Here is a 52,313-nt window from a genome sequence, read left to right on the forward strand (position 1 = left end):
AACATCCTGGCCAGAAAGCTGGCCAGGATCGCTTGGGGCGTCTTCAAGAGCGGCCGGGACTTTGACCCGGCCATGCTGAAAGTGGGTCAAGCCTGCTTCCAGCAGGCTTGACCACGAACATAGGATCTCGGCTCTACAGAACTGCCTGCGCCGGCGTATGTCCGGGTGATGTCCGTTCCATGACCCGCGAAGACAAGCGGCACAAGGCTGTAACCGTATACATGCGACGTGAAGGATGTGCTAATTTCCGTCCTTTACCGGGAGAGGCCCATTCACCATGTTCGAGCGTCAGCGTCGCACCAAGATCCTTGCCACCCTCGGTCCGGCCACTGATCCGCCGGGCGTGCTGGAGGATCTGTTCCGCGCCGGCGTCAACGTGGTACGCCTGAACTTCAGCCATGGCGACCCCTCCGGCCAGGCCAAGCGTGCCGCCGAAGTGCGTGCCGCCGCTGCCCGCGTGGGCGTGGAAGTGGGCATCCTGGCCGACCTGCCGGGCCCGAAGATCCGCATCGAGCGCTTTGCCGAAGGCAAGGTGCAGCTCAAGGCGGGTGACCGCTTCGACCTGATCGCCAGCACCAACGCCGGCCCCGGCGATGCGACCCAGGTAGGCGTCAGCTACCTCGGCCTGCCGCAGGACGTCGGCCCGGGCGATGTCCTGCTGCTCGATGATGGCCTGATGCAGCTGCAGGTGGTGGAGGTGCAGGGCGAGCGCATCATCAGCACCGTGCTCAACGACGGCGCGCTGTCTGATCGCAAGGGACTGAACAAGCAGGGCGGTGGCCTCTCGCTGGGCGCACTGACCGAGCGCGACAAGGAACTGATCGGCATCGTCGCCAAGATCGGTGTCGACTTCATCGCCGTGTCGTTCTGCCGCAACGCGCAGGACATGAACGACGCGCGCGAGATCGCCCGCTCGCACGGCTGCGATGCCGCGCTGGTGTCGAAGATCGAGCGCACCGAGGCGATCGAGAACCTGGAAGAGATCGTCGAGGCCAGTGACGTTGTGATGGTCGCCCGTGGCGACCTCGGCGTGGAAATCGGCGATGCCGAGCTGCCCGGCCTGCAGAAGAAGATCATCAAGGCCTCGCTTGCGCAGAACAAGGTGGTGATCACCGCCACGCAGATGCTGCAGTCGATGGTTGAAAGCCCGATCCCGACCCGCGCCGAAGTGCTGGACGTGGCCAACTCGGTCATCGATGGTACCGACGCGGTGATGCTGTCGGCCGAGACCGCTGCCGGTGCCTGGCCGGTCAAGGCGGTGGAAGCGATGGCGCGTATCTGCCTGGGTGCCGAGCGCCAGTTCCAGACCGAGACCGACTTCAACGCCTCGCCGCGTAATCTGGAACGTGCCGACCAGGCGATTGCCATGGCCACCATGTTCCTGTCGCAGCACGTGGGCGTGCGTGCGATCGTGGCGATGACCGAATCCGGTGGCACCGCCCGCTACCTGTCGCGGTTCCGCGCCAAGGCGCCGGTGTTCGCAGTCACCCGCCACGACGGCGCGCGCCGCCAGATGGCCCTGATGCGCGATGTGTTCCCGATCAACTTCGACAGCCGCGGGCTGACCCCGCGCGAAGCCGCGCGCGGCAGCATCCGCCTGCTGGTGGAAGCCGAACTGCTGCAGGCCGGTGACCGCGTCGTGTTCACCAGTGGCGAGCACATGGAAACCCACGGTGCCACCAATACCCTGCGCCTGCTGGAAGTGGGAGAGGACGGCCGCGCCATCGGCCTGGGCGACCTCTGAGGCCCGCCGGGGTCGGATCCCCGCAAGGGCTCTGACCCCGTGCCGCAGGACATCGCTTGTCCTGCGCCGACATTGGAATCGTTTCCATTCTGGCCTGCACGCCGGCGCAACGGGCGGCGGGGCTATACTTGTGTTTTTCCCGCACCCGCCACAGGAAGTACATGAGCATCGAACAGCTGGCTGAAACCGCCCAGGCCATGGTTGCCCCGGGCAAGGGCATCATCGCGATCGACGAATCCACCGCTACCATCGCCAAGCGTTTCGCTGGCGTCGGTATCGAGAACACCGAGGAGAACCGTCGTGCCTACCGCGAACTGCTGCTGACCACGCCGAAGCTCAACGAGCACATCTCCGGCGCCATCCTGTTTGACGAAACCATCCGCCAGTCGACCAAGGACGGCGTGCCGTTCGCCAAGTACATGGCCGACCACGGCATGATTCCGGGCATCAAGGTGGACAAGGGCGCGCACCCGCTGGCCGGCTGCCCGGGCGAGCTGGTGACCGAAGGCCTGGATGGCCTGCGCGAGCGCCTGCAGGAGTACTACAAGCTGGGCGCGCGGTTTGCCAAGTGGCGTGCTGTGATCAACATCGGCGAGAGCATCCCGTCGGGCACCTGCATCGAGTCCAACGCCCATGCGCTGGCCCGCTACGCAGCGCTGTGCCAGGAATGCGGCCTGGTGCCGATGGTCGAGCCGGAAGTGATCATGGACGGCGACCACGACATCGAGACCTGCTACGAAGTCACCGAAGCGACCCTGCGTTCGCTGTTCGACGCCCTGTACCAGCAGAACGTGCTGCTGGAAGGCACCATCCTGAAGGCTTCGATGGTCATCTCGGGCAAGGACTGTGAAGAGCAGGCCGACGTCGAGGAAGTGGCCGAGTCGACCGTGATGTGCCTGAAGAGCACCGTGCCGGCCATCCTGCCGGGCGTGGTGTTCCTGTCCGGTGGCCAGAGCGACGAGCAGTCCACCGAGCACCTGAACGCGATGAACCAGCTGGGCAACCTGCCGTGGCCGCTGAGCTTCTCCTACGGCCGTGCCATGCAGCAGGCCGCGTTGAAGCTGTGGGCCAAGGACATGAAGGGCAACTACGCTTCTGCCCAGAAGACCGTGTACGAGCGCGCCAGGGACAATGGCCTGGCCGCGCTGGGCAAGTGGAACGGGTGATCCGTCCCATCGCTGGATAAACAAGGCAGCGCCGGCATCACGCCGGCGTTTGCTTTTGCGGGTATCTTTTCCGCCCCCATGCGCCCGGCCGGTGCGTGGGAACCACATGGAAGGCCAAGGAGAAACAACATGCGTTTGGCAGCAATCACACTGGCCGTAGCCACGGTCCTGGTCGCCGGCGGGTGCAACCGCATCGGTGGCGGCGGTGCCGAGGCAGGCAAGGCCGCGTCGCTCGATTTCGACAAGCCGGTCTCCGGCGAGATCACCTCGCGCAGCGGCATCAACTTCAATGACGGCAGCCATCACCAGCTCTACCAGATCAAGCTGGAAGACAGGGATCTGGTCGGCCTGAAGCTCACTGGTGCCCTCAGCGGCTCGATTGCGGTGTTCAACAACGGCAGCCTGGTATCCACCAGCAACACAGGCTATGAGCGCGAGGGGGACGTCTCGCTGGCTTTCCGTGCCAACGGCAGTGGTACCTACCAGGTGGCAGTCAACGCCGATGGCCCGACCGCGTTCGGCCCTTATCGCCTTCGCGCCGAGAAGCTGAAGCCGTACGACGGCAAGCCGCTGGCGGGCAGTGGCGAGATCGTCGATATGCTGGCCAGCAACTCGCAGGACTACACGTTGCAGGTGGACAAGGCGGGCCTGTACGAGATCCGGCTGGTCTCGGACGCCTTCGACCCGGTGCTGAAGCTGTCCGGGCAGGGCGTGGATGCCGAGAATGACGACGGCGGGGACAGCACCAACTCGCGCCTGACCCTGTCGCTGAAGCCGGGCAAGTACACGCTGACCGCGCGTGGCCTCGGCGACGGCGTCAGTGGCATGTTCACCTTGTCGGCCAATCGGATCGAGCTGCCGGGCAACCTGGTCGATCGCGATGGCACCGCACTGCCGAAGTCCGGCAGCGTGTACACGATGCTCGATAACGATGGCGTCCGCCGCTTCCTGCTGACGCTGGACCGTCCGACCAATGTGCGGCTGGATGCAATCTCCGGCCAGGTCGATACCGTGCTGCGCGTGGTTGGCGGCGATGTCGAACTGACCGACGATGACGGTGGCAACGATACCAACGCACGCCTGGAAGAAGCGTTGCCTGCCGGTCATTACACCGTCGAGGTGTCCAGCCTCAGCAACGGCGCGGGCATGGTGGAAGTGCGTGTGCAGGTGGACGGCGCCAGCGCCGATGGGGCTGCTGCTTCGGCGGCAAGTGCCGCTGCCGACGCGGCCGCTGCTGCGGCCGATGATGCCGCCGCGGTGGAAGCTGCCAGCCGTTGAGCGTGTTCCACACTCCGTGGGAGTGTGGACAACGGCGCAACAGGAAAGGCCGGGCAATGCCCGGCCTTTTCCTTGAAGCTGACCGCCGGATTCAGTGCGCGGCGGCGAAGCCCGCATCACCCAGCGGCGACAGCATCGAGCCGCGCGGTTCGCCGTCTGCGCCTTGCCCGGCGGCGCTCAACGCTTGCTGGTACGCCTTGGCCGTCGCGGTATTGAACGCCACCAGCACGATGCGCATCGGCTGCGCATGGCTGCGCTGCCAGGCCAGTGTCTCGGTCACGGCGATCTGCGCCGCCTGGTACAGCGGATAGCCATACACACCGCAGCTGATCGCCGGGAAGGCGATCGACTGCACCCCCAGCGACTCGGCCAGCTGCAGCGATTTCCAGTAGCAGTTGGCGAGCAATGCCGGCTCGTCGCGCTGGCCGTCGTGCCAGACCGGGCCCACCGTGTGCAGTACATGCCGTGCCGGCAAGGCGTAAGCGCCGGTGGCACGCACTTCGCCGGTCGGGCAACGCACGCCCGGGCGCAGCTCGGGCAACCGCTCGCACTCGGCCCGCAATGCGGGGCCGGCCGCACGATGGATCGCGCCGTCCACACCACCGCCGCCGAGCAATGTTTCGTTGGCCGCGTTGACGATCGCATCCACCGCCAGGGTCGTGATGTCACCCTGCCAAACTTCGATCTTCATGCGTCCGTCTCCTGCCTGTGAGGTGTTCCGCGCAGCCTCTGCGCCGGCTGTACCCCACGGTAGGGGACAGGGCATCGATACTGCGTCATGACCGTCTCACGCGCTGCGATCCGACGGCCTTCACGCACGATGGCGGTCGCTGCCTTCACGCAGGCTGAAGCGGTCATGGATCCGCGGCAGGCGGTGGCGCCAGGCAATGCCCGGCGGCTTGCGTCATGGCAGGCCAGCCAGCCAGTCGTCGTCGGAACCCTCGTTCACATCGGCGAACAGCGGCGTGGAGAAATAGCGTTCACCGGTGTCCGGCAGCATCGCCAGGATCACCGAGCCCGGCTCAGCGCGGGCTGCCACGTCCAGCGCGCTGGCCACGGTGGCGCCGGCGGAGATGCCGACGAAGATCCCTTCCTCCGCCGCCAGTCGGCGCGCGGTGGCGATGGCGCGGTCATCCTCCACCGACACCAGTTCATCCACCACATCGCGGTTGAGCACGTCCGGCACGAAATCCGGGGTCCAGCCCTGGATCTTGTGCGGTTTCCAATCATCGCCCTTGAGCAGGGCGGCGCCGGCGGGTTCGGTAGCAATGACGCGGGTCTGCGGGCGCGCGACCTTCAACACTTCGCCCACGCCGGTGAGCGTGCCGCCGGTGCCCCAGCCACTGACGAAGTAATCCAGCCGCTTGCCGGCGAAGTCGCGCAGGATCTCGGCGGCCGTGGTGTTGCGGTGATAAGCCGGATTGGCCGGGTTGGCGAACTGGCTGGCCAGGAACCAGCCATGCTGCTCGGCCAGTTCGCGCGCCTTGCGCACCATGCCGCTGCCACGCTCGGCGGCCGGGGTCAGGATTACCTTCGCGCCATAGGCGCGCATCAGTTTGCGACGCTCCACCGAAAAGGTCTCGACCATCGTGGCCACGAATTTGTAGCCGCGCGCGGCAGCGACCATCGCCAGCGCCACGCCGGTGTTGCCCGAGGTGGCCTCCACGATCGTGTCGCCTGGCTTGAGCAGGCCACGCGCTTCGGCGTCGAGGATGATTGCCAGCGCCAGGCGGTCCTTGACCGAGCCGCCCGGATTGAATGACTCGACCTTGGCGTAGACGCTGACCTGTGGCGGTGCCAGGCGCTGCAGCCTGACGATGGGGGTGTTGCCGACGGTATCGAGGATGGACTCGTACAGGGCCATGGAAGCGCTCCGGAAACGGGGCCGCGCCGGGCTTCGGCGGGCAAAGGGGGAGGGCTGGCTGTTCAGGCCAGCGGCTGCCGGCTGACCGTAGCGCCGGCATATGACGCCCGGAAATGACCAGATACCTTTCTTAAACAACCTTTGGTTATAAGCTGGTGACGGCAATTGACCCTAGAGTGGACCTCCGCCCCACGCCGCCTGCCTCCCATGACGCTGACCCAGCTGCGCTACCTGGTTGCCATTGCCGATGCCGAGCTGAACATCACGCTCGCTGCCTCGCGCGTGCACGCCACCCAGCCCGGCCTGTCCAAGCAGCTCAAGCAGCTGGAAGACGAGCTCGGCTTTCTGTTGTTCGTGCGCAAGGGCCGCAGCCTGGAGTCGGTCACCCCGGCCGGCACCGAGGTCATCGCCCGCGCCCGCGCGGTGCTGGCTGAGGCCAACAACATCCGCACCTACGCGGCAAACCAGCGTCGCGAGAGCCAGGGTCAGCTGATCCTGACCACCACGCACACCCAGGCGCGCTTCGTGCTGCCGCCGGCGGTGGCGGCGATCAAGCAGGCCTACCCGCAGGTCAGCGTGCACCTGCAGCAGGCCGGTGAAGCCGACGCGCTGGACCGCTTGAACCAGGGTGATGCCGATATTGCGATCATCAGCACCGCAGGCGGTGAGCCCACCGATGGCATCGCAGTGCCGCTGTTCCGCTGGCGGCGCCTGGTGGTGGTGCCCAAGGGCCACCCGCTGGACCGCGCCGGCCGCGCACCGGACCTGGCCGCGCTGGCCCGCCAGCCATTGATCAGCTACGAATCCTCGACCCGACCGAACTCATCCCTGCAACGCGCCTTCGCCGCCAATGGGCTGGTGCCCGATCTGGCACTGACCGCGCTGGATGCGGACCTGATCAAGACCTACGTGCGCACGGGTCTTGGCGTAGGCCTGCTGGCCGAGATGGCGGTCAGTTCCAACGATGAAGACCTGCGTTCGTGGCCGGCCCCGGACCCGATCGCCGAGTGCATCGCCTGGGCGGTGCTGCCGCGCGACCGCGTGCTGCGTGACTACGCGCTGGAGCTGGTGCATGTGCTGGCACCGCAGATTGATCCGCGTGACCTGCGCAGGGTGCTGGATGGCAACCAGGCGGCGGCGTGGCCGGTGCCACCGACGTGGGAGTCACTGACCCAGACCATCACGGTGTGAGGGGTTGGTCGAGCAGGGCTTGCAGCCCTGCACCCACTACGACATTCAAGCAACAGCAACAGCAGAAGCGTGCATTCCGTGGGTTGGCGGGGCGGTGTCGGAGTGCGGGGACGCTGCAAGTACGTCCCTGTAAGCTTGGCAGCCGCATCCATGCGGCTGACACCCCGCACTCCGACACCGCCCCACCTCTGACAGATCCCGATGGCTGTTGGTAGGAGTCGACCTTGGTCGACACGTAGATCCATGCCATGCGTGGATGAATCTCCATCGAAATCGAATATTTCGAATTGAAATCGAAAAGCATCCACGCATGGCGTGGATCTACTGCAGATCGCGGAGATCTGTCGAAGGTGGGGTGGGTCCGGTTGCGGGAGTGTCCGCGGCATGGGCCCGAGGCATGCCTCGGGCGGGTTGGGCAGGACGCCCAACCCCGGTCTTGCCGTGTGCGCAGGAAAGCGCACACGAGCAAGCCGCGGCCAAGCCCCGGGGGTCACTTCATGGATGGGTTTACGGCGTCTCCCGCAACCGGACCCACCCCGCCCACCCTCAGGAAACCGCTTTTGCTGTTGCTTCGGCTCTTGCCGTGGTCCGCAGCAGGTGCAGGGCTGCAAGCCCTGCCGATAAACTCCCTCCTGCGACGGTTCGTCGCACAGGGCAACCCTGGACCCACCTCTACACTAGCGCGGTGACCCGCCTGTCCCGCCCGCAGCGCCTTCTGCTCCAGCTCGCCGTCCTGGCGACGCTGCTGATGGTGCTTGCGCCGCTGGTCAGCCGCGCGCTGCAGGCGCCGCCGATGGACCACACCGCAATGGCGGGCATGGACCACGCCGCCATGGGCCATGGCATGCACGACATGACCATGGCCGGGCACGACCCGCATGGCGCTTCGCAGGCAGCACCCAAGCGCCCAGCCGACCCCCACGCCATGCATGGCGAAGTCTGCGAATACTGCGTGCTGGCCATGCGCCTGCTGCCGTGGCTGGCGGTGCTGGTGCTGCAGTTGCCGCTGCTGTGGCGGCCGCGCCTGGTGTTCCCGTGGTCGCAACAGGTGCTGCCGGCACTGCGCTGGCCGGCGCATGCCGCACGTGGACCACCACGCTCCTCCATCGTCCGCTGATGTCCCTATCGAATCTGCCGCACGACGCCTGACCGGGCGCCGTGCGCGCGTGCGTACCTTGGAGCTGTTCCGATGAAAATGACTTCCCGCCCCGCGGGCGCCTGCGCGCGCCTGCCGGTTGCCCTTGGCCTGGCCGTGGCCGCGTCACTGGCCCACGCTGCGCCTGCTGAAGAAGCGCGCACCCTCGACACGATGGTGGTCACTGCCGCCGCGCCTTCGTCGCCACTGCACTGGGTGACCGATCCGCGCCTGCCGCGGCAGCCGGTCCCCGCCAGTGATGGCGCCGATTACCTGAAGACCGTGCCTGGCTTCTCCGCCATCCGCAACGGCGGCACCAACGGTGACCCGGTGCTGCGCGGCATGTTCGGTTCGCGGCTGAACATCCTCAGCAACGATGGCAACCTGATCGGTGCCTGCCCGTCGCGCATGGACAATCCGCTTTCCTATATCGCGCCGGAGAGCTTCGACCGGCTGACCATCATCAAGGGCCCGCAGAGCGTGCGCTGGGGCGCAGGTGCCTCGGCCGGCACCATCCGTTTCGAGCGCGATACGCCGCGCTTCGAGGAACCCGGTCTGCGTGCCGATGCCAGTGGACTGGTCGGCTCGCGCAACCGCAACGACCAGGTGCTGGACCTGACGCTGGGCAATCCGGCCGGTTACGTGCGTGCCAGCGGCAATCGCTCGGAAGCGGACGACTACAAGGATGGTCATGGTGACGTGGTGCCGTCGAAGTGGCGCAAGTGGAACGGCGACGTGGCCATCGGCTGGACGCCGGACGCCGATACGCTGCTGGAAATCTCCGCCGGTGCCGGCGATGCGATCGCGCGCTATGCCGGGCGTGGCATGGACGGCGCCGCGTTCGAGCGCACCAGCTACGCGGCACGCTTCGAGAAGCGCAACCTGCCGGGCGCGTGGGAAACGTTGCAGGCCAACGTGTACTACAACGAAGCCGACCATGTGATGGACAACTACACGCTGCGCACGCCGAATCCCAACAGCATGATGCCCATGCCGATGGCTTCGAACGTGGACCGCCGAACCCAGGGCGGCCGGGCCAGTTCCGAGTGGCGCTGGCAGGAGGTGCAGCTGGTGGCCGGTGTGGACGGTGAGGACAGCCGCCACCGTGGCCGCAACGGCATGGGCCGCGATACTTACCGCCAGGCCGCGTGGCAGACCGATGCGAACTTCCACCGCTATGGCGTGTTCACCGAGTTGACCCTGGGTGCCGGCACGGACCAGCGCTGGATCAGTGGCCTGCGCATCGACCGTGCCAGCGCCCGCGATGAGCGGCAATCGATCGGCGGCATGATGGGCAACCGGCCCAATCCCAGCGCCGGGCAGACGCGCAAGGAATGGCTCGGCAGCGGGTTCCTGCGCTACGAGCAGGACCTTGCCGACGGCCTGACCTGGTACGCCGGCCTCGGCCGCAGTGAACGCATGCCCGACTACTGGGAGCTGTTCTCGCCCAACCATGGCCCGTCGGGCGCAGTGAACGCGTTCACCGGCGTGCAGCCCGAGCGCACCACCCAGCTCGACATGGGCCTGCAGTTCAAGGGACCGCGTGTGCAGGCATGGGTATCGGCGTATGCCGGGCAGATCCAGGACTACATCCTGTTCACCTATCACGGCAGCGGCATGATGGGCATGAGCCAGGCCAACAACGTCGATGCGCGCATCGCCGGTGCCGAAGCCGGGCTGGAAGTGAGCCTGGCTGCGCAGTGGAAGCTGGGTGGCACGCTGGCCTATGCCTGGGGCGAGAACCGCGACCAGCAGCGTCCGCTGCCGCAGATGCCGCCGTTGGAAGCGCGCCTGAGCGCGAACTGGGAAGGCCAGCGCTGGAGTGCCGGTGCGCTGCTGCGTGCGGTGACCCATCAGCATCGTGTCGCAGATGGACAGGGCAACGTGGTCGCGCAGGACCTGGGGCCGAGTGCCGGCTTCGCTACCTTCGCGCTCAATGCCGCTTACCGCTTCAGTTCGCAGCTGCAGCTCAGCGCCGGCGTCGACAACCTGTTCGACCGCGCCTACAGCGAGCACCTGAACCTGGCCGGCAGCGCCGACTTCGGCTTCCCGGCCGACCCGGTACGCATCAACGAGCCCGGGCGCAGCCTGTGGATGAAGGTGAACTACCGGTACTGATCGGCCGGGTAAAAAAAAACGGGGCCGGATCCCCGCCAGGATCCGTCCCCGCCCGACGCCCTCTGTCGGGCAGCTTCGACTCTACGATGACAACGCCTGCGGCGCACGGCGGGATACACCTCGACACATGCCGACACCGCTGCTGCGAGCCTTGCACGGAACAGGTTCACGGCGCTATCGCCCCGCCGGTGCCACGCCAGTAAACGCTTGGCACATATCGCTTCCACGGGTGCTTGCCTACACTCGGCGGCCGTGGATCTATCAGGACCGTTCATGTTGGCTCGCATTGCTTCGACCCTGGCCCTTGGCCTCAGCCTGGCCCTTCTGGCCGGGTGCGGGGGCAAACAGGAGGCCGCCGCCCGTCGGCAGGGCGAAGCGGTGCCGGTGACCGCGCAGGTCGTGCAGTCCTCGCAGTGGAATGACACGCTGCAGGCGCTGGGCACGGCCAAGGCGCGCGAGTCCATCAGCGTGACGGCCAAGGTCAGCGAAATCGTCGAGAAGGTGCACTTTGAAAGTGGCCAGCATGTGGCCGCCGGTGCGCCGATCGTGACCCTGCGCGGGCAGGCCCAGGAGGCCGCGCTGGTGCAGGCGCAGGCCACCTTCCACGAAGCCGACCAGCTGTACAGGCGCCAGCGCGAGCTGGCCTCCCAGCGCCTGGTGTCCAGCGCCACCCTGGATACGCAGAAGTCGATCCGCGATGCGGCCGAGGCGCGCGTGATGCAGATGCAGGCCGACATCGGTGACCGCCGCGTGCGCGCGCCGTTCGCTGGCGTGCTCGGCATCCGCCAGGTCAGCCCCGGCTCGCTGGTGACCCCGACCACGGTCATCGCCACGCTCGATGACATCGAGCACATGCACGTCGATTTCCAGGTGCCGGAAGTGGAGCTGGCTGCGCTGGGCGTCGGTGACAAGGTCAGCGCCACCAGCGTGGCGTGGCCGGGCCGCACCTTCGAGGGTGAGGTCAGCACCATCGATGCGCGCATCGATCCGGTCACCCGTGCGGTGACCGTGCGCGCCGACTTCGCCAACGGCGATCATGCGCTGCGCCCGGGCATGCTGCTGGACGTGCGGCTGTTCCGCCCCGAGCGCCCGGCGCTGGTGGTCCCGGAAATCGCCGTGGTGCAGGTCGGCCGCGATACCTTCGTGTACCGCATCAAGGCCGACGACAGCGTCGAGCGCGTGGACGTGGTCACCGGTGCGCGCCGCGCCGGCGTGGTCGAGATCAAGCAGGGGCTGGAAGCGGGCCAGCGCATCGTGGTTGATGGCACCGGCAAGCTGCGCCCGGGCCTGAAGGTCGCGGCCAGGGATGCGGCACCGGCCAGCGGCGCGAAACCGGATGCCGCGCCGGCACCGGCCGCGGCCGAGGGGCACGGCGGATGAAACTGTCCGACATCTCCATCCAGCGGCCGGTGTTCGCCGTGGTGATGAGCCTGCTGCTGCTGGTGCTGGGCGTGATGTCCTTCACCCGCCTGACCCTGCGCGAGCTGCCTGCCATCGACCCGCCCATTGTTTCGGTGTCGGTGGATTACACCGGTGCCTCGGCGGCGGTCATCGAAAGCCGCATCACCCAGGTCCTGGAAGATGCACTGGCCGGCATCGAAGGCATCGATACGATCAACGCGCGCAGCACCAACGGCCGCTCGCAGGTCAGCATCGAGTTCACCTCCAACCGCGATATCGAAGCGGCGGCCAACGACGTGCGCGATGCGGTCAGCCGCGTCGCCGACCGCATGCCGGAAGAAGCCCGGCCGCCGGAAATCGCCAAGGTCGAAAGCGATGCCGACCCGATCATCTGGTTCAACATGGTCTCTTCGACCATGGACACGCTGGAACTGAGCGATTACGCCGACCGCTATGTGGTCGACCGCTTCTCCAGCCTCGACGGCGTGGCCCAGGTCCGCATCGGCGGCCGCCAGCGCTATGCGATGCGCATCTGGCTGGACCGCGACCAGCTGGCCGCACGTGGGCTGACCACCGGCGACGTGGAAACCGCACTGCGCAACGAGAACGTGGAACTGCCGGCCGGTCGCATCGAGTCGACCGACCGTGATTTCACCCTGCGCGTGGAGCGCAACTACATCAAGCCCGAGGATTTCGCCACCATCCCGCTGGGCAAGGGCCGCGACGGCTACGTGGTGCGCATGGGCGACGTGGCGAAGATCGAACTGGCCTCGGCCGAGCGCCGCGCCTACTACCGCAGTAACGGCGAGCCGGGCATCGGCCTGGGTATCGTCAAGACCTCCACCGCCAACTCGCTGGACGTGGCGCGCACCGCGCGCGCTGAAGCCGAGCGGGTGGCACTGACCCTGCCCAAGGGCACGCAGATCTTTGTTGCGTTCGACAACACCACCTTCATCGAAGCCGCCGTTGACCGCGTCTACGCCACGCTGGTGGAGGCAATGATCCTGGTGCTGGCGGTGATCTGGCTGTTCCTCGGCAGCTTCCGTGCCGCACTGATTCCGGCGGTGACCGTGCCGGTCTGCCTGGTGGCCGCGTTCATCGCACTGTACGCGTTCGACTTCTCGATCAACCTGCTGACCCTGTTGGCACTGGTGCTGTGCATCGGCCTGGTGGTGGACGATGCGATCGTGGTGGTGGAAAACGTGCAGCGCCGCATCGACCTGGGCGAGCCCCCACTGGTGGCCTCCAAGCGCGGTACCACGCAGGTTGCCTTCGCGGTGATCGCCACCACCGCCGTGCTGGTGGCGGTGTTCCTGCCGGTCGGTTTCCTGGAAGGCAATACCGGGCGCCTGTTCCGCGAGCTGGCGGTGGCGCTGGCGGCAGCGGTGGCGCTGTCCGCATTCGTAGCGCTGACGCTGACGCCGATGATGGCGTCCAAGCTGCTCAAGCCGCACACCGGGCAGGCACCACGTGGCCTGCATGGCTTCATCAACCGCAATCTGGAGCGCCTGGCCTCGGGCTATGGCCGCGTGCTCGACCACCATGTCGACCGCACCTGGATCTACCTGCTGGTGATGGTGGCCGCACTGGCTGCCAGCTGGGGCCTGCTCAAGCTGCTGCCGTCGGAACTGGCGCCGGCCGAAGACCGCGGTTCGTTCCAGATCATGATCGACGGCCCGGAAGGCGCCGGCTACGACTACACCGTGCAGCAGGTGCAGCAGGTGGAAGCGCTGCTGGCGCCGCATGTCGGCCCGGACAAGCCGATCGTGCGCGCCAACCCGCGCGTGCCGGGCGGCTGGGGCGCCAGCGAGGAGATGCACACCGGCCGCGTCAGCATCTTCCTGCAGCCGTGGCGCCAGCGCAGCGAGGGGACGCCTGAAGTGGCCGACGCGCTGCAGAAAGAACTGGACACCATCCGCGGCGTGCGCGTGCGCACGCAGGTGGGCGGTGGCCTGGTGCGCAGTGGCGGGCAGCCGTTCCAGATCGTGCTGGGCGGCCCCGAATATGCCGAGATCGCGCAGTGGCGCGACCGCATCCTGCTGCGCATGGCCGACAATCCCGGCCTGGTCGGCCCCGACTCGGACTACAAGGAAACCCGGCCGCAGATGCGGGTGAACATCGACCGCCAGCGCGCGGCCGACCTCGGCGTGCCGGTCACCGCGATCGGATCGGCGCTGGAAACCATGATGGGTTCGCGCCGCGTCACCACCTTCGTCGACAACGGCGAGGAGTACGACGTGCTGGTGCAGGCCGGGCGCGATGGCCGTGCCAGCCCGGCCGACCTGGCCGCGATCCGCGTGCGTGCCACCTCCGGCGAGCTGGTGCCGCTGTCCAACCTGGTCACGCTGAGCGAAGTGGCCGAGGCCGGAACCCTGAACCGCTTCAACCGACTGCGCTCGATCACCATCAGTGCCGGCCTGGCGCCAGGCTATCCGTTGGGCGAGGCCATTGCCTGGGCACAGAACGTGGCCCGGGAAGAGCTGCCGCAGTACGCACAGGTGAACTGGAAGGGTGAGTCGCGTGAGTACCAGAGTGCCGGCGGTGCGGTGCTGCTGACCTTCGCGATGGCCCTGCTGGTGGTGTACCTGGTGCTGGCCGCGCAGTTCGAAAGCTTCATCCACCCGCTCACCATCATGCTGACCGTGCCGCTGGGTGTGCTCGGTGCGCTGGTCGGCCTGTGGGTGAGTGGCGGCACGGTGAACCTGTTCAGCCAGATCGGCATCGTGATGCTGGTTGGCCTGGCAGCGAAGAACGGCATCCTCATCGTCGAATTCGCCAACCAGCTGCGCGATGACGGGCGCACGGTGCGCGAGGCGATCATCGAATCGGCGATGGTGCGCCTGCGCCCGATCCTGATGACCTCGATCGCCACCGTGGTCGGCGCGATTCCGCTGGTGGTCGCCGGTGGCCCCGGCTCGGCCAGCCGTGGCACGATCGGTATCGTGATCATCTTCGGCGTAACTCTTTCGACCTTCCTGTCGCTGTTCGTGGTGCCGGCGTTCTACGCACGGCTGGCCCCGTACACCCGCTCGCCGGAAGCGGTGAAGCGCGAGCTGGAGAAGCAGGAAGCGGAATCGCCGTCGGTGGGTGGCCATGCCTGACCCGACCACCGTGCTGCGAGGTGAAGGCTTCCAATTGCGCCCCTGGCGCCCGGATGATCTGGAATCGCTGCTGCACCACGCCAACGACGCCGAGGTGTCGCGGGGCCTGCGTGATCGCTTTCCGTACCCGTACACGCGCGGGGATGGCGAGGCCTTCCTCGCCGGCCGCGTGCTGGCTCCCGGCACCCTGAACCTGGCCATCGAGATAGACGGCCAGGCCTGCGGCAGCGTCGGTGCCCAGCAGGGCGTGGCCGAGCGTGGGCATACCGCCGAACTGGGTTACTGGCTGGGCCGGGCCTACTGGGGCCAGGGCCTGATGACCCGGGTGGTCGGTGTGTTTGCGCCTTGGGTGATGGACGAGCTGCGCCTGTTCAGGCTGCAGGCCACGGTGGTCGACTTCAATCTCGGCTCGGCCCGGGTGCTGGAGAAGAACGGCTTCCAGGAAGAGGGCGTGGAGCGCTGCGCGGTCTACAAGCGCGGCGTGCTGCACGACCTGCGCCGCTTCGCCCGGGTACGCACGCAGCTGCCCTGAACGCGCGGGCTGGCCGCTGTAGCACCGAGCCCATGCTCGGCTGATTCCGGGGCCCAAGCCGGACATGGGCTCGGCGCTACAAGACAGCGCTACCGCAGCGGCCTTCGATCAGGGAGAATCGACCGGTCCCCTCCAGCCGACGGGACGTCCTTACAACCCGCCGACTGGAGAGAGCGCGCGTGGAAGCAACCGTACACTTCATCAACAGCATCATCTGGAGCAAGGCACTGATCTTCGTGTGCCTGGGCGCCGGCCTGTTCTTCAGCCTGCGCACGCGCTTCATGCAGATCCGTGGCTTCTTCGAAATGTGCCGCCTCACCGTCAGGGGTGAGAAATCCGACGCCGGCGTGTCCTCGTTCCAGGCGCTGGCCATGTCGATGGCCGGCCGCATGGGCATCGGCAATATTGCCGGCGTGGCCACCGCCATCGCCTTCGGCGGCCCCGGGGCGATCTTCTGGATGTGGGTGATGGGCTTCCTCGGCGCGTCCACCTCGTACGTGGAATGCACCCTGGCGCAGATCTACAAGACCAAGGACGCCGAAGGCCGCTACCGCGGTGGCCCGGCGTACTACATCGAGAAGGCGATGGGCCTGAAGTGGTATGCGCTGGCCTTCGCCATCGCCACGATCATCGCCGCAGGTTTCCTGATGCCGGGCGTGCAGGCCAATGCCATCGCCGACAGCATCATCAACGCCTGCCGTGGCACCGCGCTGTGCGGGCCGCTCGACGGCCAGGCCTTCGGCATGGAATCGGTGCAGGCGCTGAAGCTGGGCATCGGCATCGTGGTCGCGCTGCTGCTGGGCGTGGTGATCTTCGGTGGCGTCAAACGCATCGCCAACTTCGCCGAAGTGGTGGTGCCGTTCATGGCTGCCGGTTTCATCCTGATGGCCATCATCATCATGGTCATCAACTACGACCGCGTGCCGGAAATGTTCGGCATCATCTTCAAGAGTGCCTTCGGCACGCATGCCGCATTCGGCGCCATGATGGGCCTGGCGGTGGAGTGGGGCATCAAGCGCGGCATCTACGCCAACGAAGCCGGCCAGGGTTCGGGCCCGCATGCAGCGGCTGCCTCGGAAGTCTCGCACCCGGCCAAGCAGGGCTATGTGCAGGCCTTCGCCATCTACTTCGACACCATGATGGTGTGCACCGCCACCGCGTTCCTGATCCTGGCCAGCGGCACCTACAACGTGTACTCGCCGGCAGGTGCCAGCGCACCGCCGATCTTCCAGGGCCTGGCCGGCATTCCCGAAGGCGCCGGTTACGCCCAGGCCGGCGTGGAAGCGGTGCTGCCGGGCTGGGGTTCGGCATTCGTGTCCATCGCCATCTTCTTCTTCGCCTTCACCACCATCATGGCGTACTACTACATGGCCGAGACCAACCTCAGCTATGTAAACCACAACAGGAAGCGCCCGCTGACGGTGCTGGTGCTGCGCCTGGGCATCATCGGCATGGTGGTGTTCGGCGCGTTCCACAATGCCACCCTGGCCTGGGCGCTTGGCGACATCGGCGTGGGCCTGATGGCCTGGCTGAACATCATTGCCATCCTCATCATCCAGAAGCCGGCGATGCTGGCCCTGCGTGACTACGAACGACAGAAGAAGCTGGGCCTGGATCCGGTGTTCGACCCTGATGCCTTGGGCATCAAGAACGCCGATTTCTGGCGCCAGCGCAAGCAGGAGAGTGTGTAAGTGAACAACCCTTGGAACAACCGCCGCCCGTCCGCCCGTCCGCCGCGCGCAACGCCGTTGCCGCGCCCGGAGGTGCCGGCCACGGGCGGTGGTGGGCGCGGTGGCAGCGATGAGCTGCGTCTGTACGGCCTGAATGCCGTGCTGGCTGCGTTCGAAGCGCGGCCGCAGGCGCTGCGCAAGCTGTACCTGCTGGAAGCACGCATTCCGCGCCTGCAGCCGTTGTTGAAGTGGTGCGTGGCCAACCGCGTGGGCTACCGCGTGGTCGAGGATGGCGATCTGAACAAGCTGGCCGGCACCACCCATCACGAAGGCGTGGTGGCCGACATGCTGCGCGCACCGGCACTGCCGCTGGCGCAGTGGCTGCAGCAGGTCGGTGACGGCCCGGCGCTGGCGCTGTGGCTGGATGGCGTGGGCAACCCGCACAACCTCGGTGCGATCCTGCGCTCGGCCGCGCACTTCGGCGTCAAGGCGCTGCTTCTGCCGGCTGGCAGCACGCTGGCGCTGTCCGGTGCCGCCGCGCGCGTGGCCGAAGGCGGCGCCGAAGCGGTGCCGCTGGTGCAGCTGCCGGAGACCGCTCAGGCAATGGCACAACTGCGCGCAGCCGGTTTCGGCCTGGCCGCGACCCTGGTCGAGGGCGGTGATGACGTGTTCCGCGCGTCCCTGCCAGACCGGCTGGTGTACGTGATGGGCGCCGAAGGCGAGGGCATGGACCGTGGCCTGGCGAGCCAGTGCGATCTGCAGGTCTCGATCCCCGGCAGCGGCGCGGTGGAAAGCCTGAATGTTGCTTCCGCCACGGCCGTGCTGCTGGCGCAGTGGGCGAGCCGCCGCGGCTGAGTGACGCCCGGTGGGTGCGAACCTTGGTTCGCACCGCTCTTCCCGCCGCAAACGCCGGGCATGGCCCGGCGCTACCGCATCATTCGTTCGGCGGCGTGGTCGCCTTGGCCTCGCTGCCGAAGCTGCCATCGGCTTCCGCCGCCAGGTAGGCGAACACAGTGTAGGCGGCCACGTTCTGTGCCAGCGCCTTCGGGTCGATCTTATCCAGCGTGTCGTCGGCGGTGTGGTGCAGGTGGAAGTAGTCCGAGCCGTCCTGCGCCAGCCACGCCCACGCACCGCCCTTGGCGGCCAGCGGGCCGACGTCCGGGCCCGGGCCACCCTTGTCGGCCTGGTACTCGATGCCCAGCGGCTTCATTACTTCGGCAATCTGCTTCGTCGCTTCGCGCGAGCCGTCCGGATTCGGCGAACCGGTATTGAAGGCGTAGATGCGGCCCGCGCCGAAGTCGCTCTCGGCGGCCAGCTGGTGCAGGGCCACGTCCTTCGCGTGCGCTTCGGCATAGGCCTTGCCGCCATACAGGCCCTGTTCCTCGTTGGCGAAGGCGATCACGCGGATGGTGCGCTTCGGTGCCTGCTTGAGCTGGCCGATCAGGTGGCCTGCGGCCATGGTGATGCCCACGCCCGCGCCGTCATCCACCGCGCCGGTGCCCAGGTCCCACGAATCCAGATGCCCGCCAATCACCACTACTTCCTTCGGCAGGCTGCGGCCGGTGATCTCGCCGATCACGTTGTACGAGGTCGCCGTACCATCCCAGCCGCAGTCCAGCGCCACCTTCACCGTGGTGCTGCCACGGGCCAGCAGGCGGGCCAGCTGGTCGGCATCGGGCACCGACAGTGCCGCAGACGGCACCGGGGTCAGGCCGTCATCGAAACGGGTGATGCCGGTGTGCGGCACGCGGTGCGAGTCGGTGCCGGCCGAACGCATCAGGAAACCGACCGCGCCCTTGCGGATCGCCTCGGACGGACCCTTGCTGCGGATCGCGCCGCCGCGGCCGTAGTCGCGGCCATCGCGGAACGGCAGCATCTGGTAATCGACGAAGGCGATCTTGCCCTTGAGCGAACCGGCCGGCGCCGCCTGCAGTGCGGCCAGGTCGGCGAAGCGCACCACCTCGGCTTCAACGGTGCCGCCCGGGCTGCCGCCCAGTGCGGTGATCTGCAGCGGCTGCGGATTTTTGCCGGTCACGGCAGCGTGTTCACTGCGGCGCTCCCACTTCGGGAAGGTCACCGGTTCCTTCCACACCTTGTCGAAGCCCAGTGCCTTGAACTTGGCTTCGGCCCAGGCCACGGCGCGGGCGTCAGCCTCGCTGCCGGCGATGCGCGGGCCGATCTCGGTGGTGAGCGATTCGACCACCTTCCAGCCGGTGTCATCGGCCAAGGCCTGGTCGCGCAGCTGTGCGGCGGTGGCCAGCGACGCCGGGGGCAGGGTAGTGGTGTGCGGCGCCGCGAAGGCCGGGGCGGCCAGCAGGGCGAGGGAGGATGCGATGGCAAGAACGCGGCGACGCATGGACAACTCCGGGAAGGGACCTAAGCCTTGGAGCTTAACAGTCGTTCAGCCCGGCGCATGGGCGGGAGGTCATGGCTGGCGCGGATGCTGTTTCCCGCCAGATGCAGCAAAGCGAAAGCCCCGCCGGGGCGGGGCTTTCGCCTGCTTCTGTAGAGCCGAGCCAATGCTCGGCTGCCTTTTGCAGATCAGCCGAGCGTGGGCTCGGCTCTACAGGTGGGGGGGGCGCCCATAGGCGCCCGATACCTCATTTCTTCAGGCTGTCGCGGATCTCGCGCAGCAGCACCACTTCCTCGGCCGGTGCGGCCGGTGCAGCTTCCTTCTTGCGAGACAGGCGGTTGATCGCCTTGACCACGATGAAGATCGCGAAGGCCACGATCACGAACTGGATCAGGGTGTTGATGAAATCACCGTAGCCGATCACCACCGCCGGAATCTCCTTGCCGTCCGGGCCGATGCGGGCCGGCGACAGCGTCCACGCCAGCTGCGAGAAGTCCACCTTGCCGATCAGCAGGCCCAGCGGCGGCATGATGATCTTCTCGACCAGCGCCGTCACGATCTTGCCGAAGGCCGCGCCGATCACCACGCCGACAGCGAGGTCGATGACGTTGCCGCGCATGGCGAATTCCTTGAACTCGGTGAGCATTCCCATTGTTGTTTTTCTCCGGTGGGGAAGTGGACAGCGCGCAGGGTAGCGCAGGTGACGTCAGCCGGCGATCACGCCGTGGCGCTCGGCCACGTTTTCCAGGCGGGCACTGAAGCGGTCGCCGGGCTTCAGCGCAGCCACCCCGGACGGGGTGCCCATGAACACCAGGTCACCGGCACGCAGCTGCCACAGCTTGGACAGCTCATGCAGGATCTCCGGCACGTTCCAGATCATCTGGTCGAGCAGTGCCTGCTGGCGCACCTCGCCGTTGACCTCCAGCGACAGGTTCAGCGCAGCCAGGTCGCCGACTTCTTCGGCGTGCACGATTTCGCTGATCGGCGCGGAGGCATCGAACCCCTTCGCGGCATCCCAAGGATGGCCCTTGTCCTTGGCTGCGGCCTGCAGATCGCGGCGGGTCAGGTCCAGGCCGACGGCGTAGCCGTAGACCAGCGCATCGGCGTCGGCGACGGCCAGCTCGCCGGCGGGCGCATCGCGACCGATCGCCACCACCAGTTCCACTTCGTGGTGCAGGTTGGCGGTTGCTGGCGGATAGGGGATGGCATCGTCGTGGCCGACCACGATGGCGTCGGCCGGCTTGCTGAAGAACATCGGGCGGCCGCGGTCATCGGCCGCCGGCACCGCCGCGCCCATTTCGCGGGCGTGGTCGGCGAAGTTGCGGCCGACGCAGTAGATACGGTGCACGGGGAAGCTGCCGCCACCGGCTACCGGTACACGCGGCAGGGCTACGGCAGGGATCACATCGGAGACATCGGACATGCGGGCATCCAGGAAGGGCGTGCCCGCAGTCTAGAACGCATGGCGCCCGCCGTCAGCGGGCGCGGAAGGCCTGGATCAGCGCGAGGCCGGCAACACCGGCTTGCGCACCACGCGGTACTCGCCCTCGACCACGGTCGGGTCCACCGGACGCGCGGCGCCCGGCTTGCGCGAGGCCAGCAGCTTCCATGCCAGGCCAACCAGGATCATCGCGGCACCGACGAACACACCGATGAACACCATCGCGGCCAGGATCGCCAGGCCGAGCAGGCCCACGGCAACGCGCACCAACGGATGGCGCGGCTTGCGCGGCGCGAACAGGGTGCGGAACTGGTTGAAGGCGGATGCGCGGTTGAACATGGCGGCTCGATAGGCTGGGATCAGCGAAGACAGAGTATCGGGACGCGCCACTGTCATTGAGTGAAAAACTCGTTAAATATAGCCTGTGCTTATTACGGATCAATGACTTGTGTTCATGTCGCAGCCAGTCACCTGAGCAGGCATGCGACAATTCCGGTTTACCGTCCGAGCTTTCGCCATGACTATCGCTGCTGCCCTGATCGCCCTTGATGCCATTGCCGATGGCGCGTTTGCCGAGGTCGAAGCGGTGATCGATGGCGATGCCGAATCGCTGGTGCTGTACCGCGACGGCGCGCAGGTGCGCGCATTCCTGAACATCTGCCCGCACGCCGGCCGTCGCCTGGACTGGGCCCCGGGCCAGTTCCTGAAGAGCCGCGAAGGCCATCTGGTCTGCGCCGCGCATGGCGCCTCGTTCACGCTGGACAGCGGCGACTGCATTGCCGGCCCGTGCAAGGGCGACCGCCTGCGTGCGGTGCCGGTCGATATCCGCGATGGGCAGGTCTATCTGGCCTGAGGCCGGAAGCAGTCGAGCACGGCTCGATTCTACAAAGGCTCCACGCATGGCGTGGACCCACCCCGCCATCCCACGGAATGCCAGCCGTTGACGTTGACGTTGACGTTGACGTTGACGTTGATTCTGCGGGTGCAGGGCGCAGCCCTGCCAACAAACCCAACCCTCAGAACATCAGGTTGATCATCAACACCACCACGCAGGTGTAGATCAGCGACAACGGTCCGCCGACCCGCCACATCTCGCGCGGGGTGTAATTGGCCGGGCCGGTGATCATCGAAATCACCGGGTTGGAGGCCGTCATCAGGTTGTTGGACGCCGACAGCGCCACGATCAGCGCGAACGCGGTCGGGTTGCCGCCCGCCGCCAGTGCCAGGTTCACCGCGATCGGTACCATCACGATGGTCGCGCCCACATGGCTGATCACCAGCGAGAACGCCGTGGTCAGCAGTGCCAGCGCCACCTCCAGCACCCACACCGGAATGCCGGTCGGCAGCTTGTCGATGGTATGGCCGGCCACCCACGCGGCCGCACCGCTGGAGTCCATCGCCCAGCCGAGCGGAATCAGCCCGGCCATCATGAACACCGTCTTCCAGTTGATCGAGGCATACGCCTCGTCCATGCGCAGCACGCCGGTCAGCAGCATGCCGGCCACGCCGGTCATCAGCGTCAGCGCGACCGGCAGCTTGCTGGTCAGCGCGATCAGGATGGTCAGCGCGAAGATCGCCATCGCAATCTTGAACTTGTGCGGGCGCTGCTCGCCGGTCGGATAGTCGGTCACCACCACGAAGTCGCGGCTCTTGGCCGCCTGTGCCAGGTCGGTCCAGATGCTGTGGAAGACCAGCATGTCGCCTGCACGCAACTGCACGTCGCGCACGTCCTCGCGGATCACCTGCTTGTCGCGGTTGATCGCCAGCAGGCTGATGCCACGCTCCTTGCGCAGGCGCAGGTCGGCCGCGCTCTTGCCGATCACGTTCGAGGTCGGCGGTACCACCGCCTCGGAAATACCGGCGCGGCTCGGGTTGAACAGGTCACCCAGGTGCTTCAGGCGCGAAGACATGCGCAGGAACTGGTTCTGCGCGAAATCGTTGATCTGCTGGCGCGGGCCCATCGCACCGAGCACGCTGCCTACCCAGATGCGCATCTCCGCCGGCGGCGCCAGGCGGGTGTCATTACCGGTTTTCAGGGCCAGCAGCAGCGGGGCGTCGTGCAGGTTCTCGGCCTCGCCCAGGGTCATGCCCACCAGCGGACTTTCCGCGCTGACCACCAGCTCGAACACATCGCCTTCGATGCCATAGGTCTTGGCGAAGTAGCTCTCGGTGCGTGCTGGGGTGACCCCGTCGTTGACCAAGGTTTCTTCCTCGATCAGCTTGCGGTCGCCGTAGTAGCGGAAGTACAGCAGCGATGCGATCAGCAGTGCCACGCCAATCGGCAGCGGCGCGAACATGCGCAGCGGCTCGATGGTGGCCAGGCCGGAAGGCAGGTTGTTGTTGGCCGAGGCCAGCAGATCGTTCAGCAGGATCAGCGGCGAATTGCCGACCATGGTCAGCGCACCGCCCATCACGATCGCCGCCGAGATCGGCAGCAGCAGGCGCTGCATCGTCAGCCCGGTGCGCGCTGCCAGTCGCGAGGCGACCGGCAGATACAAGGCCATCACCGACGGGTTCTGCATGAAGGACGAGTTCAGGCCGGCGATGGCGGTGGTCATCATCAGCAGCCGCTGTTCGACGCCGTGGCCGCGCCGCAGCAGCCATGCGGCCAGCCGGTTCAGCGCCCCGGTGCGGTCCAGGCCCGCACCGAGGATGGTGGTGGCGATGATGCTCATCACCGCGTTACCGGAGAAACCGCCGAAGATCTCCTCCGGCGCGATCAGGCCGGTGACACCGAGTACCACCAGCACCACCAGCGCGACCACGTCGGCGCGGATGCGCTCGAACAGGAACATCGCCATCGTGAAGCCGACCAGCCCGAGCACGAGCTTCATGTCGTTGGTCAGCGTCAGCGCGGTATCCATGTGGGGCGCGGCGTCCTCAGGCGATCATCAGGTGCGGTCGTACAGCAGGTCCCAGACGCCGTGGCCGAGTTTCTGGCCGCGGGTCTCGAAGTGGGTCTGCGGGCGCCAGTCCGGACGCGGCACGCTGCCACGCGGGCCGGCGCGGTTGACCAGGCCGGCAGTCGCGTCAAGCACGTCCCACATCTGCTCGGCGTAGTCTTCCCAGTCGGTGGCGCAGTGCAGGCGGCCACCCGGGCGCAGCTTGCGCACCAGCAGCTCGGCAAATGCCGGCTGCAGCAGGCGGCGCTTGTTGTGGCGCTTCTTGTGCCAGGGGTCCGGGAAGTAGATGCGCACTTCATCGAGCGCGCCATCGGCGATCTCGTTCTGCAGCACTTCCACCGCGTCATGGTGGTACAGGCGCACGTGGTCGGCATTGTCCTCAGCCAGCGCGTTCAGCAACCGGCCCACGCCGGGGGCGTGCACTTCGATGCCGATGTAGTCGCGCGACGGATCGTGCTGGGCGGCGAAGCGCAGCGCGGCACCGTTGCCGAAGCCGATTTCCAGCACCTTGTGTGCCGGGCGGCCGAAGGTGGCATCCAGGTCACGCGGCTGGCCGGTGTAGTCGAGGCCGAAGCGCGGCCAGCGTTCGTCGAACGCGCGCTGCTGGGCGGGGGTGAAACGTCCCTGGCGCAACACGAAGCTGCGCACCTCGCGGCGGCCCTCGCTTACGGTGAAGGGCTTGGGTGGGGCCTTGGAGCCGGCGCTGTCAAAAGGATTGGTCATCAGCCGATCAGCCCGTCCACCGGAGAGGATGCGCTGGCGTAGCGCTTGCGCGGGATGCGCCCGGCCAGGAAAGCCTCGCGGCCGGCCTCGACTGCCTTGCGCATGGCAGTGGCCATCAGCACCGGGTTGCGCGCACCGGCAATGGCGGTGTTCATCAACACGCCGTCGCAGCCCAGTTCCATCGCGATCGCCGCATCCGACGCGGTGCCCACGCCGGCATCAACAATGATCGGCACCTTGGCGTCTTCGATGATCTGCAGCAGGTTGTACTTGTTCTGGATGCCCAGGCCCGAACCGATCGGCGCGGCCAGCGGCATCACTGCGGCGCAGCCGATCTCTTCCAGGCGCTTGGCCAGGATCGGGTCGTCGGAGGTGTAGACCATCACCTCGAAGCCGTCCTTGACCAGCTGCTCGGCGGCCTTGAGGGTCTGCACCACGTCCGGGTACAGGGTCTTCTGGTCGCCCAGCACTTCCAGCTTGGTCAGGTTGTGGCCGTCCAGCAGCTCACGGGCCAGGCGGCAGGTACGCACCGCGTCTTCGGCGGTGTAGCAGCCAGCGGTGTTGGGCAGGATGGTGAAGCGCTCCGGTGGCAGCACGTCCAGCAGGTTCGGCTCGCCCGGGTTCTGCCCGATGTTGGTGCGGCGGATGGCCACGGTGACGATCTGGGCGCCAGCAGCCTCGGTGGCCAGGCGGGTTTCTTCCAGGTCCTTGAACTTGCCGGTGCCGGTGAGCAGCCGCGAGCCATAGGTCTTGCCGGCGATCACCAGCGAATCGGGGGAGACATGAACGTTCATGGCGCGATTATCGCCTATCCGCCTGAAGATGGGATCACGCAATGGCGTGCCGGCCGTGGATCGGCATGGGTAGTGCCGGCCGCTGGCCGGCAAACCCGGACAGGCCTCAGCCCCCACCCAGCGCGTGCACGATCTCGACAATGTCGCCTTCAGCCAGGACATGCTCGCGATGGCGGCTGCGGCTGACGATCTCGCCGTTGACCTCCACTGCCACCCGGCGCTGCAGCAGCTGCTCGGCCTCGAGCAGGTCGTGAAGGGTCGCCGAGGCGGGCAGGGTGCGGGGTTCGCCGTTGAGCTGGATGTTCATTCGTGCATTGTCGCTTATAGCCCTTCGTGATCGGAACGTTTGCAATTTGATCGGGGCGCCAGCTCCAGCACAGCAGGCTTCGGCGTGCTCAGGCGACAATCCATGCGGCGGCGCAGCGTGAGCAAACGGCGGCCCGGTGAAACCATTGACCGTGCGCCGGCGTACGTGTGCCGGATTCCAACCTATTTACCCCACAGGAGTTCCTAGATGCAGCTCAGCAAACACCCGATCCGCTCCCTGATGGCGGCTGCGATCGCACTCGCCGCGCTGCCGGCCATGGCAGGCGAAAGTCCGTATTCCAAGGCCGTGTTCTTCGGCGACAGCCTCACCGACGCCGGCTATTTCCGGCCGCTGCTCGATCCGGGCGTGCAGCCGGTCACCGGCCAGTTCACCACCAACCCGGGTTGGGTGTGGGCACAGCAGGTCGCCAACTACTACGGCCTCAACGGGGGTGCCAACGGCAACGGCCAGAGTGGCGACAACTACGCCGTGGGCGGTGCCCGGGTATCGGTGGACGAGGCCGGTGGCCTGGGCGTGATTCCGTCGCTGAAGTCGCAAGCAACCCGCTACCTTGCCGCGAACGGTGGCAAGGCTGACGGCAACGCCCTGTACACCGTATGGGGAGGCGCCAATGATCTGTTTGCGGCCACCCGTGCGGCGGCAGGTGGCGCGTCGCAGGCCCAGGTGCAGGGCATCATCGGCGCAGCGGTCACCGACCAGATCGCGCTGGTAGGTGCGCTGAAGCAGGCTGGTGCCCAGTACGTGCTGGTACCGAACCTGCCGGATGTGGGCATCACCCCGCAGTTCCGCGGCCCCAATGCCGCCGCCGCCACCGCATTGTCGGCCGGCTACAACAAGGCGCTGTACGGTGGCCTGAAGCAGGCAGGCATCGAGTTCATTCCGCTCGATACCTTCAGCATCCTGCGCGAAGTGACTGCCAATCCGGGCATGTACGGCTTCACCAACGTCACCAGCACCGCCTGCAGGATCGATCCGAACAACTCCACCGCCAGCATCATCGGCTGCAACCCGACCAGTTACGTCAGCCCGGATGCAGCCAACACCTACCTGTTCGCCGACGGCGTGCATCCGACCACCGCCGGCCATCAGCTGCTGGGCCAGTATGCTGTCTCGGTGCTGGAAGGCCCGCGTCTGCAGCAGGTGCTGAGCCACTCGGCCCAGACCATCGGCCGTTCGCGTGCCGACCAGGTCAGCATGCACCTGGGTGGTCGCCCGGCCGATGGCCTGTCCTGGTGGGGCGGCGTGCGCGGTGACCTGCAGCGTTATGACCATGCCGACCTGTACGACGGCCTGGCGCCCGCCGGCCTGTTCGGTATCGACTGGGCACGCGACGGCATGGTGTTCGGCGGCTTCGCCGGCTTCGGCCGCCTCAACGCAGACTTCGGCAACAGCCGTGGCGACTTCACCCAGAAGGACACCACTGCCGGTCTGTTCGCCGGCTGGTATGGTGACCGCATCTGGATCAATGGCCAGGTCAGCTACACCTGGCTGTCCTATGACGTGAACCGCAAGGTCCAGCTGGGCCCGGCCACTCGTGAGCACGGCGGTTCGCCGGACGGCAGCAACCTGACCGCCGCGCTGAACGCCGGCTACGAGTTCGGCACCGAAGGCGGTTTCCGCCACGGCCCGATTGCTTCGGTGATCTGGCAGAAGGTGAAGATCGATGGCTACACTGAAAGCGCTGCGGCCGGCACCCTGGCCACCGCACTGGGCTACGATCGCCAGAACGTCGATTCGACCGTCGGCCGCATCGGCTGGCAGGCCCGCTTCGATGGCGGCACCGTCAAGCCGTACGCGCAGGTGACCTACGACCACGAGTTCGAAGACACCAAGCAGGCCAGCGCATGGCTGCAGACCCTGCCGGAACTGGGCAGCTATCGTGTGCCGGGCCTGAACTTCGACAAGAACTACGCCACCGTGGTGCTGGGTGCCCGTACCGAGCTGTTCGGCCTGCAGAGCAACTTCGGCCTGAGCGCTTCGGCCGGGCAGAAGCGTGGCCAGGACGCGACGCTGTTCGCCAACTTCAGCGGCAGCTTCTAAGCAGAAACCAGGCGGGGCCGGACCCCTTTCGGGAACGAAAGGGCGCCGGCCCCGCTCTGATGCGGGGGCACCATTGCGCAACACCGGCCCCAGCGCATAGACTTTCCACCGCAACGCGGGCGTAGCTCAATGGTAGAGCTGTAGCTTCCCAAGCTACTGACGTGGGTTCGATTCCCATCGCCCGCTCCATGTCTCCCAATGGTTTGCGGATACCCGTGCGCTCCGCAATACTCGTTCCGCTCCGCAATCATGTGAGCTATCGGGGTCTGTCGCCCTCGAGGAGGGCGATGGTTCGGATCACGTCCTCTGCCCGCGCGATGGTCAAGCGCCATTGCGTGACTGGTACGTGTCCAGGCTTGTGCGGCTGCACGGGACCAGTGCGATTTGCATGCCATTGGTGATCGATCCCGGCTTCGCGCAGCCTTTCTTCGAAGGCCTGTCGTTTCGACCCAGGAATGATGAACGTTCGCAGCCCGAGCAGAGAGGTGTCGGCGTCTTGAGTCATTGAGGCGCTCCATTCGAATGTGGTCAAGACTACACTTGGTGAATAGCCATAAGTGCCTGTAACGACAGCGTTATATTCATCCGGCCGTCATTCTGAAATCCCGATGTCAGCGGGTCGGGGTCGCCTTCGAACCTCTCTTCTTCCGCACGTAGATCTCGGTTGTGGTGACCGACGAATGCCCCAACTGGGCCTGCGCTTCGCGAATGTCCTTTGCCGAATCGGCCTTGTCCGTGCCCGCCTTGGCGCGGAGATCTCGGAACTGGAACTCCCCCTTTGCAATACCGGCGGCCTCTCTGGCCTTGTCGAATCTGTAGCGCAACGCTGCCCGGCCTAGGGCAAGACCGTCGTCGTCCACGATCAGCCGCGTGCTGTAGACCTTCTCTCGCCCGTTCGGGCACTTCTCCCCCTTACGTTTCGCAATGCGCTCGAGCAGCGCAGCAAGCTCTCCCGTGATCTCCATGGTGACCCGATTGCTGGTCTTCGACTGCTGGATGATGAGGCCGCGCGCTGTAACTTGGCGCACGTCCATCGACCACACATCGCCTACGCGCTGTCCGGTCAGATAGGCAAGGTCCATGGCGTCGCGCAGGGCTGCATCGGCATGTGCGTAGACAGCCCGGAACGCATCATCGTCCACGTACACATCGCGCCCGGCTTCCTTGTTGCGCCGAATACCCTCGCAGGGGTTGGGGAGGTCGGTAATGCCCTTGCCGCGCGCCCAGTTCCAGATATGCGAGAACAGCGACACCTCGCGGTTCGCGATCACCTTCGCCTTTCGCCAATCAAGGTATTGGCGGATGTTGATCGGCCGGATGGCTTCAAACGGCGCTGGCGGCGCGTCGAAGTAGCTCAGCAGCGCGGTGATGCACCGGTTGTTGAGGCGCTGCGTGGTGACAGCCTTGGTAGGAACCACCTCGGCTCGGTAGCGGTCGGCGACGTGCCGGAAGGTCACGACGGCGGCGGCCGGGATCGTGCTCGCGTGCTCGATCTCGGCCCAACGCTTGATGGCCACGCCGTAGTCGCTGCCGAGGGGTGTTTCGCGCCTCGGCTTGCCACCATGGTCGTAGTAGTAGTGGGTCACGCCCGATTTCTGCTTGCGTGGCCTGAACCGGGGGATTGCCCCCGGCTTGCTAGGTTTCCGTCCCATTTCAAGCGACCTTGCTGGAAGTCCATATCGGCGGCGCCTTTGGTGCCTGCGCCGTTCCTTCAACGCTAGAGCGCAGCACCACCGGCCAGTCGTGTGCGTCCAGGTAGTGCTTGATTCCGTTCTTGCGGAGAAATGCCGCCTGGCGCGCGCGCTGTGGCGTGCGGCAAAGGCCCGCGATTTCGTCCCGCGAGAGGTACATATCAGAGAGCACTGGCCACCTGCCCTCCGCCTGCCATTACCAAGCGCATCTGGATGACGTTTTCGGCTACCGCAGGCTGCGTTGATGCGCGGAAGCTGCGGGTCGGGCGGTTGAGCCGGCGCCATGCGGCAATGGCCGCGTCGGGGTCGGCATGCTTGCTGGTCGACCTGCAGGCGCACTCGACCAGGTGGCCACCGCCGGCGGACGCGCAGCGCTTGTCGTGGATGTGGCGCGCACGGTGGCCGGCGGCGCAGTTCGGCAACCCTTCCGGGTGGCTGATATGTTCCTGGGTCATGTGTCACCTCCGTTGGAAACGTGGGAAATGGCTGGCGCTACACTGGGGTGCATGAGTCAATATTCGAACTCGACGCATGCGGAGTTGTGGCTCCGCGCCAAGGCTGAGGCGGGCGCTCTTCGACAGAGCGCTGACGTTCAGGACTTGGTATTGGCCAAGAGGCCGACGACGCATTGGCAGCGGCAGCAGATCCGAGTCGCCATGGCTCCGGGCGCTGACCGGTCGCTGGCCGACCTGTTGGACGCACTGGCCAGGCAGGTTCACCACGGTGAGCACCTGGAGGGCGACGCCGCGCAACAGCTTCTGGAGCCGGGCGCGACGCTGCTGACTGTGTTCGGCCCTCGGCTCGCGAATGGGCAGAGGAATGCTCGCCACCAGGTCGTTCTGGAAGCGGCAAACCTGGTGCTTCGGACGCGAGCGAAGGAATGGCTCAATGCGGGAAAGCCCGGAGAGACCCGGCATGATCGAGCTATTGCCAGCAATCGCGGCCTGGCGGCCGTGCTGGGCGAGCTTGAGGCGGAGCGGAAGCGCTAGAGCGGCCTTGTTCTTCTGGACCATGTTGTCCTCCTTCAGTTACTGGCCAGCGCAACGCGCAGCTGCGGCCAGGCTGCTTTGTAATCGGCGATGAAATCGGCAGGGAAGCTGGACCGCCAGCCGCATCGGCAGCGGAACTGCTCGCCGTCCCAGGTGGTGCGGGGTATGCCTGCGGTGCAGCGAACTTCGCCGCAGTACGGCGTGTATCCCTGACGCGTCAGCAGGTTGTTGCGGACGATGCTAGTCATGCGAACAGGTCCAGTTGGGCCGGCAGTGCCGGCGGTGGCGCGATGGAAGTGCATGCATAGGTGGCCCCAGCTCCAACCAACCCGACTTCCTTCATTCGCACCAGAAGCCGCGCCGCGTAGTTCTCGTTGTTCCTGATGAACCATGAGAGCTGGGCGGCCCCGAATCTGTCCCCGGCGTGGCCACGCAGTAGCAGTGCATCCCGCTCTTTGCGCAGTTCCCGGATGTGGTGGAGCGTTTGGGAGTACGCACCTGGCAGGCGCCGGCGGTCGTACTCATCCTCATCAGGGTCAGGCACGTGCGTTGTGTCCTGGGCAATCATCGGAACATCTCCAGTTGCTGCGGCACGGTCGGACGACGAATGGCGTAGAGACTAAGATCTCGCTCGTTGAGCAGGTCCTGGGCGATATGGAAGTGGTAGCCGCGGCCATTCATGTCGGTTATGCAAACCATCGGGAAGTAGCAGACCGCGATGGCTCCGGAGCAGAACAGGTAGTAGCCGCGACCACACGGCGCGCAGCCGGCCTCGGTGCTGCTCACCAGCATGTCGCGCGTCCATCCGGCGGCCATGCGGACGGCTACTGCGTTCGACGCGATCTCCCATGCTTGGTCTCGGGCCATGATCCGCGACGACGCCATGCCCATGGTTCGCAACGCAGCATCCATGTCGCCGGTAGCAAGCGCCTGAAGCGCCTGCCCTCGGGCCTCCCACAGGCGAGCATCATGGGAGGTGATCGAGTCGAGCTCGACCCCGGACATGCTGGCCAGCTGCAGGCCGACCTCGCGGTGGTCGATTGCAGCGGTGAACAGCTGGTCAGCCATGGGCGATCTCCCGCAACCGCACTCGCGTGGCAGAATGCTGTCCTGCCCACAAGGGGATCAGGGAATGAGCATGTTGGATGGCGTGAGCCAGTGCTGGGTGTTGAGTGAGACTTGCGTAGTCAACTGGAATGCTTGGGCCGCCTTGGGCACAGTGGCTGCCGTATTCTCTGCAGTCTTTGCGCCATCCATCCAGCGTCGGTTTGTCAGGAAGAGGGCTAACGCTCTTTTCTTCTTTGCGCACTTGGGTCCAGTCGTGGAGACGATGACTTTTCTCCAGGATCTGAATGGAGTTCACCCAGCCGGTAGCGATTCGGCATTTGAACCGGCCTTCTTGGACGCTTTGCGTGCTTCGAAAGAGGAGCGAGAGCAGTATCGAGATAGAGTCGCGTTTGGAGTCGCGCCTCTCGCAGAGTGCACAGTTGACGCAGCGAGATGGCCTGGAATCGACATGAAAAATGCTGCATTGCTGGCTGTTGCAATTGACGCCTGCAGAGCGGTTCGTGCGGGAACAAAGAAGCTGGTTGACTACAGCGACGATAATGACTTTGAAATGCGAGTTTCCGGAGTGCGCGCGGGACTCACCGTCGCGCTTCGCGCATTGGCCAAAGTGGACCACGAGTGCACGATGGCAATGCGGCGCCTTTTCAAGGAGCATGTTTGAGTTACGGTTCTGCATGCTTCAAATCCGTGGAGAGTTTCCCGGTGAGCGGACGTCTTGCTGGGTCCGAGCTTGATTGGCCGTGCGGTAGTTGCTCAATGTGCGTCGTCGGCTCGCAGCGGTGCGCGCTTTCGTTGTGCTGCGCGCTGCCGCATCTCGTCGCGAAATGCGGGCCAGTTGCGCCGCAGGTCGCGCACGCCGCACCAGGTGAAGAAGACAACGCCGGCACCAAAGGGCGGGAGGAGCGAACCGGCATTGGTGTAAATGGCGCGCGCGAGCAGTGCCAGCAGCAGGCTTACCACGAGCGCGCAGTAGAAGGGCAGGGCCAGGTGGCGCATCACTCGGCCCCGCACAGGAAGCCCGGGCTGGCTGCTTCCAGCCACTCGCGCATGGTGGTCATGACGCCTGTCGGCCGCTCGTCCTCGTCGGTCTCCGGCACCGGCATATCCAGATCCTGCTCCGATGCCTGATAGGGGTAGCCGTCTGCGGGCGCTTCGCCGCAATCGGCTTCGTACAGTTCGGCGGCGTGCTCGACGGATTCGGCAGCGTAGATGGTCGGCATGTCGTCGACGTAGAAGGCTTTCAGCTGGGTCATGGGGATTGCTCCTGGCGGGGTGATGGGCGGGATGCCGACGGCCATGGCGGCGGAGAAGTCGTGGTCTGTCACGGCTGGCCGCCTACAACGCGAACGCTCGGCTTGCCGGCGACTTCGACGGACGGGTAGAACACGCGGTACTTCCCGGTTTTCAGGTTCTTCGTGCGCACATTGATCGAAGCCCAGGGCCTTCCGTTGACGCCCATGTGCAGGTGGACAGTGGTGCTAACGATCAGCGCCTCCCGTTCGACCGGTGGGTGGCCATAGCGCTGCGAGCGAACGATGCAGCGCGCACCCGGCGGGTATGCGTCCCATCCGGCGTCAAACGCGTCCATGGCCGCGCCTTCCAGCACCGAGAGATGAGTATCCAGAGCCGGGTGATCGTCGCGATACTGACGGCTCATGCAGCACCGCCTTTGGCGCTCGCCAGTTCGGCACGCAGCTCGGCGATGCGGCGACGGTCGTTCGCGGCGTCCCCTTGGTAGCCGGCGGCGACGCGCGCAGATGCGGCACGGTTCGGATTGCGAGGATCGTTTGCCCTGCGCTCGAAGTACCGACCCCGGCGGCTGGCGCCGCGCTCCATCACGAGGCACCAAGCGAGGTCGTTCCGCAGGCGCTGCACATCGACAGGGGCGCTCATGCAGCGCCTGCCTGTGCGCGCGCTGCGCGGCGAGCAGCGGCGACGGCGCCTGCTGCGCTCTTGCCCTGCCGCAGGACGGCATTGGCGGCGATGCTGGCGGAGATGACGACCTGGTTGGGGAGGAGGCCCCAGCGGCGCCCGGCGCGGGCGACGATGCCGGCGGCTGCAGCGGCGCGCTGGGCGTTTGAGTGGTTGGCGAGGGCGGCGCTCATGCGGCGGCGCCTTGCTGCGCGGCGCGCAGCTGGTTGGCTGCAGCCTGTAGCTGTTGAGCGAGCTGTTCGGCTTCGCTGGCATCCATCTGGACGCTTACGTTTCCGAATTGGGCCTTCACCCGGCCCAGCGGGAGCAGTGCGAAGGCGGCTGGGGTGAGGTCCTTGAAGACGCCAAGAGCGAGCGTGGCCATGCGTGATCTCCTGCGCCGGGCCCCGGGATGGGGCGGTGTTGGGCGGCAGGGCAACAATAGCGACGCTATCTACATGCGTCAACAGCAATGCTATCTACACTTCGATCTTATAATTAACCGGTTCAGGTTTTGCCGGAGCGAGCGGCTGGCGACTCGCCCCAGTCGTTACCCGTATCGGCTCCGTAGCAGGCCGGCATCCTCAAACGAAACGCCATCGCGGATGCAATCTTGAGCGCGCTCCAAGTCCTTGTGGAGCTGGATGAGATCTTCGTCAGGGAGCTGTTCGATACCCGCGAGTCCGAAGCAGGCTTGATCGACAATAACCTGCATTTGCCCGCCCCAGCGGCGCACCAAGTGGCGAATCATCCTGCAGTGGGACTCGCGCACCATCACATCCATTCTGGTCTGTGCTTCCGCCAGCATTTGCGCGGCGCTGAGTTTGTCAGGCCGTGCGGCGCTTCCTACCGCTGCCAGCTTCGGCTTTACCCCCAGCTTTCGCTGGGCGCGCAAAGCGATCAGTTCCGCCAGCTTGTCCATCTCCCGATCCAGATCCATCAACAGCTCCCCCTTCCTTTCGCATTTCAGCAGCAAGCGCAACTCGGATTGCTTGGGCGAAAAGGTCTGGAGCCTGCTCAACGTCGAATTTCTCGCCGATGGCCAGACCCAGTGCTTTCCGTGCAATGCCGATCGCGTTGAGAACGATAGCTTCGTTCAGTCGCGATGGTTGCGACACCTGAAAGTGCTCACGAAGTCGTGCGTACTCGGCGCTGACCAAATGAGGTTCGGAGCCTATGACAGCCGCTAGGAGTTCGGCCTTGTCCCAAGGGACCGGGCGATGGCCGCTCGCGAACTGAGAGATGAAGCCGGGGCTCACGTCCAGGCGCTCAGCCACAGCAGCTTGCGTATGACCTGACGCGGCGAGCGCGCCAGTGATTGCAAGCCCTTCGGGAGTTTTGGGATTGGCTGGCCTAGGCATATAGCAATGCTATTTGACTAGGTTCAGAGTCGCGATCAGCAGTGCTATTTACATGGTTAGATAGCACTGCTATGTTTGAGGCATGACGACGCCAATCCTCAAGGCAATTGAAGTGCTCGGCGGACAAGCCGCCATGGCCCGAACCCTCAGCGTGCATCCGGCGCTCGTGTCCCAATGGGCTACGGGCCGTCGGCCAGTGGCTGCAAGGCACATTCTGGCTATCGAAGCTGCGGCCGGAGTATCGCGGCATGTGCTTCGGCCGGATGTGTTTGGTGAAGGCGAGGCCGCCGAGGAGCGCCAAGTAACCGGCAGTGGTGCCACCAAACGCGCGCTCCGCGCAAAGCTCGGCCTGAGCACCGACAAGCAGCTGGCAAAGGTGCTGCAGCTGCCTGTGGAAGAAGTGAGCGCCTGGGAGGACGAGGACATGGTCCCGGCCTTGCCCCAGGTACTTCAACTGCTTGGGCACTCCGAGCAGCAGGAGCCGGCCAAGCCGGCAAACGACGACCCCGATGCAGACCGCATCGGTCCTATTGAGGTGGCTTGAAATGCGCGCGCTGAAGACCTGGATTCGCAGGCAGCTGCTGCCGGAGTTGCCAGAGCTGCTGGAGCTGCTGGAGTTGAAGAGGCGGCTGGCGCTGGAACGTGCGCTGCGCGCGCAAGTTGGCAGCGCCGAAGCCGCCAACGCCAAGGCTAACCCACCAAGCTCCGAATGAATGCCTTGTCCTGCTTCAGCTCGCTCACCGCGATCCGGAAGGCCGCCGGTCTGGTCAGAACCTTGTGAGTCTCCCCGTTTAGGTGAACCTCCTCGATATCGGCCTCGCTCTCTGCCCGTTCGATGTTGAGCCTGATTTCCCCCACTCGATTCCGGATCAACAGCGTCCTGATGTCTTCCAGTAGTTCGATTTCCATGTCGCCCTCCTTGCGGGCTGTGTTGTTGGCACATCCAGCGTAGCGCAAGGAGGGCGACGCCCGTCGTCCGTGAGTTGTTGATCTCCATAGCGCCCATCGTGCGCCACCCCTGAGAGCCTGTCATGAAGCCCAAGCCCCATTTCCTGCCCAAGCGCCAGACGGTGATCTACGGATTCACCGAGCAGATGCTGCGCGACACCGGCTCCAACCGCCGCAGTTTTGCGATGGCGGTGGCCGATACCTACCTGTCGCTGCTAGGCGAGGACGACCGTGAGGTTCCGTTCCGCATCACGCTCGGCGGCGATGGTGACGCGGACAAGAAGCACAACGGCCAGATCCTCGGCCGCTACCTCGACGGCGTGGTGAAGACTCTGCCGGCCGACCTGGAGGACGCGTGGGTGCTGAGCCTGCCGGAGCCGTACCGCAGCAGTTGTGAGCGTGAGCTTGCCCGGCGGCGCGGGATCCTGCCGATCCGCATGGATGCCATAGAAACGGTAGCCGATACGACCGGCGTTGGCCAGCTGATGAAGGATTTCGGTGACTTGTGCGCCGCAATCAGCCCTGCGGTTGCCGACGGTGTGATTGATGAAAAGGACCGTCCCCACGGGCACAAGATCATCAACGAGTGCGATGACATGGTCATCAGCGCGTTGACCTTCCGCAAGGCCGTCATCCGCGCCATGGGACTGGAGACGGCCCGATGAACCATCCCGCTCGCTCCACTGATCCCAGCACCAGCCATGAAGCTGCGAGCCGTTTGGTGGTCAGTGGCAAACAGCGTGCCCAACAGGCAACGACCGAGGCAGCGGTAAGGCGCTACCCGGGCCAGAGCAGCCTGCACCTTGCGACCCTTACTGGGCTAGACCGACACATGATCGCCCGTCGCCTGCCTGAGTTGGAGAAACAGGGCCGCGTGTGGAGAGGCCCGAAGGCGCCTTGCGCCAGCGGCGACGGTAGCGCTTGCACCTGGTGGCCGGTCGCTCCGGGCGAGAACCTGGACCTGGGGCTCTGACATGTCGACCATCATCATGTCGCAGTGCTGGCCGCTTCAGGGCCTGAGCGTCACGCAGAAGGCTGTGCTGATCTCCCTGGCTGATCAGGCCAACGACGACGGCGTTTGCTGGCCGGCGGTGGGCACCATCGCTGCGCGGTGCTGCATGTCGGCGCGCGCTGTGCGCACGGCAATGGATCATCTGGAGGCCGTTGGCCTGCTCACCCGTGACCGCCGTTTCAACAGCAGCACGGTTTACAAGGTAACCCCCGCCAACTTCGACAAGGCCGCCGCGCCGTCGAAGGCTGGCCGCAAGTCTGGAAAAGCAGGTACTGCACCGGGCGCAGGGGCTGCGCCCCATGCAGGGGGTGCGCCCGCTGCAGGAGGGGATGCGCCCCGTGCAGGGGGGGATGCACCGGGCGCAGGTCTAGGGGTGCGCCCCGTGCCGCCTAACCGTCATATAACCCTCAATGAACCGTCAGGAGAACCGTCATTTCCGGCGGGCCTGCCGGCCGCGCCGCTGGCGGTGGTTTCCGAAACCGACCTGCAGGCCGCGTGCCGTGCTACCTGGGCCGCCTACGCCAGCGCCTACCGTGACCGCCACGGTGTGCCACCGGTGCGCAACGCCAAGGTGAACAGCAACGTCCGGCAGATCGTGCAGCGGCTCGGCCACGGCGAGGCTCCGCTGGTCGCAGCATGGTTCCTGACCGTCAACGAGCGCTACGTGGTGCAGAACATGCACGACCTGGGCGCGCTGCTGGCGAAGTGCGAGGCATACCGCACGCAGTGGGCCACCGGCCGCCAAATGACGCAGGCCAGCGCCCAGCAGCAGGACCAGACGCAGGCCAACGCCTCGGCCGCTGACGACGCCAAGGCGCTGCTGCGCCGCATGAAGGAAAACGCCAATGCTCAGTGATGCCGATCAAGACAGGCTCGTCGAAATGCTGGTGGCCACGGCTGAGGTGATGGGCGAGCAGATCCGCCCGGCCGCTGCGGCCTACATGGTCGCCGACCTGGCGACCTATCCGCTGCCGGTGCTGGCCAACGCGCTGACCGCCTGCCGCCGAGAGGTGAAAGGCAAGCTCAGTCTGGCCGCGATCATGGAGCGCATCGACGACGGACACCCGGCCCCGAACGAAGCATGGGCCGTGGCCATCCGCGCCGCTGACGAGGCGGTGACGCTGGTGTGGAGCGAGCAGACCCGTGATGCGTGGACGGCGGCGCTGCCGCTGGTGGAGGCTGGAGACAAGATTGCAGGCCGGGCTGCATTCCTGGAGGTCTATACCCGGTTGGTGAAGGAGGCGCGCGCTGCAGGCTGCTGCGCCGTCTACCAGCCGTCGTTGGGCCACGATGCTGGTGCCCGCGACGCCGCGCTTCAGCAGGCCGTCAACGCCGGACGGTTGGTCCATGAACAGGTCGCTGAGTACCTGTCGCTGCCGTCGGCCACGCCTGCGTTCAACCCGCTGGCACTGCTGGCGGGCCGAGTGGAGGCGAGCCCGGAAGCAAATGAACGCACCCGGAAGCGGCTGGCCGAGATCGCCGAGTTGTTCGGCTCGGCTCAGGACGCTGCGGCATGAGCCAGGACCACGTCGAACTGGAAGTGCGCCCGGTGTCCGAACCGGTGGCGGTGGCCGGCTGGTATCTGGCCTATGGGTACGGGATCAAGCCGCTGGTGCTGTACACCACCCGTGGCACGCGCGTGTGGCGCGATGGCATGCGCCAGATCCCGATTACCCGCTATGCCGGCCCGATCCCGGAGCTGCGCTGATGTGGTCGAACGCACCCCCGCCGACGAGAGCCGAGGCAGCGCGTATCGAATTGGCGAAAACCGGCCCATGTATGGCCTGCCTGGCACTGCAGATGCAGGACCTGCTGGAGCCGGAGCTGGTGGTCTACGGCTGCGACTACAACCACGCCAAGAGCGGGAACCTGCGGCGCGGTCACATGTTTGGCTACGCGCTCTGCAAGTGGCACCACATGCGGCATCCGATGGAGGGGAACACCTTCGCGACGATGCGCCAGATCTACGGCCCGAGCCTGATGGATGGCTCGAGGACCTTCCACGAGACGTACGGCTCCGACGACGAGCTGATTGCAAACCAGACCTACATCAACGAACTGAGGGCGGCAGCATGAAGAAGACGAAAGCAATGGCGCCGAGGATCAACTCCCAGCGTGCGCCACGCGAGCGGCGGATGGACCACAACACGGTGTCACGGCCCACGCGGGTCAAGGGTCATGTGGTCGCCGATGGCCCGACCGAGACAGTGGAACAGTTCGAGGCACGCGGCGGGCAGGTGCAGCGCCTGGCGGCCAGCTGGGACCGTGCGGCGTGACAGGTGCCGCAATAGAAGACAACCAAGCGCGATCGCGCGCTGCACGAGCAAACCACCAAGGGGAAGGCGCATGGGAATGAACGAGGCACGCGAACTGTTGTCGAGCCGGACTGGCCCAAGGACGATGAGCTTCGACGGATCAGCCGGTGGCCCTTCCACCCAAGAGATCGTCGCAGCATTGGCAGATGTTCCGCATGGGTTGGGGCATGAGCTGCTGCAGGCACTGTGGTGGCCGGAGAGCGGCCAACGTCGTCGAGAGCAGTTGCGCCAGGCCGTCGTCAGCTTGGTCGCACCGGAGTTCACCCGCCAGATGCACGATCTTGCCGATGCCCGGACGGAGTTCGGGATCGCCAAGGCCAGCATGGGCTGGGGCGGGGGCACGGTGACTGATGTGCAGCGACGTGAGCTGCGGCGTGCCGAGCAGGCGCTGGAGAATGCACGGTCGGCGGCGTGGCCGAACAACACGATGGAACAACTTGGGGTGCTGGCCGGGGCGGTGATCGAAGAGATGGCCGGGGCGTGCGAGTGTTCCCGCTGTGGAGGCAAGAAGGTCCTTGTGGACCCGTCGATCGCGGGAATCCTGAACTGTGACAGCTGCGGCGGAAGTGGCTTCGATCCGCTCAGCGGCCGAAAGCGTGCGGCTGCCATCGGTGCCGACTGGTCCGCCTACAGCCGGTTCTGGCGACCGGTCTATGAGTGGATGCTTTTCAACTTCCGTGCAGCCGAGGCGCGCGCTGCCAGGCAGCTCAGTAAGGCGCTCACGCGGGCCGCATAGCGATGACTTCCTAGGTCATCGGAAAAGGCGGCAATCTTGTCACCATCCAATCGCAAGCCCCGGCCCAGCCGGGGCTTTTTCTTTGCCCGCGTCCCAGCCGGACAAACTCTCGTGCCGAGCCGGCGCTAGGGGCGGGCACCAATCAACCGGGAGGGGCATATGCCGAACCGGACGACCTACGGGGCCACCATGAAGGACGAAATCATTGGCACTGCCGCTGGTGCTGTAGCGAAGGCTGCTCCACCGGTGACGGTAGCCGGCGCGGTCGCCGCAGGGGCGAACCTCGATCGCGTGGTGGTGGTCCTGACGATCATCTACCTGGTGGGCCAGATCAGCTACCTGGGCTGGCGCTGGGTTCGCGAGTGGCGGCAGAGGGCGCGAACATGAAGGCGAAGATCATTGGTAGCAGCGCCGCCGCCGTCATCGCTCTGGCTGCGGCGGCGCTGGTAAAGCCATGGGAGGGCTACTCGGCGACTCCATATGTCGACATGGTAGGCGTTGCCACCTACTGCTACGGCGATACCAGCCGCCCGGAAAAGGCGGTCTACACCGAGCAGGAGTGCGCCGAGAGGTTGAACAGCCGGCTTGGGCAGTACCTGACCGGTATTCAGGCATGTATCCGCGTCCCACTACAGCCCCACGAGGCTGCGGCTCTGCTCAGCTGGACCTACAACGTGGGCGTAGGCGCTGCTTGCCGCTCAACACTGGTGGGGCGTATCAACGCTGGCCAGCCCGCCGCGAGCTGGTGCCCGGAGCTGGACCGCTGGGTCTACGCCGGCGGCAAGCGCGTGCAAGGATTGGTGAACCGCCGCGCGGCAGAACGGGCCATGTGCGAGGGCAAGTCATGAGCCGTATCACCGTTGTGGTCATCGGACTCGGCTTGTGGTCCGCCGCCATGTTTGGTGCCGGCTGGAATTGGCGAGGTAACCGGGCGGAGGCGAGTGAAGCCCATCAGCGTGGCACCGCAGCCTTTGCCGTGGCCGAACAGGTGAATCAGGCCCGAGCCGTCGAACACCGCCAGGCGGAAAGCCTCGCAACCATCGGAGCAAAACATGAAGAAGACCGCGCTGTGGCCGAGACCGTCCCTGCTGCTGTTGTGGCTGACCTGCGCGCTGGTCGTCTCCAGCTGCGCGACGACCTCGCCACCTGCAATACCGCTCGCCTGTCCGAAGCCGTCGCCGGCGCCATCGAACGTGACCAGGCAGCCCAACTACGAGAAGAGGTCGCGGGCGCTCTTGTTCAAATCGGACGAGACGCCGACGACCACGTCCGGGCCTGCCAGGCCGTGATCGCAGCTGACCGTCAACCGGTGACGCCATGAACCGCCGGCTGCTGGCACTGGGCCGGTTGAAGACCGGCGAGATGAACAAGACCGAGGCTGCGTATGCCGAGCGGCTGCGCGCGCTGCAGGCTGCGGGCGAGGTCCAGTGGCACCGGTTCGAGGGCATGAAGCTGCGGCTGGCAGACAACACGTTCTACACCCCGGACTTTGCGGTCATGGCTGCCGACGGCGTCATGGAGTGCCACGAGGTCAAGGGGCACTGGCAGGACGATGCACGGGCCAAGATCAAGATCGCAGCGGCCATGTACCCGTTCCGCTTCATTGCGGTGAAGGCCAGGCCCAAGCGGGACGGCGGTGGCTGGGCAGTGGAGGAGTTCTGATGACTGCGACATTGCGCGCGTCGATACGCATGCGGTGGTGGCTGCGCTGCTACCTCGCCGCAGTGATGTGGTTCGCCCGGGCAACGGGGATGGAGCCGGACTGGGACCGGGTCGACCGGTGGATACGCCGTGGCCTGGTGCTGCAAACAATGAGGATTGCTGATGAACGCTGCACGGATTGAATCGCTGGCGGCTGACCTGGATGCCGAGCGGGCTGCGCGCGCTGCTGCTATTGCCGCCTTGGTCTCGCGCATTGACGGAAGCACCGACAGTCGCATCGACCGACTGGTCGGGATCATCGAGCAGCAGGGCAAGCAGATCGCCGAGCTGGCCATGCATGTGGGCCTGCTGGTGCAGGCCGTGGCCCAGCTGCTGGGCGAGGAGGCTGGTGCACCTGTGCAGGACGAAGGGGCCGAGCCTGCGCGCGTCGACCTGGACGGGAACCCCTACTGATGCCCACCAGGCCACCGCAGCATCGTGCTGCCGGCTGGCGCCCCTACAAGGAGACCAGCGCCCAGGTCCGCAAGAGGCAGGCGCGCCGCGCGCTGCCCACCAACTGCTCGCTGTGGCGCCGGATTCGTGCGGTGGTGCTGGCCCGTGAGCCCCTGTGCAGGTGCTGTGCTGAGCAGGGCAGGGTGCGGGCGGCCACTGAGGTCGACCACATTGACGGGGACGACGCCAACAACGCCGACAGCAACCTGCAGCCACTGTGCCGGCCGTGCCATAGCGCGAAGACGGCGCGGGAAAACGGCGGGTTCGGCAGGGACACGCACCAGCATCGCGGAGGTGAGCGACCAGTGAGTTATCCACCGAAAGCTGAACGGAAAGGGAGGGGGGAGGGTCAAAGTTGAGGGCCTTCCTCTCCCGATACGCGCGCCCCCCTTTCTTCTCGCGTCCGCAGAATTTGAATTTCAGAAATGGGAGGTCCGATGGCTCGCCATCGACAGCCGAGGGAACTGGCCGAGCTGAAGGGCGCGACCAAGAAGGATCCGCAGCGCTACAAGAAGGAAGCGCCCAAGGCGAATGCTCCGTTGGGCAAGGCACCGGCACACCTTCCGACCGAGGTCGCAGTGGTCTGGAAGGAGCTGGAGAAGTGCGCCCTGCCTGGCGTCCTGACCAGCGCCGACCGTTTCATCATGGAGGTGGCGTCATCGCTGCTTTCCGAGTTCCGTGCCAACCGCGGCGAGTTCGTTGCGGCCAAGTACTCCCACCTGATCGGCTGCCTGGCGCGCCTGGGCCTGACCCCGGCTGACCGTCAGAAGCTGGGGACCGAAAAGACCCCGGAGGGCAACCCATTCGACGAGTTCTGATCCATGACGCCGAGCGAATCAGCCAAGGCATACGCCAAGGGCGTCACGTCAGGAAAGGTCCCCGCCGGCGAGTTCATCCGTCTGGCGTGCCAGCGGTTCCTGGATGACCTGAAGCGCAAGGGGGCCGACTGGCCCTACAAGTACGACGCCGAGAAGGCGGACCGCGCGGTGCGGTTCATGGAGAAGATGCCGCACACGAAAGGAAAGTGGGCGGCGCAGAAGCGCCTGCTGGTGCTGGAGCCCTGGCAGCACTTCATCGAGTGCAATCTGTTCGGCTGGGTCCACAAGAAGACCGGGCATCGGCGCTTCCGCCGCGCATACGAGGAGATCCCGCGCAAGAACGGCAAGTCGTTGCGACTGGCTGCCCGTGGCCTGTACCTGTTCTGCGCTGACGGAGAGGCGGGCGCGGAGGTCTATTCGGGCGCTACCAGCGAGAAACAGGCGTACGAGGTGTTCCGCCCGGCCTGGCAGATGGTCCAGAAACTGCCGGCGCTGCGCGCCCGCTTCGGTATCGAACAGGCGGGCAACCCGAAGAACCCGGGGCCGCTGTTCGTCATGGAGGACATGTCCAAGTTCGAAACTATGATCGGCAAGCCCGGTGACGGTTCCAGCCCGCACGCGGCGCTGGTGGACGAGTACCACGAACATGACGATGACCACATGGTCGACGCCATGGAAACCGGCATGGGCGCGCGCGAGCAGCCCCTGCTGTCGATCATCACCACGGCAGGCACCAACCTCTCCGGCCCATGCTTCGAGATGCGAGGCGATGCCATCCGCATCCTGCGCGGCGAGGTGACCGATGAGACGGTGTTCGCGGCGATTTACTGCATAGACGAGGGCGACCGCTGGGACGATCCGGCGAGCCTGCGCAAGGCCAACCCGAACTACGGCGTTTCCGTGTTCGAGCAGTTCCTGCTCGACCAGCTCGCCAAGGCAAAGCGGTCGGCCAGCAAGCAAAGCGCGTTCCGTACCAAGCACCTGAATGACTGGGTCGGCGCCAAGCTGGCATGGATGAACATGCTGGCCTGGCAGCGACAGAAACGACGGTTTGAGGTGTCCGATTTTGCGGGCTGTCCGTGCTGGGTGGGCGTCGATCTGGCATCCAAGCTGGACGTGGCTGCCGTGGTGCTGCTGTTCGAGAAGGGCGATAGCTACTACGTCATTCCCCGGTTCTACGTGCCGGAGTCGGCCGTGGAGGAAAACGAGAAGTACCAGCAGTTCCTGCTGGACGAGCTGATCGTGTCCACGCCCGGGAACATGACGGACTACGCGTTCATCGAAGAGGAGCTGAAAGAGCTTGCGGCACAGGGCGTCGACGTGCGGGACATTGCCTTTGACCCGGCCCAAGCGGCGTACCTGATGACGCGCCTTGAACAGGAAGGGCTGCCGACCGTGGAGATGGCGCAGTCAGTGCGCAATCTCTCCGAGCCCATGAAAGAAGTGGAGGCGCTGATCCTGTCGCGGCGCCTGTGGCACGACGGCAACGCGGCCATGACCTGGATGATGGGCAACGTCGTGGCGCGCGTGGATGCCAAGGAACACGTCTATCCCCGCAAGGAAAAGATGGAAAGCAAGATCGACGGCGCGGTGGCGCTAATCATGGCTATGGGCCGCGCCATGCAGGCGCGGGACACCGGCACAACCCAACAAGGCTTCGTGGTGATCGACTGATGTTCGGACTATTCGAGAAGAACCGGCGGGCCGATGCCCGCGACCGTATCGAGCCGACGATCAGCAACCTGGTCGACGGCGAGGTGATCCAGTCCTCCGGCATGGGCATGTTCGAGGTATTCGGGAACCCGACGACGGCCTCCGGAGCCGTGGTCAGCCCGGAATCGGCGATGCGGGTTTCGGCGGTGTTCGCTGCCGTTTCGCTGCTGGCCGGCGCGATCGCACAGCTGCCGCTGCCTGTGTTCCAGCGGGTGGGCGGCCATCGCAAGCGGGCGGAGCATGACTACTGGTGGCTGCTGAACGAGCAGTTCTCCTCCGGCTGGTCGAGCGCCACCGGCTGGGAGTTCATCGTCGGCCAGATGCTGCTGCGCGGTGATGGCGTGGTGTACGTGACGCGCAACCGTGCTGGGGTGGCGACCGGGTTGATCCCCTGGCCACGCGACAGGGTGATGATCCTCAAGCAGGAGAAGACCAGCCCACGGGAGCCGACACGCCTGCAGTACACGTTCCACGATGCGGACGGGTACTTCACCGTCGACCAGGACGACGTGCTCCATTTCCCCGGCTTCGGTTTCAACGGCGTGCACGGCATGTCGGTGATCCAGTGGGGCGCGCGGAACGGCATCGGCATCGCTATCCAAGGTGACGAGCACGCGGGCAAGTTCTTCAGTGAGGGCGGCAAGCCCGAAGTGGCCATCCGTACGCCGAACAAGATGACCACCGCCCAGCAGGATGATTTCCGCGACGCCTGGGTCAAGAAGTACGGCGGGGTGCAGGGCAACCGTCGGATCCCCTTGGTCCTGACCGAGGGGCTGGAGGTTCACGAGCTGACTATGTCGGCGGTCGACCAGCAGCTGCTGGAGTCCCGACAGTGGCAGGTGATCGACGTAGCCCGCGCCTTCGGTGTGCCGCCCCACATGATCGGTGAAACCACCAAGTCGACGAGCTGGGGCAGTGGCATCGAGAGCATGGGCATCGGCTTCGTGAAGTACACGCTGGGCCCGCACCTGAAGCGGATCAAGGACGAGTTGAACCGCAAGCTGTTCCGCACGCCGCGCTACTTCGTTGAGCACAACGTGGACATGTTCATGGCCGGCGACTCGAAGACGCAGGCCGAGTACTTCAGCAAGGCGTTGGGTGGCCCTGGCACCCAAGGCTGGATGGTCGTCAATGAAGTCCGCCGCCTCAAGAACCTGCCTCCCATCGAGGGCGGCGACAAGCTCTACCAACCGAAAGACCCCGCGCCACCGGCGAAGCCGGACGGCGACGACCCTGAAAGGAACCCTGAAGATGCCGATTCCTAAGCTGCTGCAGCTGGCCAAGAACAACGCCGGCCAGTCCAAGCCCATCCGGGCGGAGACCGAAGGTAAGGAGGCAACCATCTACCTGCACGGCGTCATCGGCGGGTGGTGGGGCGACATTGACGAGACGATGTTTGCCCAAGCCATGGCCGGCATCGAGGCGGACGTCATTCATCTGCGCATCGACTCGCCCGGCGGCGACGTGTTTGCGGCCCGGTCCATGATGACCGCCATCGCCCAGCACAAGGCCACTGTCATCGCCCACATCGATGGCTTGGCTGCCTCGGCTATGACCGGGGTCTGCATGGCGTGCGACAAGGTCGAGATCAGCCAAGGTGGTGCGTTCATGATCCACAACGCATGGACCATCACGGTCGGCAACAAGGCCGACATGACCAAGACTGGTGAACTGCTGGCCAAGATCGATGCCGGCCTGGCCGGCGACTACACCCGCCGTACTGGGAAGGATCAGGCGCAGATCGTCCAGTGGATGGACGAAGAGACCTGGTTCACGGCCGACGAAGCCAAGGAACACGGCTTCGCAGACGAGGTGGTGGAGATCGTGGGCAAGAAGAAGACGTCCAACACCTGGGACCTGTCCGCCTACGACAACGCGCCTGCCGCACTGGCCAACCGCACCCCCGATCCCGAAGACGGCGCCGCCGTCGCCGCCCACAAGGCCAACCTGTCGCGCCGTCTGGCGCTGCTGGAACGCTCCGCTGCGTAAGCGACTCCCGCCCGCAGTTCATCCCGACCGCCGAAAGGCGGTTTTTTTTCGACACGAGGAAATCACCAATGCCCTTCAACATTCAGGCCGAGCGGGAGCGCCGCACCGCGCTGGCAAAGGAAACCCGCAACCTGCTGGACACCAGCACCGGTGACGGCAACAAGTGGACGCAGGAGAACCAGGCCAAGTACGACAACAACATCGCCGAGATCGAGCGCATCGACGCGGCGATCGAGCGTCATCAGAAGGTCATGGACCTGACGGCCGACGAGGCACTGCGCGAGCAGGGCGTGCGTGAACACGACACCGCCAACCGCGGCGGCCGGGAGCTGTCCAACGAGGAGCGCCTGTTCGACCGCTGGGCGCGTGGCGGTGACAGCGCCCTGAGCGCCGAGGACTGGAAGCAGGTCAACGCGGCCATGTCGGGTAACCCGGCCGTCAATCCGGAGCAGGGCGGCTACACCGTGCCGACCACGCTGGCCGAGCAGATCCTGGATGCCCTGAAGGCGTTCGGCGGCATGCGTCAGGTCGCCGACGTGTTCCGCACGGCCGGCGGCGAGCCGATGCAGTACCCGACCAGCGATGGCACCTCCGAAGAGGGCGAGCTGGTCGCCGAGAATCAGGCGGCAGCTGACCAGGACGTGGCCTTCGGCACCAAGGGCCTGCAGGTGTACAAGTACAGCTCCAAGGTGGTCACCGTGCCGTGGGAGCTACTGCAGGACAGCACGGCCGATATCGCAGGCTTCATCGAGAAGCGCCTGCAGACCCGCCTGGGCCGCGTCACCAACCGCCACTACTCCGTCGGCACCGGCGTCGGCCAGCCGATGGGCGCCTTTACTGCCGCGACGGTGGGCAAGATCGGCGCTGTCTCGGCGCTGCCGATCATCACCTACGACGACCTGGTCGACCTGGAGCACAGCGTCGATCCGGCATATCGCCAGCTGGCCAAGTGGATGTTCCACGACGACATGCTGAAGCTGATCCGCAAGGTGAAGGACGACCAGGGCCGGCCGATCTTCGTGCCGGGCTACGAGCAGGGCAATCCGGGCGGTGCGCCGGATCGTCTGATGAATCGCGATATCCAGATCAACCAGCACGCCCCGGTCCCGGCCGCAGGCGCCACGTCGATCGCGTTCGGCGACTTCAGCTACTACAAGATCCGCGACGTGATGGCCGTGACCCTGTTCCGCTTCAACGACTCGGCCTACGTGAAGAAGGGCCAGGTGGGCTTCATGGCCTGGATGCGCTCTGGCGGCAACCTGGTTGACGTGGGCGGCGCGGTGAAGACCTTCAAGCACGGCGCCGCGGCTTAACCGCCTCGGCCCACGAACGGAGGGACGCCCCAGCGCGGGCGTCCCTCGGAGACGATCATGGCAAAGCAGAAGAACACCTCCGCGCAGGCGGCCAGCGGTCCGGCCGACGCGCGGGAAGCGCCCGCTGCGGTAGTGGACGCAGCGGCTGGCCAGGGCGAGCAGCCGGACGCCGAAAGCCCCGACGCTGACGCGGCAGCCGTCGTCAGTGAGCCAGAGACGGACGAGGGCCGAGACAGCCAGAGGCCCGAAACCGTGGAGGCGGACAACGACCTGCCACCACCGGATGAAGAACCGGCTCCGCCGGAGGGCGAAACCGTGCCGGCGCTGGTGCTCAGTAACAACCACCTCGGGAGGGTTGGCCAGGTGATCCAGGTCAACGCGGCTCACGTTGAGGCGCTGCGCCTTGGCGGGCTGATCGACCCCCACCCTAATGCCATCAAGTCGGCCACGCCGGAGGAATGACCCATGCTGCGCACGTTGACCCCGGCGGCAGAGGAACCCGTGTCGCTGAGCGAAGCGAAGGCGCACCTGGTAGTTATCCACGATGCCGACGACGCGCTGATCGGCGCCTTCATCACCGCCGCGCGTGAGTCGGTGGAGCGCACCACGGGGTATGCGTTGGCAGCAGCGACCTATGAGTGGACCCCGGTCGGCGAGAGCCGCTCTCCGCTGCCGATCGAGCCGGCCACGCTCGACAGTGAAGCAGGCGCCTATCCGGTGAAGTTCACGACGACACCTGGCCCGCTTCCGGGACCGCTGCGCGCGGCCGTACTGCTGTTGCTGGGTGACCTGTACGCCAACCGCGAGGCGGTCGTGGCTGGCTCGCAGTTGGCCGAGAACCCAACCTTGGACCGGCTGATGTTCCCCTACCGGCGGGTGCTGCCATGAGGCGAGCAGGCAAATACCGGCATCGGATAGAGCTGCAGGATTACGGCCCGGTGCGTGATCCCCTCGGCGGGGACGTGAAGCAATGGCGTAGATGGCGGGCTGACGTGCCGGCAGAGGTGGTTCCGCTCTCGGGGCGAGAGTTCACTGCGGCCTCGGCCGAGCATGGAGAGGTGACTGCACGCATCGAGATCCCTTACCTGCCCGGGGTAGTGCCGACCATGCGCGTGGTGTTCGACGGGCAGGTGTACGCGGTTCGTGCGGTGCTGCCGGATGCGACGGCGCGCGGCCATATCACGCTGATGGTCGATGCTGGGGTGTCCGATGGCTGAGCAGGTGAAGATCGACGGCCTGGACGGCCTCCTGCGTTCACTGCGGGAGGCACCCAAGGCGATTCAAGGGCGAGCCGTGCAAGCCGGTATGCGCAAGGGTGGCAACGTCATCCGTGACGATGCTCGCCGCCGGGCCCCGAGAGCATCGGGGTTCATGGCCTCGCAGATCGTCACCCGCCGGGCCAACACCAAGAGCCGGCAGCGCGCAGGTGTAGGCCGAGACGGCGAGTACTTCACGGTAGGGGTTAAGACCGGTCGCCGCCGCAAGTACGCCAACACCAAGCGCAACCGGCGCCGCGGTCGCGTTGGGAAGGTCTATGAGGAGGCGGGCTGGGCCTATTACTGGCGCTTCAAGGAATTCGGCACCAGGAAGATGAGGGCCGAGCCGTTCCTCACGCCGGCAGGCGAGGCCAAGGGGCCGGAGGCGGCGCAGGTGATCATCAATGAAACCTGGGCGGCCCTCGACAAGCAGCTGAAGAAGGATGGCTGGCGATGATGGTTCCCCTGATCCAGTCCCTGCTGCAGGGTGATGCAGCGGTTCGGCATGTGCTGGGCGACCCGATCCGGTTGTGGCCGGGAACCGCGCCGCAGGATGCAGCACTGCCCTACGCGACGTGGGAGGTGGTCGGCGGATCGCCCACCGCGATGCTGTCCGATGCGCCGCCGGCCGACGGCTGGCGAGTCCGATTGACCGTGTGGGGCAAAGCCATGACGCAGGCCAACGGCGCGGCCGTCGCCATCCGCGACGCGATCGAGCGCGTGGGCAGCATCGAGTCTTACAACCCGACGCCTGACAGCGACGGCACGGACGCCTTTGGCATCTCCTTCGACGCCAGGCTCCTGCAACTGCGCTGAACCACACAACGGCAAACCACTGGCCCCGCAAGGGGCCTTTTTCATGCCCGGCGACGGGCGCAACACAAGGAAACCCTTATGGGACAGGTAATCAAGTCGAAGCATTCGCAGCTGTTCGTCGCCATCGCCGCGGCCTCGGTCATCAAGGTGACCCGCCTGCGCTCGGTCGGCTTTCCCGATGGCCAGGCATCGGAGATCGATATCTCCGACTACGACGACGACTGGGACCAGTTCGTCGCCGGCCGCAAGCAGACCGGCAGCACCAGCATCGAGATCATCTATGACAGCGTCGACCACGAGAAGCTGGAGGAGCTGCACGAGACCGGTGCCGTCGTGAACTGGCTGGTGACCGCGCCGCTGTCGGAAACCGAGGGCGTGGCGAAGCCGGAAGCTGTCGACGGCAAGATCACTCCGCCAACCACGGTGCTGTCCAAGCAGTTCGATGGCTTCGTGCAGAACTTCGCGGTGACCAGCCAGGACAACGATGTATGGAAGGCCACGATCACCATCCGCGGCTCTGGCGCCGTCACCACGCACCGCCCGACGCCGTAAGGCTGCGGCAACGGCGCACACCCAGGCCCGCTCCGGCGGGCCATCTCTCTGACAGGGCGCGCGGATCCTCCGCGTGTTAGCCGTGCGCGGCCCGCGCGCCCTGTCGCCATTCGAGGAAACGGCCAATGAGCAAGACCAACGACACCCCCCAAACCCAGCCGCAGCAGCCCCTGAGCGTCCTGCAGTCATTCACCAACCTGGGCATGTTCGCGTCCAAGGACGTGCATGCCGACACCATTACCCTGCCCAATGGTGCCAAAGCTCAGTTCCACGTGCGCGAGCTGCCGGATGCGGAGTTCCGCAAGCTGTGGGGTGAAGGCGACCGCGCCAAGCTGATCGCGGCAACCATCTGCGACGAGGACGGCAAGCCCGTCATGAACGTGGAACAGGCCGCCCAGCTCAAACCGCTGGTGGCTGCTGAGCTGCAGCGCGTGGCCATGAAGCACTCCGGTTTCGGTGACGACGCTGCCCAGGCACAGGCCGACGCGGGAAACGGCTAAGGCAGCGCGGCGAGGACTGGTTCTGGAAGGTTCTCGCCGGCCACCTGCATCGCACGGTGGCGGAGCTGCAGGCGAGCATGTCGCGCCGGGAGTTCCTGGAATGGTGGGAGTTCCACAAGCGGAACCCCATCGACCCTGTAAGCCTGCACATCAAGCCCGCTGCCTTCGCCGCATACATCACTGCCTCACACAGCCAAGGCGGCACCAAGCGCTCCTTTCAGGAGTACCTGGACACACTTGTTCCACGTTCCGAGGAGGACGAGGCACAGGACTGGTTCGATCGACTGGGATAGCCATGACCGACACTTTCGGGCGGTTCGCCGCCACGCCCATTGGCCCGTTACTCGCTGCGCGAGATGGCGGGCTTACCCTGGCCACCACCGGCGCCACCGCGCTGGCCAGCCACGCGCGCTCCGACTTCGGCCTTGATGCCGGGACGGTGGGCGTGGAGTTTGCGGTGTGGGGTGATGACGCCCTTGCAGCCCTCGTAGGCTTCGCCACAGGCCCGGCAGCGCTGAACAAGGCGCTGGGTGCGGATCTCGCCAGCATCGGCTGGGACCTCGCCGCCGGGCGCCTGCTGCAGGCTGGAGGAGCGATCGCCACTTCCCTGCCGGCGGTGACCCACGGCGACATTGTCGGGCTGCAGGTCGTGTTCTCGACCCCTCGCCAGCTGCGGCTCTACCTCAACGGCGCGCAGATCCTGGTGCGCGAGCTGCAGCTGTCCGGGCCACTGTTCTTCGCCGCGTCACTGGCCGCCACCAAGGCGGGCGGGCTGTGCCTTGCGGTCAACGCGGGGCAGTGGGGGCCGCGAAGTGAAGCGGCTGCAGCTGGGTGGCGGCTCCCCACTGCCAACGTCAGTCCCACGCGCCTGGCGGACGTTGACTGGCTGTCTGCGCCCGGCGACAGCCCGGCGAACGTTCGCTACGAGGGGTTGGTGGCCGAGGGCGTCAACCTGATCCAGGAGCTGGCGTTCTGGCCGTGGGGCGGTGACCCGGTGTCCCAGGCCGCGGCCGCCGAGTGCGTCGTGGTCGATGTGGACGGTTTGCTGGACGGGATGGCGGGCACTGGTGCCTCTGGCAGCTCGGTGCAGATCCTGCTGGCGCCCGAAAACGGGATGCGGGCCGACGCGGTCCCGGCCTTCCGTTGCGCGATCGAGCAGATCGAGATCAACGACGACGGCACCAAGACGCTTCACCTGCGTGACGCGCACGACTACCTGGATGAAACCATCAACCGGGGCGTGTTCCTGCCGAACGTCCCTTCGCTGGCCTGGAAGCCGCAGCCGGTAGTAATCGGGGCAGTGGCCAGCGTCCCGGCAATGGGCGCCAACTCGGATGCGACTTCAATGTTCGTGGCCGACAGCCGGGTCTACATCGATGCGGTGATGGA

68 protein-coding genes, 1 tRNA gene and 1 pseudogene (1 of these 70 running past the window's edge) are annotated in these 52,313 nt (G+C 66.0%); 46 read left to right on the forward strand and 24 right to left on the reverse strand.

Going from position 1 to position 52,313, the window contains the following annotated elements; genetic code table 11:
* The 4 genes and pseudogenes from AC5P65_RS16365 to AC5P65_RS16380 all read left to right on the forward strand — a co-directional run.
* Positions 1-111 (forward strand): annotated as a pseudogene (locus AC5P65_RS16365) (IS110 family transposase); the annotation flags it as partial.
* Positions 112-277: 166 nt separating this feature from the next.
* Positions 278-1,744: a pyruvate kinase gene (gene pyk, locus AC5P65_RS16370; RefSeq protein ID WP_021203676.1), complete on the forward strand. Its 1,467-nt coding sequence runs from the start codon at positions 278-280 to the stop codon at positions 1,742-1,744.
* A gap of 161 nt (positions 1,745-1,905) precedes the next feature.
* Positions 1,906-2,910 (forward strand): class I fructose-bisphosphate aldolase, encoded by a 1,005-nt coding sequence (locus AC5P65_RS16375; protein ID WP_180832923.1) that lies wholly within the window; start codon positions 1,906-1,908, stop codon positions 2,908-2,910.
* Positions 2,911-3,039: 129 nt separating this feature from the next.
* Positions 3,040-4,188, forward strand: a complete 1,149-nt coding sequence (locus AC5P65_RS16380; protein WP_019660019.1) for a hypothetical protein — start codon at positions 3,040-3,042, stop codon at positions 4,186-4,188.
* Between the two features lie 91 nt (positions 4,189-4,279).
* Here the strand turns inward: AC5P65_RS16380 and AC5P65_RS16385 are convergent, their stop codons facing one another.
* Together AC5P65_RS16385 and cysK are read right to left on the reverse strand one after the other, a co-directional pair.
* Positions 4,280-4,879 carry an O-acetyl-ADP-ribose deacetylase gene (locus AC5P65_RS16385; RefSeq protein WP_019660020.1) on the reverse strand — a complete coding sequence of 200 codons (600 nt, stop codon included), beginning with the start codon at positions 4,877-4,879 and terminating at the stop codon, positions 4,280-4,282.
* Positions 4,880-5,092: 213 nt separating this feature from the next.
* Positions 5,093-6,052 carry a cysteine synthase A gene (gene cysK / locus AC5P65_RS16390; protein WP_019660021.1) on the reverse strand — a complete coding sequence of 320 codons (960 nt, stop codon included), beginning with the start codon at positions 6,050-6,052 and terminating at the stop codon, positions 5,093-5,095.
* A 207-nt stretch (positions 6,053-6,259) separates the two neighbouring features.
* Here cysK and AC5P65_RS16395 point away from each other — a divergent pair, with 207 nt between their 5' ends.
* The 8 genes from AC5P65_RS16395 to AC5P65_RS16430 all read left to right on the forward strand — a co-directional run bounded on the left by AC5P65_RS16395 (position 6,260) and on the right by AC5P65_RS16430 (position 18,055).
* Positions 6,260-7,243 carry a LysR family transcriptional regulator gene (locus AC5P65_RS16395; protein ID WP_019660022.1) on the forward strand — a complete coding sequence of 328 codons (984 nt, stop codon included), beginning with the start codon at positions 6,260-6,262 and terminating at the stop codon, positions 7,241-7,243.
* 685 nt (positions 7,244-7,928) lie between these two features.
* Entirely contained in the window at positions 7,929-8,360 is a 432-nt protein-coding gene (locus tag AC5P65_RS16400; RefSeq protein WP_111101809.1) for a DUF2946 domain-containing protein, read from the forward strand.
* 72 nt (positions 8,361-8,432) lie between these two features.
* A complete protein-coding gene (locus AC5P65_RS16405) occupies positions 8,433-10,496 on the forward strand; it encodes a TonB-dependent copper receptor (RefSeq protein WP_329867514.1) in 2,064 nt (687 codons plus the stop codon).
* Positions 10,497-10,769: 273 nt separating this feature from the next.
* Complete coding sequence (locus AC5P65_RS16410; protein ID WP_019660197.1) at positions 10,770-11,876, forward strand: efflux RND transporter periplasmic adaptor subunit; 1,107 nt, start codon at positions 10,770-10,772, stop codon at positions 11,874-11,876.
* Entirely contained in the window at positions 11,873-14,998 is a 3,126-nt protein-coding gene (locus AC5P65_RS16415) for an efflux RND transporter permease subunit (RefSeq protein ID WP_111098279.1), read from the forward strand. Before AC5P65_RS16410 ends, AC5P65_RS16415 begins: the two co-directional genes overlap by 4 nt.
* Positions 14,991-15,530, forward strand: a complete 540-nt coding sequence (locus AC5P65_RS16420; RefSeq protein WP_019660195.1) for a GNAT family N-acetyltransferase — start codon at positions 14,991-14,993, stop codon at positions 15,528-15,530. Before AC5P65_RS16415 ends, AC5P65_RS16420 begins: the two co-directional genes overlap by 8 nt.
* Positions 15,531-15,709: 179 nt before the next feature.
* Positions 15,710-17,221: an alanine/glycine:cation symporter family protein gene (locus AC5P65_RS16425; RefSeq protein WP_019660194.1), complete on the forward strand. Its 1,512-nt coding sequence runs from the start codon at positions 15,710-15,712 to the stop codon at positions 17,219-17,221.
* A complete protein-coding gene (locus tag AC5P65_RS16430; RefSeq protein WP_111101807.1) occupies positions 17,222-18,055 on the forward strand; it encodes a TrmH family RNA methyltransferase in 834 nt (277 codons plus the stop codon).
* A 79-nt stretch (positions 18,056-18,134) separates the two neighbouring features.
* Here AC5P65_RS16430 and AC5P65_RS16435 read toward each other — a convergent pair whose 3' ends face one another.
* The 4 genes from AC5P65_RS16435 to AC5P65_RS16450 form a co-directional block, all read right to left on the reverse strand.
* On the reverse strand, positions 18,135-19,556 hold the full coding sequence (locus AC5P65_RS16435; RefSeq protein WP_021202001.1) for a M28 family peptidase: 1,422 nt from the start codon (positions 19,554-19,556) through the stop codon (positions 18,135-18,137).
* 244 nt (positions 19,557-19,800) lie between these two features.
* Positions 19,801-20,205 (reverse strand): large-conductance mechanosensitive channel protein MscL, encoded by a 405-nt coding sequence (gene mscL / locus AC5P65_RS16440; RefSeq protein ID WP_019660191.1) that lies wholly within the window; start codon positions 20,203-20,205, stop codon positions 19,801-19,803.
* 54 nt (positions 20,206-20,259) lie between these two features.
* Positions 20,260-20,976, reverse strand: a complete 717-nt coding sequence (locus tag AC5P65_RS16445; RefSeq protein WP_019660190.1) for a fumarylacetoacetate hydrolase family protein — start codon at positions 20,974-20,976, stop codon at positions 20,260-20,262.
* Between the two features lie 75 nt (positions 20,977-21,051).
* Complete coding sequence (locus AC5P65_RS16450; RefSeq protein WP_019660189.1) at positions 21,052-21,333, reverse strand: hypothetical protein; 282 nt, start codon at positions 21,331-21,333, stop codon at positions 21,052-21,054.
* Between the two features lie 178 nt (positions 21,334-21,511).
* Between AC5P65_RS16450 and AC5P65_RS16455 the strand changes: the two genes are divergently transcribed.
* Positions 21,512-21,847: a Rieske (2Fe-2S) protein gene (locus AC5P65_RS16455; RefSeq protein ID WP_111098281.1), complete on the forward strand. Its 336-nt coding sequence runs from the start codon at positions 21,512-21,514 to the stop codon at positions 21,845-21,847.
* Positions 21,848-22,010: 163 nt separating this feature from the next.
* Here AC5P65_RS16455 and AC5P65_RS16460 read toward each other — a convergent pair whose 3' ends face one another.
* From AC5P65_RS16460 to thiS, 4 genes are all read right to left on the reverse strand, one after another.
* Positions 22,011-23,858: an SLC13 family permease gene (locus tag AC5P65_RS16460; protein ID WP_019660187.1), complete on the reverse strand. Its 1,848-nt coding sequence runs from the start codon at positions 23,856-23,858 to the stop codon at positions 22,011-22,013.
* Between the two features lie 27 nt (positions 23,859-23,885).
* A complete protein-coding gene (gene trmB / locus AC5P65_RS16465; protein WP_019660186.1) occupies positions 23,886-24,620 on the reverse strand; it encodes a tRNA (guanosine(46)-N7)-methyltransferase TrmB in 735 nt (244 codons plus the stop codon).
* Complete coding sequence (locus AC5P65_RS16470; RefSeq protein WP_019660185.1) at positions 24,620-25,414, reverse strand: thiazole synthase; 795 nt, start codon at positions 25,412-25,414, stop codon at positions 24,620-24,622. The genes trmB and AC5P65_RS16470 overlap by 1 nt, the downstream gene beginning before the upstream one ends.
* Before the next feature lie 106 nt (positions 25,415-25,520).
* Entirely contained in the window at positions 25,521-25,721 is a 201-nt protein-coding gene (gene thiS, locus AC5P65_RS16475; protein ID WP_019660184.1) for a sulfur carrier protein ThiS, read from the reverse strand.
* Positions 25,722-25,961: 240 nt separating this feature from the next.
* Here thiS and AC5P65_RS16480 point away from each other — a divergent pair, with 240 nt between their 5' ends.
* Together AC5P65_RS16480 and AC5P65_RS16485 are read left to right on the forward strand one after the other, a co-directional pair.
* The gene (locus tag AC5P65_RS16480) at positions 25,962-27,782 is read left to right on the forward strand and encodes an autotransporter outer membrane beta-barrel domain-containing protein (RefSeq protein ID WP_180832925.1); all 1,821 of its coding nucleotides are present in this window, start codon (positions 25,962-25,964) and stop codon (positions 27,780-27,782) included.
* A 115-nt stretch (positions 27,783-27,897) separates the two neighbouring features.
* A tRNA-Gly gene (locus AC5P65_RS16485) sits at positions 27,898-27,971 on the forward strand.
* Positions 27,972-28,393: 422 nt separating this feature from the next.
* Here the strand turns inward: AC5P65_RS16485 and AC5P65_RS16490 are convergent.
* The 3 genes from AC5P65_RS16490 to AC5P65_RS16500 are packed head-to-tail and all read right to left on the reverse strand — an operon-like array spanning position 28,394 to position 29,928.
* Positions 28,394-29,434, reverse strand: a complete 1,041-nt coding sequence (locus AC5P65_RS16490; RefSeq protein ID WP_495215738.1) for a tyrosine-type recombinase/integrase — start codon at positions 29,432-29,434, stop codon at positions 28,394-28,396.
* Between the two features lies 1 nt (position 29,435).
* Complete coding sequence (locus AC5P65_RS16495) at positions 29,436-29,633, reverse strand: DUF4224 domain-containing protein (RefSeq protein WP_495215775.1); 198 nt, start codon at positions 29,631-29,633, stop codon at positions 29,436-29,438.
* Between the two features lies 1 nt (position 29,634).
* Positions 29,635-29,928 carry a hypothetical protein gene (locus AC5P65_RS16500; RefSeq protein WP_495215739.1) on the reverse strand — a complete coding sequence of 98 codons (294 nt, stop codon included), beginning with the start codon at positions 29,926-29,928 and terminating at the stop codon, positions 29,635-29,637.
* A 51-nt stretch (positions 29,929-29,979) separates the two neighbouring features.
* On the opposite strand from AC5P65_RS16500, the gene AC5P65_RS16505 reads away from it, so the two are divergent.
* The gene (locus AC5P65_RS16505) at positions 29,980-30,462 is read left to right on the forward strand and encodes a hypothetical protein (protein WP_495215740.1); all 483 of its coding nucleotides are present in this window, start codon (positions 29,980-29,982) and stop codon (positions 30,460-30,462) included.
* Between the two features lie 35 nt (positions 30,463-30,497).
* Here AC5P65_RS16505 and AC5P65_RS16510 read toward each other — a convergent pair whose 3' ends face one another.
* The 3 genes from AC5P65_RS16510 to AC5P65_RS16520 are packed head-to-tail and all read right to left on the reverse strand — an operon-like array spanning position 30,498 to position 31,530.
* The gene (locus AC5P65_RS16510; protein WP_495215741.1) at positions 30,498-30,710 is read right to left on the reverse strand and encodes a hypothetical protein; all 213 of its coding nucleotides are present in this window, start codon (positions 30,708-30,710) and stop codon (positions 30,498-30,500) included.
* Positions 30,707-31,030 carry a hypothetical protein gene (locus AC5P65_RS16515; protein WP_495215742.1) on the reverse strand — a complete coding sequence of 108 codons (324 nt, stop codon included), beginning with the start codon at positions 31,028-31,030 and terminating at the stop codon, positions 30,707-30,709. Before AC5P65_RS16515 ends, AC5P65_RS16510 begins: the two co-directional genes overlap by 4 nt.
* Entirely contained in the window at positions 31,027-31,530 is a 504-nt protein-coding gene (locus tag AC5P65_RS16520; protein ID WP_495215743.1) for a hypothetical protein, read from the reverse strand. The genes AC5P65_RS16515 and AC5P65_RS16520 overlap by 4 nt, the downstream gene beginning before the upstream one ends.
* Before the next feature lie 448 nt (positions 31,531-31,978).
* Between AC5P65_RS16520 and AC5P65_RS16525 the strand changes: the two genes are divergently transcribed.
* Positions 31,979-32,191 carry a hypothetical protein gene (locus AC5P65_RS16525; RefSeq protein ID WP_495215744.1) on the forward strand — a complete coding sequence of 71 codons (213 nt, stop codon included), beginning with the start codon at positions 31,979-31,981 and terminating at the stop codon, positions 32,189-32,191.
* Between the two features lie 92 nt (positions 32,192-32,283).
* Here AC5P65_RS16525 and AC5P65_RS16530 read toward each other — a convergent pair whose 3' ends face one another.
* The 7 genes from AC5P65_RS16530 to AC5P65_RS16560 all read right to left on the reverse strand — a co-directional run bounded on the left by AC5P65_RS16530 (position 32,284) and on the right by AC5P65_RS16560 (position 34,462).
* Positions 32,284-32,526, reverse strand: a complete 243-nt coding sequence (locus AC5P65_RS16530; protein ID WP_495215745.1) for a hypothetical protein — start codon at positions 32,524-32,526, stop codon at positions 32,284-32,286.
* The gene (locus AC5P65_RS16535; RefSeq protein ID WP_495215746.1) at positions 32,526-32,783 is read right to left on the reverse strand and encodes a hypothetical protein; all 258 of its coding nucleotides are present in this window, start codon (positions 32,781-32,783) and stop codon (positions 32,526-32,528) included. The genes AC5P65_RS16530 and AC5P65_RS16535 overlap by 1 nt, the downstream gene beginning before the upstream one ends.
* 68 nt (positions 32,784-32,851) lie before the next feature.
* Positions 32,852-33,187, reverse strand: a complete 336-nt coding sequence (locus tag AC5P65_RS16540) for a hypothetical protein (RefSeq protein ID WP_478434567.1) — start codon at positions 33,185-33,187, stop codon at positions 32,852-32,854.
* Positions 33,184-33,423 (reverse strand): hypothetical protein, encoded by a 240-nt coding sequence (locus tag AC5P65_RS16545; protein ID WP_495215747.1) that lies wholly within the window; start codon positions 33,421-33,423, stop codon positions 33,184-33,186. Before AC5P65_RS16545 ends, AC5P65_RS16540 begins: the two co-directional genes overlap by 4 nt.
* Complete coding sequence (locus tag AC5P65_RS16550) at positions 33,420-33,635, reverse strand: hypothetical protein (protein ID WP_495215748.1); 216 nt, start codon at positions 33,633-33,635, stop codon at positions 33,420-33,422. The genes AC5P65_RS16545 and AC5P65_RS16550 overlap by 4 nt, the downstream gene beginning before the upstream one ends.
* Positions 33,632-33,826, reverse strand: coding sequence for a hypothetical protein (locus tag AC5P65_RS16555; RefSeq protein ID WP_180849097.1), 195 nt, complete (start codon positions 33,824-33,826; stop codon positions 33,632-33,634). The genes AC5P65_RS16550 and AC5P65_RS16555 overlap by 4 nt, the downstream gene beginning before the upstream one ends.
* Positions 33,827-33,991: 165 nt before the next feature.
* Positions 33,992-34,462, reverse strand: coding sequence for a hypothetical protein (locus AC5P65_RS16560; protein WP_258391645.1), 471 nt, complete (start codon positions 34,460-34,462; stop codon positions 33,992-33,994).
* A 422-nt stretch (positions 34,463-34,884) separates the two neighbouring features.
* Between AC5P65_RS16560 and AC5P65_RS16565 the strand changes: the two genes are divergently transcribed.
* Together AC5P65_RS16565 and AC5P65_RS16570 are read left to right on the forward strand one after the other, a co-directional pair.
* On the forward strand, positions 34,885-35,346 hold the full coding sequence (locus AC5P65_RS16565; RefSeq protein ID WP_111187850.1) for a transcriptional regulator: 462 nt from the start codon (positions 34,885-34,887) through the stop codon (positions 35,344-35,346).
* Position 35,347: 1 nt separating this feature from the next.
* Positions 35,348-35,515: a hypothetical protein gene (locus AC5P65_RS16570; RefSeq protein ID WP_180849099.1), complete on the forward strand. Its 168-nt coding sequence runs from the start codon at positions 35,348-35,350 to the stop codon at positions 35,513-35,515.
* On the opposite strand, the gene AC5P65_RS16575 is transcribed toward AC5P65_RS16570, so the two are convergent.
* Positions 35,493-35,711: a hypothetical protein gene (locus AC5P65_RS16575; protein WP_111187851.1), complete on the reverse strand. Its 219-nt coding sequence runs from the start codon at positions 35,709-35,711 to the stop codon at positions 35,493-35,495. The two genes, AC5P65_RS16570 and AC5P65_RS16575, sit on opposite strands and share 23 nt — an antisense overlap.
* 122 nt (positions 35,712-35,833) lie before the next feature.
* Here AC5P65_RS16575 and AC5P65_RS16580 point away from each other — a divergent pair, with 122 nt between their 5' ends.
* From AC5P65_RS16580 to AC5P65_RS16710, 27 genes are all read left to right on the forward strand, one after another.
* Positions 35,834-36,415, forward strand: coding sequence for a DUF8585 domain-containing protein (locus AC5P65_RS16580; RefSeq protein WP_111187852.1), 582 nt, complete (start codon positions 35,834-35,836; stop codon positions 36,413-36,415).
* A 309-nt stretch (positions 36,416-36,724) separates the two neighbouring features.
* Complete coding sequence (locus tag AC5P65_RS16585) at positions 36,725-37,618, forward strand: helix-turn-helix domain-containing protein (RefSeq protein WP_346715302.1); 894 nt, start codon at positions 36,725-36,727, stop codon at positions 37,616-37,618.
* The gene (locus AC5P65_RS16590; protein ID WP_495215749.1) at positions 37,608-38,279 is read left to right on the forward strand and encodes a hypothetical protein; all 672 of its coding nucleotides are present in this window, start codon (positions 37,608-37,610) and stop codon (positions 38,277-38,279) included. The genes AC5P65_RS16585 and AC5P65_RS16590 overlap by 11 nt, the downstream gene beginning before the upstream one ends.
* On the forward strand, positions 38,276-38,470 hold the full coding sequence (locus AC5P65_RS16595; protein ID WP_495215750.1) for a hypothetical protein: 195 nt from the start codon (positions 38,276-38,278) through the stop codon (positions 38,468-38,470). Before AC5P65_RS16590 ends, AC5P65_RS16595 begins: the two co-directional genes overlap by 4 nt.
* Complete coding sequence (locus tag AC5P65_RS16600; protein WP_188250615.1) at positions 38,470-38,838, forward strand: Ref family recombination enhancement nuclease; 369 nt, start codon at positions 38,470-38,472, stop codon at positions 38,836-38,838. The genes AC5P65_RS16595 and AC5P65_RS16600 overlap by 1 nt, the downstream gene beginning before the upstream one ends.
* A complete protein-coding gene (locus AC5P65_RS16605) occupies positions 38,835-39,038 on the forward strand; it encodes a hypothetical protein (protein ID WP_495215751.1) in 204 nt (67 codons plus the stop codon). Before AC5P65_RS16600 ends, AC5P65_RS16605 begins: the two co-directional genes overlap by 4 nt.
* A gap of 76 nt (positions 39,039-39,114) precedes the next feature.
* Positions 39,115-39,813, forward strand: a complete 699-nt coding sequence (locus tag AC5P65_RS16610; RefSeq protein WP_242015274.1) for a hydrogenase maturation nickel metallochaperone HypA — start codon at positions 39,115-39,117, stop codon at positions 39,811-39,813.
* 189 nt (positions 39,814-40,002) lie between these two features.
* Complete coding sequence (locus AC5P65_RS16615; RefSeq protein ID WP_495215752.1) at positions 40,003-40,200, forward strand: hypothetical protein; 198 nt, start codon at positions 40,003-40,005, stop codon at positions 40,198-40,200.
* Positions 40,197-40,661 carry a lysozyme gene (locus AC5P65_RS16620; protein ID WP_188250652.1) on the forward strand — a complete coding sequence of 155 codons (465 nt, stop codon included), beginning with the start codon at positions 40,197-40,199 and terminating at the stop codon, positions 40,659-40,661. The genes AC5P65_RS16615 and AC5P65_RS16620 overlap by 4 nt, the downstream gene beginning before the upstream one ends.
* Entirely contained in the window at positions 40,658-41,134 is a 477-nt protein-coding gene (locus tag AC5P65_RS16625; RefSeq protein WP_495215753.1) for a lysis system spanin subunit, read from the forward strand. The genes AC5P65_RS16620 and AC5P65_RS16625 overlap by 4 nt, the downstream gene beginning before the upstream one ends.
* The gene (locus AC5P65_RS16630; protein ID WP_188250153.1) at positions 41,131-41,475 is read left to right on the forward strand and encodes a DUF1064 domain-containing protein; all 345 of its coding nucleotides are present in this window, start codon (positions 41,131-41,133) and stop codon (positions 41,473-41,475) included. The genes AC5P65_RS16625 and AC5P65_RS16630 overlap by 4 nt, the downstream gene beginning before the upstream one ends.
* Before the next feature lie 162 nt (positions 41,476-41,637).
* Positions 41,638-41,928 carry a hypothetical protein gene (locus AC5P65_RS16635; RefSeq protein ID WP_188250154.1) on the forward strand — a complete coding sequence of 97 codons (291 nt, stop codon included), beginning with the start codon at positions 41,638-41,640 and terminating at the stop codon, positions 41,926-41,928.
* Positions 41,928-42,326: an HNH endonuclease signature motif containing protein gene (locus tag AC5P65_RS16640; protein ID WP_495215754.1), complete on the forward strand. Its 399-nt coding sequence runs from the start codon at positions 41,928-41,930 to the stop codon at positions 42,324-42,326. Before AC5P65_RS16635 ends, AC5P65_RS16640 begins: the two co-directional genes overlap by 1 nt.
* Before the next feature lie 78 nt (positions 42,327-42,404).
* Positions 42,405-42,785 (forward strand): hypothetical protein, encoded by a 381-nt coding sequence (locus tag AC5P65_RS16645; RefSeq protein ID WP_065179332.1) that lies wholly within the window; start codon positions 42,405-42,407, stop codon positions 42,783-42,785.
* Positions 42,786-42,788: 3 nt separating this feature from the next.
* Complete coding sequence (locus AC5P65_RS16650) at positions 42,789-44,459, forward strand: terminase large subunit (protein WP_495215755.1); 1,671 nt, start codon at positions 42,789-42,791, stop codon at positions 44,457-44,459.
* The gene (locus AC5P65_RS16655) at positions 44,459-45,763 is read left to right on the forward strand and encodes a phage portal protein (protein ID WP_495215756.1); all 1,305 of its coding nucleotides are present in this window, start codon (positions 44,459-44,461) and stop codon (positions 45,761-45,763) included. Before AC5P65_RS16650 ends, AC5P65_RS16655 begins: the two co-directional genes overlap by 1 nt.
* A complete protein-coding gene (locus AC5P65_RS16660) occupies positions 45,750-46,487 on the forward strand; it encodes a head maturation protease, ClpP-related (RefSeq protein ID WP_495215757.1) in 738 nt (245 codons plus the stop codon). Before AC5P65_RS16655 ends, AC5P65_RS16660 begins: the two co-directional genes overlap by 14 nt.
* Before the next feature lie 68 nt (positions 46,488-46,555).
* Positions 46,556-47,800, forward strand: a complete 1,245-nt coding sequence (locus AC5P65_RS16665; protein WP_495215758.1) for a phage major capsid protein — start codon at positions 46,556-46,558, stop codon at positions 47,798-47,800.
* A 57-nt stretch (positions 47,801-47,857) separates the two neighbouring features.
* Entirely contained in the window at positions 47,858-48,262 is a 405-nt protein-coding gene (locus AC5P65_RS16670) for a hypothetical protein (protein ID WP_495215759.1), read from the forward strand.
* A 3-nt stretch (positions 48,263-48,265) separates the two neighbouring features.
* Positions 48,266-48,688: a head-tail connector protein gene (locus AC5P65_RS16675; RefSeq protein ID WP_188250159.1), complete on the forward strand. Its 423-nt coding sequence runs from the start codon at positions 48,266-48,268 to the stop codon at positions 48,686-48,688.
* Complete coding sequence (locus AC5P65_RS16680; RefSeq protein ID WP_495215760.1) at positions 48,685-49,017, forward strand: phage head closure protein; 333 nt, start codon at positions 48,685-48,687, stop codon at positions 49,015-49,017. The genes AC5P65_RS16675 and AC5P65_RS16680 overlap by 4 nt, the downstream gene beginning before the upstream one ends.
* Positions 49,010-49,513: an HK97-gp10 family putative phage morphogenesis protein gene (locus AC5P65_RS16685; RefSeq protein ID WP_134729610.1), complete on the forward strand. Its 504-nt coding sequence runs from the start codon at positions 49,010-49,012 to the stop codon at positions 49,511-49,513. The genes AC5P65_RS16680 and AC5P65_RS16685 overlap by 8 nt, the downstream gene beginning before the upstream one ends.
* Positions 49,510-49,872 carry a tail completion protein gp17 gene (gene gp17 / locus AC5P65_RS16690; RefSeq protein ID WP_049450661.1) on the forward strand — a complete coding sequence of 121 codons (363 nt, stop codon included), beginning with the start codon at positions 49,510-49,512 and terminating at the stop codon, positions 49,870-49,872. Before AC5P65_RS16685 ends, gp17 begins: the two co-directional genes overlap by 4 nt.
* 78 nt (positions 49,873-49,950) lie before the next feature.
* Positions 49,951-50,424 (forward strand): phage tail tube protein, encoded by a 474-nt coding sequence (locus tag AC5P65_RS16695; RefSeq protein ID WP_049432443.1) that lies wholly within the window; start codon positions 49,951-49,953, stop codon positions 50,422-50,424.
* Positions 50,425-50,549: 125 nt separating this feature from the next.
* Positions 50,550-50,924, forward strand: a complete 375-nt coding sequence (locus tag AC5P65_RS16700; protein WP_099539895.1) for a hypothetical protein — start codon at positions 50,550-50,552, stop codon at positions 50,922-50,924.
* Positions 50,925-50,980: 56 nt separating this feature from the next.
* Positions 50,981-51,217: a hypothetical protein gene (locus AC5P65_RS16705; RefSeq protein ID WP_238379404.1), complete on the forward strand. Its 237-nt coding sequence runs from the start codon at positions 50,981-50,983 to the stop codon at positions 51,215-51,217.
* A 2-nt stretch (positions 51,218-51,219) separates the two neighbouring features.
* Positions 51,220-52,313, forward strand: the 5' portion of a protein-coding gene (locus tag AC5P65_RS16710; protein WP_495215761.1) for a hypothetical protein. The gene runs 874 nt beyond the window's last position; 1,094 of the gene's 1,968 nt are visible here — the first part of the coding sequence; the start codon lies at positions 51,220-51,222; the stop codon falls past the right edge of the window.

Source organism: Stenotrophomonas sp. YJH_SMC_48-3 (genome assembly GCF_059369375.1).

Coding starts and splice junctions, on each gene's coding strand:
- pyk (WP_021203676.1), top strand. CDS start 278: ATGTTCGAGCGTCAGCGTCGCACCAAGATCCTTGCCACCCTCGGTCCG.
- AC5P65_RS16375 (WP_180832923.1), top strand. CDS start 1,906: ATGAGCATCGAACAGCTGGCTGAAACCGCCCAGGCCATGGTTGCCCCG.
- AC5P65_RS16380 (WP_019660019.1), top strand. CDS start 3,040: ATGCGTTTGGCAGCAATCACACTGGCCGTAGCCACGGTCCTGGTCGCC.
- AC5P65_RS16385 (WP_019660020.1), bottom strand. CDS start 4,879: ATGAAGATCGAAGTTTGGCAGGGTGACATCACGACCCTGGCGGTGGAT.
- cysK (WP_019660021.1), bottom strand. CDS start 6,052: ATGGCCCTGTACGAGTCCATCCTCGATACCGTCGGCAACACCCCCATC.
- AC5P65_RS16395 (WP_019660022.1), top strand. CDS start 6,260: ATGACGCTGACCCAGCTGCGCTACCTGGTTGCCATTGCCGATGCCGAG.
- AC5P65_RS16405 (WP_329867514.1), top strand. CDS start 8,433: ATGAAAATGACTTCCCGCCCCGCGGGCGCCTGCGCGCGCCTGCCGGTT.
- AC5P65_RS16410 (WP_019660197.1), top strand. CDS start 10,770: ATGTTGGCTCGCATTGCTTCGACCCTGGCCCTTGGCCTCAGCCTGGCC.
- AC5P65_RS16415 (WP_111098279.1), top strand. CDS start 11,873: ATGAAACTGTCCGACATCTCCATCCAGCGGCCGGTGTTCGCCGTGGTG.
- AC5P65_RS16420 (WP_019660195.1), top strand. CDS start 14,991: ATGCCTGACCCGACCACCGTGCTGCGAGGTGAAGGCTTCCAATTGCGC.
- AC5P65_RS16435 (WP_021202001.1), bottom strand. CDS start 19,556: ATGCGTCGCCGCGTTCTTGCCATCGCATCCTCCCTCGCCCTGCTGGCC.
- mscL (WP_019660191.1), bottom strand. CDS start 20,205: ATGGGAATGCTCACCGAGTTCAAGGAATTCGCCATGCGCGGCAACGTC.
- AC5P65_RS16445 (WP_019660190.1), bottom strand. CDS start 20,976: ATGTCCGATGTCTCCGATGTGATCCCTGCCGTAGCCCTGCCGCGTGTA.
- AC5P65_RS16450 (WP_019660189.1), bottom strand. CDS start 21,333: ATGTTCAACCGCGCATCCGCCTTCAACCAGTTCCGCACCCTGTTCGCG.
- AC5P65_RS16455 (WP_111098281.1), top strand. CDS start 21,512: ATGACTATCGCTGCTGCCCTGATCGCCCTTGATGCCATTGCCGATGGC.
- AC5P65_RS16460 (WP_019660187.1), bottom strand. CDS start 23,858: ATGGATACCGCGCTGACGCTGACCAACGACATGAAGCTCGTGCTCGGG.
- trmB (WP_019660186.1), bottom strand. CDS start 24,620: ATGACCAATCCTTTTGACAGCGCCGGCTCCAAGGCCCCACCCAAGCCC.
- AC5P65_RS16470 (WP_019660185.1), bottom strand. CDS start 25,414: ATGAACGTTCATGTCTCCCCCGATTCGCTGGTGATCGCCGGCAAGACC.
- thiS (WP_019660184.1), bottom strand. CDS start 25,721: ATGAACATCCAGCTCAACGGCGAACCCCGCACCCTGCCCGCCTCGGCG.
- AC5P65_RS16480 (WP_180832925.1), top strand. CDS start 25,962: ATGGCGGCTGCGATCGCACTCGCCGCGCTGCCGGCCATGGCAGGCGAA.
- AC5P65_RS16490 (WP_495215738.1), bottom strand. CDS start 29,434: ATGGGACGGAAACCTAGCAAGCCGGGGGCAATCCCCCGGTTCAGGCCA.
- AC5P65_RS16495 (WP_495215775.1), bottom strand. CDS start 29,633: ATGTACCTCTCGCGGGACGAAATCGCGGGCCTTTGCCGCACGCCACAG.
- AC5P65_RS16500 (WP_495215739.1), bottom strand. CDS start 29,928: ATGACCCAGGAACATATCAGCCACCCGGAAGGGTTGCCGAACTGCGCC.
- AC5P65_RS16505 (WP_495215740.1), top strand. CDS start 29,980: ATGAGTCAATATTCGAACTCGACGCATGCGGAGTTGTGGCTCCGCGCC.
- AC5P65_RS16510 (WP_495215741.1), bottom strand. CDS start 30,710: ATGACTAGCATCGTCCGCAACAACCTGCTGACGCGTCAGGGATACACG.
- AC5P65_RS16515 (WP_495215742.1), bottom strand. CDS start 31,030: ATGATTGCCCAGGACACAACGCACGTGCCTGACCCTGATGAGGATGAG.
- AC5P65_RS16520 (WP_495215743.1), bottom strand. CDS start 31,530: ATGGCTGACCAGCTGTTCACCGCTGCAATCGACCACCGCGAGGTCGGC.
- AC5P65_RS16525 (WP_495215744.1), top strand. CDS start 31,979: ATGAAAAATGCTGCATTGCTGGCTGTTGCAATTGACGCCTGCAGAGCG.
- AC5P65_RS16530 (WP_495215745.1), bottom strand. CDS start 32,526: ATGCGCCACCTGGCCCTGCCCTTCTACTGCGCGCTCGTGGTAAGCCTG.
- AC5P65_RS16535 (WP_495215746.1), bottom strand. CDS start 32,783: ATGACCCAGCTGAAAGCCTTCTACGTCGACGACATGCCGACCATCTAC.
- AC5P65_RS16540 (WP_478434567.1), bottom strand. CDS start 33,187: ATGAGCCGTCAGTATCGCGACGATCACCCGGCTCTGGATACTCATCTC.
- AC5P65_RS16545 (WP_495215747.1), bottom strand. CDS start 33,423: ATGAGCGCCCCTGTCGATGTGCAGCGCCTGCGGAACGACCTCGCTTGG.
- AC5P65_RS16550 (WP_495215748.1), bottom strand. CDS start 33,635: ATGAGCGCCGCCCTCGCCAACCACTCAAACGCCCAGCGCGCCGCTGCA.
- AC5P65_RS16555 (WP_180849097.1), bottom strand. CDS start 33,826: ATGGCCACGCTCGCTCTTGGCGTCTTCAAGGACCTCACCCCAGCCGCC.
- AC5P65_RS16565 (WP_111187850.1), top strand. CDS start 34,885: ATGACGACGCCAATCCTCAAGGCAATTGAAGTGCTCGGCGGACAAGCC.
- AC5P65_RS16570 (WP_180849099.1), top strand. CDS start 35,348: ATGCGCGCGCTGAAGACCTGGATTCGCAGGCAGCTGCTGCCGGAGTTG.
- AC5P65_RS16575 (WP_111187851.1), bottom strand. CDS start 35,711: ATGGAAATCGAACTACTGGAAGACATCAGGACGCTGTTGATCCGGAAT.
- AC5P65_RS16580 (WP_111187852.1), top strand. CDS start 35,834: ATGAAGCCCAAGCCCCATTTCCTGCCCAAGCGCCAGACGGTGATCTAC.
- AC5P65_RS16585 (WP_346715302.1), top strand. CDS start 36,725: ATGTCGACCATCATCATGTCGCAGTGCTGGCCGCTTCAGGGCCTGAGC.
- AC5P65_RS16590 (WP_495215749.1), top strand. CDS start 37,608: ATGCTCAGTGATGCCGATCAAGACAGGCTCGTCGAAATGCTGGTGGCC.
- AC5P65_RS16595 (WP_495215750.1), top strand. CDS start 38,276: ATGAGCCAGGACCACGTCGAACTGGAAGTGCGCCCGGTGTCCGAACCG.
- AC5P65_RS16600 (WP_188250615.1), top strand. CDS start 38,470: ATGTGGTCGAACGCACCCCCGCCGACGAGAGCCGAGGCAGCGCGTATC.
- AC5P65_RS16605 (WP_495215751.1), top strand. CDS start 38,835: ATGAAGAAGACGAAAGCAATGGCGCCGAGGATCAACTCCCAGCGTGCG.
- AC5P65_RS16610 (WP_242015274.1), top strand. CDS start 39,115: ATGAACGAGGCACGCGAACTGTTGTCGAGCCGGACTGGCCCAAGGACG.
- AC5P65_RS16615 (WP_495215752.1), top strand. CDS start 40,003: ATGAAGGACGAAATCATTGGCACTGCCGCTGGTGCTGTAGCGAAGGCT.
- AC5P65_RS16620 (WP_188250652.1), top strand. CDS start 40,197: ATGAAGGCGAAGATCATTGGTAGCAGCGCCGCCGCCGTCATCGCTCTG.
- AC5P65_RS16625 (WP_495215753.1), top strand. CDS start 40,658: ATGAGCCGTATCACCGTTGTGGTCATCGGACTCGGCTTGTGGTCCGCC.
- AC5P65_RS16630 (WP_188250153.1), top strand. CDS start 41,131: ATGAACCGCCGGCTGCTGGCACTGGGCCGGTTGAAGACCGGCGAGATG.
- AC5P65_RS16635 (WP_188250154.1), top strand. CDS start 41,638: ATGAACGCTGCACGGATTGAATCGCTGGCGGCTGACCTGGATGCCGAG.
- AC5P65_RS16640 (WP_495215754.1), top strand. CDS start 41,928: ATGCCCACCAGGCCACCGCAGCATCGTGCTGCCGGCTGGCGCCCCTAC.
- AC5P65_RS16645 (WP_065179332.1), top strand. CDS start 42,405: ATGGCTCGCCATCGACAGCCGAGGGAACTGGCCGAGCTGAAGGGCGCG.
- AC5P65_RS16650 (WP_495215755.1), top strand. CDS start 42,789: ATGACGCCGAGCGAATCAGCCAAGGCATACGCCAAGGGCGTCACGTCA.
- AC5P65_RS16655 (WP_495215756.1), top strand. CDS start 44,459: ATGTTCGGACTATTCGAGAAGAACCGGCGGGCCGATGCCCGCGACCGT.
- AC5P65_RS16660 (WP_495215757.1), top strand. CDS start 45,750: ATGCCGATTCCTAAGCTGCTGCAGCTGGCCAAGAACAACGCCGGCCAG.
- AC5P65_RS16665 (WP_495215758.1), top strand. CDS start 46,556: ATGCCCTTCAACATTCAGGCCGAGCGGGAGCGCCGCACCGCGCTGGCA.
- AC5P65_RS16670 (WP_495215759.1), top strand. CDS start 47,858: ATGGCAAAGCAGAAGAACACCTCCGCGCAGGCGGCCAGCGGTCCGGCC.
- AC5P65_RS16675 (WP_188250159.1), top strand. CDS start 48,266: ATGCTGCGCACGTTGACCCCGGCGGCAGAGGAACCCGTGTCGCTGAGC.
- AC5P65_RS16680 (WP_495215760.1), top strand. CDS start 48,685: ATGAGGCGAGCAGGCAAATACCGGCATCGGATAGAGCTGCAGGATTAC.
- AC5P65_RS16685 (WP_134729610.1), top strand. CDS start 49,010: ATGGCTGAGCAGGTGAAGATCGACGGCCTGGACGGCCTCCTGCGTTCA.
- gp17 (WP_049450661.1), top strand. CDS start 49,510: ATGATGGTTCCCCTGATCCAGTCCCTGCTGCAGGGTGATGCAGCGGTT.
- AC5P65_RS16695 (WP_049432443.1), top strand. CDS start 49,951: ATGGGACAGGTAATCAAGTCGAAGCATTCGCAGCTGTTCGTCGCCATC.
- AC5P65_RS16700 (WP_099539895.1), top strand. CDS start 50,550: ATGAGCAAGACCAACGACACCCCCCAAACCCAGCCGCAGCAGCCCCTG.